56 protein-coding genes and 5 pseudogenes (2 of these 61 running past the window's edge) are annotated in these 56,601 nt (G+C 53.6%); 10 read left to right on the forward strand and 51 right to left on the reverse strand.

What is annotated here, in order from left to right; genetic code table 11:
- The 11 genes in view from RX972_RS06745 to RX972_RS06795 are tightly spaced (at most 20 nt apart) and all read right to left on the reverse strand, a layout consistent with a single transcriptional unit that may run on beyond the window.
- A protein-coding gene (locus RX972_RS06745) for a DsbA family protein (protein ID WP_316873531.1) crosses the window boundary here: on the reverse strand, window positions 1-189 show its start. It extends 519 nt beyond the left edge of the window; only the first 189 of its 708 coding nucleotides appear in the window; the start codon lies at window positions 187-189; its stop codon lies off the left edge, out of view.
- A complete protein-coding gene (locus tag RX972_RS06750; RefSeq protein WP_231672310.1) occupies window positions 186-485 on the reverse strand; it encodes a hypothetical protein in 300 nt (99 codons plus the stop codon). The genes RX972_RS06745 and RX972_RS06750 overlap by 4 nt, the downstream gene beginning before the upstream one ends.
- Window positions 482-3,484 (reverse strand): conjugative transfer ATPase, encoded by a 3,003-nt coding sequence (locus tag RX972_RS06755; protein WP_316873534.1) that lies wholly within the window; start codon window positions 3,482-3,484, stop codon window positions 482-484. The genes RX972_RS06750 and RX972_RS06755 overlap by 4 nt, the downstream gene beginning before the upstream one ends.
- Window positions 3,484-3,939, reverse strand: a complete 456-nt coding sequence (locus RX972_RS06760) for a TIGR03751 family conjugal transfer lipoprotein (protein WP_263270337.1) — start codon at window positions 3,937-3,939, stop codon at window positions 3,484-3,486. The genes RX972_RS06755 and RX972_RS06760 overlap by 1 nt, the downstream gene beginning before the upstream one ends.
- Window positions 3,917-5,404 (reverse strand): TIGR03752 family integrating conjugative element protein, encoded by a 1,488-nt coding sequence (locus tag RX972_RS06765; protein ID WP_316873537.1) that lies wholly within the window; start codon window positions 5,402-5,404, stop codon window positions 3,917-3,919. Before RX972_RS06765 ends, RX972_RS06760 begins: the two co-directional genes overlap by 23 nt.
- Window positions 5,394-6,317 (reverse strand): TIGR03749 family integrating conjugative element protein, encoded by a 924-nt coding sequence (locus RX972_RS06770; RefSeq protein WP_316873539.1) that lies wholly within the window; start codon window positions 6,315-6,317, stop codon window positions 5,394-5,396. The genes RX972_RS06765 and RX972_RS06770 overlap by 11 nt, the downstream gene beginning before the upstream one ends.
- Window positions 6,314-6,982 (reverse strand): PFL_4703 family integrating conjugative element protein, encoded by a 669-nt coding sequence (locus RX972_RS06775; RefSeq protein ID WP_231672315.1) that lies wholly within the window; start codon window positions 6,980-6,982, stop codon window positions 6,314-6,316. Before RX972_RS06775 ends, RX972_RS06770 begins: the two co-directional genes overlap by 4 nt.
- Window positions 6,979-7,371, reverse strand: a complete 393-nt coding sequence (locus RX972_RS06780; protein ID WP_263270345.1) for a TIGR03750 family conjugal transfer protein — start codon at window positions 7,369-7,371, stop codon at window positions 6,979-6,981. Before RX972_RS06780 ends, RX972_RS06775 begins: the two co-directional genes overlap by 4 nt.
- A gap of 15 nt (window positions 7,372-7,386) precedes the next feature.
- Window positions 7,387-7,755 (reverse strand): TIGR03745 family integrating conjugative element membrane protein, encoded by a 369-nt coding sequence (locus RX972_RS06785; RefSeq protein WP_316873542.1) that lies wholly within the window; start codon window positions 7,753-7,755, stop codon window positions 7,387-7,389.
- 20 nt (window positions 7,756-7,775) lie between these two features.
- Complete coding sequence (locus RX972_RS06790) at window positions 7,776-8,015, reverse strand: TIGR03758 family integrating conjugative element protein (RefSeq protein WP_231672318.1); 240 nt, start codon at window positions 8,013-8,015, stop codon at window positions 7,776-7,778.
- On the reverse strand, window positions 8,012-8,374 hold the full coding sequence (locus RX972_RS06795) for an RAQPRD family integrative conjugative element protein (RefSeq protein WP_316873543.1): 363 nt from the start codon (window positions 8,372-8,374) through the stop codon (window positions 8,012-8,014). The genes RX972_RS06790 and RX972_RS06795 overlap by 4 nt, the downstream gene beginning before the upstream one ends.
- Window positions 8,375-8,634: 260 nt before the next feature.
- On the opposite strand from RX972_RS06795, the gene RX972_RS06800 reads away from it, so the two are divergent.
- Complete coding sequence (locus RX972_RS06800) at window positions 8,635-9,579, forward strand: DUF2971 domain-containing protein (RefSeq protein WP_316873545.1); 945 nt, start codon at window positions 8,635-8,637, stop codon at window positions 9,577-9,579.
- Between the two features lie 65 nt (window positions 9,580-9,644).
- Here the strand turns inward: RX972_RS06800 and RX972_RS06805 are convergent, their stop codons facing one another.
- The 20 genes from RX972_RS06805 to RX972_RS06900 form a co-directional block, all read right to left on the reverse strand.
- Window positions 9,645-9,947: a DUF4177 domain-containing protein gene (locus tag RX972_RS06805; RefSeq protein ID WP_316873547.1), complete on the reverse strand. Its 303-nt coding sequence runs from the start codon at window positions 9,945-9,947 to the stop codon at window positions 9,645-9,647.
- A 9-nt stretch (window positions 9,948-9,956) separates the two neighbouring features.
- Window positions 9,957-11,420, reverse strand: coding sequence for a UvrD-helicase domain-containing protein (locus RX972_RS06810; RefSeq protein ID WP_316873550.1), 1,464 nt, complete (start codon window positions 11,418-11,420; stop codon window positions 9,957-9,959).
- Window positions 11,421-11,429: 9 nt separating this feature from the next.
- Window positions 11,430-12,179 carry a TIGR03747 family integrating conjugative element membrane protein gene (locus RX972_RS06815; protein WP_316873552.1) on the reverse strand — a complete coding sequence of 250 codons (750 nt, stop codon included), beginning with the start codon at window positions 12,177-12,179 and terminating at the stop codon, window positions 11,430-11,432.
- A 39-nt stretch (window positions 12,180-12,218) separates the two neighbouring features.
- Window positions 12,219-14,378, reverse strand: coding sequence for a type IV conjugative transfer system coupling protein TraD (traD, locus tag RX972_RS06820; RefSeq protein ID WP_316873554.1), 2,160 nt, complete (start codon window positions 14,376-14,378; stop codon window positions 12,219-12,221).
- Between the two features lie 11 nt (window positions 14,379-14,389).
- On the reverse strand, window positions 14,390-14,896 hold the full coding sequence (locus RX972_RS06825) for an integrating conjugative element protein (protein WP_316873556.1): 507 nt from the start codon (window positions 14,894-14,896) through the stop codon (window positions 14,390-14,392).
- On the reverse strand, window positions 14,893-15,450 hold the full coding sequence (locus RX972_RS06830; RefSeq protein ID WP_316873558.1) for a lytic transglycosylase domain-containing protein: 558 nt from the start codon (window positions 15,448-15,450) through the stop codon (window positions 14,893-14,895). The genes RX972_RS06825 and RX972_RS06830 overlap by 4 nt, the downstream gene beginning before the upstream one ends.
- Window positions 15,435-16,181 carry a TIGR03759 family integrating conjugative element protein gene (locus RX972_RS06835; protein WP_316873559.1) on the reverse strand — a complete coding sequence of 249 codons (747 nt, stop codon included), beginning with the start codon at window positions 16,179-16,181 and terminating at the stop codon, window positions 15,435-15,437. The genes RX972_RS06830 and RX972_RS06835 overlap by 16 nt, the downstream gene beginning before the upstream one ends.
- Window positions 16,182-16,189: 8 nt before the next feature.
- On the reverse strand, window positions 16,190-16,903 hold the full coding sequence (locus RX972_RS06840; RefSeq protein ID WP_316873561.1) for a hypothetical protein: 714 nt from the start codon (window positions 16,901-16,903) through the stop codon (window positions 16,190-16,192).
- Between the two features lie 477 nt (window positions 16,904-17,380).
- Window positions 17,381-18,880 carry a YaaC family protein gene (locus RX972_RS06845; RefSeq protein ID WP_316873563.1) on the reverse strand — a complete coding sequence of 500 codons (1,500 nt, stop codon included), beginning with the start codon at window positions 18,878-18,880 and terminating at the stop codon, window positions 17,381-17,383.
- Between the two features lie 98 nt (window positions 18,881-18,978).
- Complete coding sequence (locus RX972_RS06850; RefSeq protein ID WP_316873565.1) at window positions 18,979-21,231, reverse strand: SNF2-related protein; 2,253 nt, start codon at window positions 21,229-21,231, stop codon at window positions 18,979-18,981.
- 99 nt (window positions 21,232-21,330) lie between these two features.
- Complete coding sequence (locus RX972_RS06855) at window positions 21,331-22,785, reverse strand: DUF6094 domain-containing protein (RefSeq protein ID WP_316873567.1); 1,455 nt, start codon at window positions 22,783-22,785, stop codon at window positions 21,331-21,333.
- A gap of 53 nt (window positions 22,786-22,838) precedes the next feature.
- Window positions 22,839-23,447, reverse strand: a complete 609-nt coding sequence (locus RX972_RS06860; protein WP_231672438.1) for a hypothetical protein — start codon at window positions 23,445-23,447, stop codon at window positions 22,839-22,841.
- A 90-nt stretch (window positions 23,448-23,537) separates the two neighbouring features.
- The gene (locus RX972_RS06865) at window positions 23,538-24,125 is read right to left on the reverse strand and encodes a DUF3275 family protein (RefSeq protein WP_231672439.1); all 588 of its coding nucleotides are present in this window, start codon (window positions 24,123-24,125) and stop codon (window positions 23,538-23,540) included.
- Window positions 24,126-24,216: 91 nt separating this feature from the next.
- Window positions 24,217-24,945 carry an ABC transporter substrate-binding protein gene (locus RX972_RS06870; RefSeq protein ID WP_316873570.1) on the reverse strand — a complete coding sequence of 243 codons (729 nt, stop codon included), beginning with the start codon at window positions 24,943-24,945 and terminating at the stop codon, window positions 24,217-24,219.
- Window positions 24,946-25,014: 69 nt separating this feature from the next.
- Window positions 25,015-25,401, reverse strand: a complete 387-nt coding sequence (locus tag RX972_RS06875; protein ID WP_316873572.1) for a hypothetical protein — start codon at window positions 25,399-25,401, stop codon at window positions 25,015-25,017.
- Window positions 25,402-25,520: 119 nt separating this feature from the next.
- Window positions 25,521-26,069: an STY4534 family ICE replication protein gene (locus RX972_RS06880; RefSeq protein ID WP_231672442.1), complete on the reverse strand. Its 549-nt coding sequence runs from the start codon at window positions 26,067-26,069 to the stop codon at window positions 25,521-25,523.
- A gap of 98 nt (window positions 26,070-26,167) precedes the next feature.
- A complete protein-coding gene (locus tag RX972_RS06885) occupies window positions 26,168-26,398 on the reverse strand; it encodes a hypothetical protein (protein WP_231672443.1) in 231 nt (76 codons plus the stop codon).
- Window positions 26,399-26,684: 286 nt separating this feature from the next.
- The gene (locus tag RX972_RS06890) at window positions 26,685-27,050 is read right to left on the reverse strand and encodes a hypothetical protein (RefSeq protein WP_316873576.1); all 366 of its coding nucleotides are present in this window, start codon (window positions 27,048-27,050) and stop codon (window positions 26,685-26,687) included.
- Window positions 27,051-27,205: 155 nt separating this feature from the next.
- Window positions 27,206-27,433, reverse strand: coding sequence for a hypothetical protein (locus RX972_RS06895; RefSeq protein ID WP_316873578.1), 228 nt, complete (start codon window positions 27,431-27,433; stop codon window positions 27,206-27,208).
- A gap of 89 nt (window positions 27,434-27,522) precedes the next feature.
- The gene (locus tag RX972_RS06900) at window positions 27,523-27,861 is read right to left on the reverse strand and encodes a hypothetical protein (protein ID WP_316873580.1); all 339 of its coding nucleotides are present in this window, start codon (window positions 27,859-27,861) and stop codon (window positions 27,523-27,525) included.
- 441 nt (window positions 27,862-28,302) lie between these two features.
- Here RX972_RS06900 and RX972_RS06905 point away from each other — a divergent pair, with 441 nt between their 5' ends.
- From RX972_RS06905 to RX972_RS06915, 3 genes are all read left to right on the forward strand, one after another.
- Window positions 28,303-28,680 carry a DUF6678 family protein gene (locus tag RX972_RS06905; protein WP_316873583.1) on the forward strand — a complete coding sequence of 126 codons (378 nt, stop codon included), beginning with the start codon at window positions 28,303-28,305 and terminating at the stop codon, window positions 28,678-28,680.
- Window positions 28,681-28,806: 126 nt separating this feature from the next.
- The gene (locus tag RX972_RS06910; protein WP_316873585.1) at window positions 28,807-29,037 is read left to right on the forward strand and encodes a hypothetical protein; all 231 of its coding nucleotides are present in this window, start codon (window positions 28,807-28,809) and stop codon (window positions 29,035-29,037) included.
- A gap of 77 nt (window positions 29,038-29,114) precedes the next feature.
- Window positions 29,115-29,321, forward strand: a complete 207-nt coding sequence (locus RX972_RS06915) for a hypothetical protein (protein ID WP_316873587.1) — start codon at window positions 29,115-29,117, stop codon at window positions 29,319-29,321.
- A gap of 154 nt (window positions 29,322-29,475) precedes the next feature.
- On the opposite strand, the gene RX972_RS06920 is transcribed toward RX972_RS06915, so the two are convergent.
- Window positions 29,476-30,225, reverse strand: coding sequence for a creatininase family protein (locus RX972_RS06920; RefSeq protein ID WP_316873589.1), 750 nt, complete (start codon window positions 30,223-30,225; stop codon window positions 29,476-29,478).
- 329 nt (window positions 30,226-30,554) lie between these two features.
- Entirely contained in the window at window positions 30,555-30,854 is a 300-nt protein-coding gene (locus RX972_RS06925; RefSeq protein ID WP_316873591.1) for a chorismate mutase, read from the reverse strand.
- Window positions 30,855-31,046: 192 nt separating this feature from the next.
- On the opposite strand from RX972_RS06925, the pseudogene RX972_RS29445 reads away from it, so the two are divergent.
- From RX972_RS29445 to RX972_RS06940, 4 genes and pseudogenes are all read left to right on the forward strand, one after another.
- A pseudogene (locus RX972_RS29445) lies at window positions 31,047-31,256 on the forward strand (transposase domain-containing protein); the annotation flags it as partial.
- Window positions 31,257-31,310: 54 nt separating this feature from the next.
- Window positions 31,311-31,823, forward strand: coding sequence for a GNAT family N-acetyltransferase (locus tag RX972_RS06930; protein ID WP_316873593.1), 513 nt, complete (start codon window positions 31,311-31,313; stop codon window positions 31,821-31,823).
- Window positions 31,824-31,886: 63 nt separating this feature from the next.
- Window positions 31,887-32,534, forward strand: a complete 648-nt coding sequence (locus tag RX972_RS06935) for an HAD hydrolase-like protein (protein WP_316873595.1) — start codon at window positions 31,887-31,889, stop codon at window positions 32,532-32,534.
- A 375-nt stretch (window positions 32,535-32,909) separates the two neighbouring features.
- The gene (locus tag RX972_RS06940) at window positions 32,910-33,428 is read left to right on the forward strand and encodes a GNAT family N-acetyltransferase (RefSeq protein WP_316873597.1); all 519 of its coding nucleotides are present in this window, start codon (window positions 32,910-32,912) and stop codon (window positions 33,426-33,428) included.
- A gap of 873 nt (window positions 33,429-34,301) precedes the next feature.
- Here the strand turns inward: RX972_RS06940 and RX972_RS06945 are convergent.
- Window positions 34,302-34,961 carry an HAD family hydrolase gene (locus tag RX972_RS06945; protein WP_003380652.1) on the reverse strand — a complete coding sequence of 220 codons (660 nt, stop codon included), beginning with the start codon at window positions 34,959-34,961 and terminating at the stop codon, window positions 34,302-34,304.
- A gap of 91 nt (window positions 34,962-35,052) precedes the next feature.
- Between RX972_RS06945 and RX972_RS06950 the strand changes: the two are divergent.
- Window positions 35,053-35,229: pseudogene (locus RX972_RS06950) on the forward strand (transposase domain-containing protein); the annotation flags it as partial.
- Here the strand turns inward: RX972_RS06950 and RX972_RS06955 are convergent.
- Window positions 35,159-35,341, reverse strand: a pseudogene (locus tag RX972_RS06955) (hypothetical protein); the annotation flags it as partial. The pseudogenes RX972_RS06950 and RX972_RS06955 sit on opposite strands and share 71 nt — an antisense overlap.
- Before the next feature lie 340 nt (window positions 35,342-35,681).
- Window positions 35,682-36,008 (reverse strand): hypothetical protein, encoded by a 327-nt coding sequence (locus tag RX972_RS06960; RefSeq protein WP_003380655.1) that lies wholly within the window; start codon window positions 36,006-36,008, stop codon window positions 35,682-35,684.
- 442 nt (window positions 36,009-36,450) lie between these two features.
- Between RX972_RS06960 and RX972_RS06965 the strand changes: the two genes are divergently transcribed.
- On the forward strand, window positions 36,451-36,972 hold the full coding sequence (locus RX972_RS06965) for a GNAT family N-acetyltransferase (RefSeq protein WP_003380656.1): 522 nt from the start codon (window positions 36,451-36,453) through the stop codon (window positions 36,970-36,972).
- A 5-nt stretch (window positions 36,973-36,977) separates the two neighbouring features.
- Here RX972_RS06965 and tnpC read toward each other — a convergent pair.
- From tnpC to RX972_RS07040, 15 genes and pseudogenes are all read right to left on the reverse strand, one after another.
- Window positions 36,978-37,784: pseudogene (tnpC, locus tag RX972_RS06970) on the reverse strand (IS66 family transposase); the annotation flags it as partial.
- Window positions 37,753-38,004 (reverse strand): annotated as a pseudogene (locus RX972_RS06975) (transposase domain-containing protein); the annotation flags it as partial. The pseudogenes tnpC and RX972_RS06975, both read right to left, overlap by 32 nt.
- 859 nt (window positions 38,005-38,863) lie before the next feature.
- Entirely contained in the window at window positions 38,864-40,885 is a 2,022-nt protein-coding gene (locus tag RX972_RS06980) for a DNA topoisomerase III (protein WP_316873605.1), read from the reverse strand.
- A gap of 98 nt (window positions 40,886-40,983) precedes the next feature.
- Window positions 40,984-41,424: a type IV pilus biogenesis protein PilM gene (gene pilM, locus RX972_RS06985; RefSeq protein WP_231672448.1), complete on the reverse strand. Its 441-nt coding sequence runs from the start codon at window positions 41,422-41,424 to the stop codon at window positions 40,984-40,986.
- Between the two features lie 113 nt (window positions 41,425-41,537).
- On the reverse strand, window positions 41,538-42,866 hold the full coding sequence (pilV, locus tag RX972_RS06990) for a shufflon system plasmid conjugative transfer pilus tip adhesin PilV (RefSeq protein ID WP_316873610.1): 1,329 nt from the start codon (window positions 42,864-42,866) through the stop codon (window positions 41,538-41,540).
- The gene (locus tag RX972_RS06995) at window positions 42,863-43,795 is read right to left on the reverse strand and encodes an ATPase, T2SS/T4P/T4SS family (protein ID WP_231672449.1); all 933 of its coding nucleotides are present in this window, start codon (window positions 43,793-43,795) and stop codon (window positions 42,863-42,865) included. The genes pilV and RX972_RS06995 overlap by 4 nt, the downstream gene beginning before the upstream one ends.
- A 2-nt stretch (window positions 43,796-43,797) precedes the next feature.
- On the reverse strand, window positions 43,798-44,322 hold the full coding sequence (locus RX972_RS07000; RefSeq protein WP_231672450.1) for a type 4 pilus major pilin: 525 nt from the start codon (window positions 44,320-44,322) through the stop codon (window positions 43,798-43,800).
- A gap of 37 nt (window positions 44,323-44,359) precedes the next feature.
- Window positions 44,360-45,451: a type II secretion system F family protein gene (locus RX972_RS07005; RefSeq protein WP_316873617.1), complete on the reverse strand. Its 1,092-nt coding sequence runs from the start codon at window positions 45,449-45,451 to the stop codon at window positions 44,360-44,362.
- Window positions 45,441-47,072, reverse strand: coding sequence for a GspE/PulE family protein (locus RX972_RS07010; protein WP_316873619.1), 1,632 nt, complete (start codon window positions 47,070-47,072; stop codon window positions 45,441-45,443). Before RX972_RS07010 ends, RX972_RS07005 begins: the two co-directional genes overlap by 11 nt.
- Window positions 47,069-47,671 carry a type IV pilus biogenesis protein PilP gene (pilP, locus tag RX972_RS07015; protein ID WP_231672453.1) on the reverse strand — a complete coding sequence of 201 codons (603 nt, stop codon included), beginning with the start codon at window positions 47,669-47,671 and terminating at the stop codon, window positions 47,069-47,071. The genes RX972_RS07010 and pilP overlap by 4 nt, the downstream gene beginning before the upstream one ends.
- The gene (gene pilO2 / locus RX972_RS07020; protein WP_316873622.1) at window positions 47,661-49,019 is read right to left on the reverse strand and encodes a type 4b pilus protein PilO2; all 1,359 of its coding nucleotides are present in this window, start codon (window positions 49,017-49,019) and stop codon (window positions 47,661-47,663) included. Before pilO2 ends, pilP begins: the two co-directional genes overlap by 11 nt.
- A gap of 1 nt (window position 49,020) precedes the next feature.
- Window positions 49,021-50,757, reverse strand: a complete 1,737-nt coding sequence (locus tag RX972_RS07025; protein ID WP_316873623.1) for a PilN family type IVB pilus formation outer membrane protein — start codon at window positions 50,755-50,757, stop codon at window positions 49,021-49,023.
- On the reverse strand, window positions 50,754-51,884 hold the full coding sequence (locus tag RX972_RS07030; protein ID WP_316873695.1) for a TcpQ domain-containing protein: 1,131 nt from the start codon (window positions 51,882-51,884) through the stop codon (window positions 50,754-50,756). Before RX972_RS07030 ends, RX972_RS07025 begins: the two co-directional genes overlap by 4 nt.
- 988 nt (window positions 51,885-52,872) lie before the next feature.
- Window positions 52,873-54,828: a DEAD/DEAH box helicase gene (locus RX972_RS07035; protein ID WP_316873625.1), complete on the reverse strand. Its 1,956-nt coding sequence runs from the start codon at window positions 54,826-54,828 to the stop codon at window positions 52,873-52,875.
- Window positions 54,829-54,830: 2 nt separating this feature from the next.
- Window positions 54,831-56,601 carry the 3' portion of a hypothetical protein gene (locus RX972_RS07040; RefSeq protein ID WP_316873627.1) on the reverse strand. The gene runs 116 nt beyond the window's last position, so only the last 1,771 of its 1,887 coding nucleotides appear in the window; its start codon lies beyond the right edge, outside the window; its stop codon occupies window positions 54,831-54,833.

The raw sequence follows: 56,601 nt of genomic DNA on the forward strand, positions 1-56,601 counted from the left end.
AGCACTGGGGCTCCCGTATACCCATCCCCCAGAACGTGTATTCGACAGCGGTGTCATTCCGACTTGATCATTAGAGGCTTCGGCCGGCTTATGCCCGGTGTCGTGAAGCCTTGCATAGCTCCAGACAGCCAAGGCGATCGCCACTATCGAACAAGCCGCAATCTTGTGAAGACGCATGGGCCGCATCATGCGGATGCTTCATTGTCTAGGAGCTGCTTTGTCAGCAACTCTTGGTCCAGCAGCGCAAGAAGAGCTTTCTGCGCGCTTTCGGGCTGGGGATGATGCTCAAGCCACTGGTCCAGTGCTTTGTGAAGTTGAGACTGGATCTCTCGACGATCAACCGCCACATGTTTCACGACTTGCAAATGCTCGATCAGAACCGGGGCACAGATCTTCAATGCCTGCAGGGATTCTTCCTGCGGGTCTTTGAGGATTTGGGTCAGGCTATCGATCAAATTTTGAGTCAACGCATCCATGGCTCTCATGCCAGGTTCTCCAATGCATGGGGTGTTGGGAATGTGATTTTTAATGGTTCGATACCGCGCTTTCGATCAAGGTCTGCAGCCACTTCCATTGCGGCTCCCAACTCGTCGACTCCCAAGGACTGCATCAGGTCATATCGTTGCTTCTTCTCTTCAGGTTCGGTCATGGCCAATGCCAGGTACAGACTTGGCGGGACAGCGCGAAACAGGACTTCCATTGATTTGGAAAGCACCACGCCCTCCGTGTATTTGCCGCTCTCTTTACGGGCTGAAAGCATCAGGCCCTTCTGGGCCGGTGTCAGCTCGCGGAAGCGAGAGATCTTTTCCACCTCATCAGGCGGCATATTGAGGCAGATCCACCACTCGATCATGTTGAGCATTGGCGCAGCGGCAGGTGGCAAGTCATCAATGTTCTGCGTAGCCAACCAGAACCAGGCACCGAGTTTTCGCCACATTTTGGTGATCTTGATGATGTAAGGGGAAAGCAAAGGATTCTTGGTGATGATGTGACCTTCGTCTGTCACGTTGACGAGCGGACGGCCCTTGTATTGGTCACGTTCGGCTATGTTGTTCACGGTATTGATCAGCGAGATATATGCGATCGACAACTGGGCGTTGTAACCCTCACGTGCATAGGTCGCTAGGTCGACAATCGTCAGGTCTGCTTCAGGCCATGGCGTCCCTGAACGGTTGAACATCTCCCCATCGGCACCCATGCAAAACATGTCCATGGCTTCAGCCATTTCAAGCATGCGGTTACGCCTAGACTCCGGTATGGAGGTATCCTCTCCGGCAACGCGCAGCGCATTGCGCACGTCCTCGGTCAGCACAGTGCGATTAGCGTCAGAGCATGTTTTCGCTGCAGAAAGGATGCAGTGCCGGATTACGCTCCGGTCTGCTCGCGTCAGTCGAGCGTCCTCCTTCTCCTCTCCACCGGTAATCATGAGACGGGCAACGATCTCCATCTCGCCCAGAACATCGCGTTCGTCATCGTCTTGATCAGACTTGGTACTCAGGTCCTCATCAGAGCTTTCGAGATCATCAGCGTCCAACGTCTTGACCTGACTCGGGGTATTCACCAGGCGAATCGCATCAGCGAATGGAGCCAGGCTTACGCCTGAGTTCGGAGCTAGCTTTATTCTGTTGACCGTCAAGCCCAGCTTTTTGGCGAAGTCACCAAGCAGGCCAAAGCTATTACCCGCTTCAACGATAAATAGCCGGGGTCCGTAAACAGCGATGAGCTGGTTGAGCAGATTATTCAACGTGGCGGACTTACCGGCCCCTGTCGGGCCAAATAGGAACATGTGCGCGTTCATCTGACGATCCATTTTGTTGAAAGGATCGAAGGTGAGCGGAGCTCCACCGCGATTGAACAGTGTTATGCCTGGGTGTCCTGTCCCACTGGAGCGGCCCCACACCGGACACAGGTTTGCCACGTGCTGGACGAGCATCATCTGAACGTACCAGTCTAGAGCCCGCTTTTGATTAACGTCGAAATTCCCAGGAAGCCAGCGTAGGTAGCTGTTGAGTGGAGCCACTTCGTCGTCAGTTGCCACTGGCTCCATGCCGGCGCCAAGCAATGCGTTCGTCAATTGCATGCTGCGTTCAGTGAGCTGCGCTTCGTCGCGTCCTTTGAGATAAAACGCAATACTGCCTCGGTATAGCTTGTGCTCCCTACCGATCAGCTTCCTGGCATCGGCCACCGCCTCGCGGGTTAGTGCAGAAGCTTGGTTGTCACCGACTGATTTGCGTGCCAGCTTTTCTAGGTGCCCTTCCAAGACATCCTGGGGTGTAATGACCATAGTGATGGCCAGCACGGTGTCCTCAGGCATTTTGTCAAATAGTGCATGTAAAGCGTCACCGCCCTTGCGCGTTTCGCCGGTCAGGTGGCCTGTCCGTGGTGCCTCACGCAGACGATCAAGCATGATGACTCTGTGGGGCTGGCCATCGAAGTACCACAAGCCCTTCTGGCTGTCAGACTTGGGCTCTCGATAAAAGAGTCCCTGGGCAAAGTCGTCGCCAGTTACCAGAGGCAAGTCCTCGCCTGCGTCCTCGGTCCGCTTGTTTACCAGTTGAAAAAAACGATCAAAGTCTTTGAGTGTTGTGCCCAAGTGATCTGGGTGTGGGTTGAACCACTGTAGAAGCCAGTGGCGGATGTCGTAGCCGTCCATGCGCTTGCTTTTGATGCCTGCGTTAGCCAGACCGCCTGTGAAGCGCTGACAGATGTTGTCTAGATGCATGGCTGGGGTTTGGCCACGAAATGCTGCATCGCCAACTGCTCGACGATATACCACCACCCGTACGCGGCGCTGTTGGCCGCGCCAAGGCAATTTTGAAACAGTCGTGTCCTCAAATAGACCACCGGGTTTGGCTATTGCATCCAGATGATGTTTGAAGAGATCCAAATACAGCTCCGTGAATGGACTGCCTTTGGCTTGTGGTCTGATGTACTCACGAAGGTTTTTTAGATAGTCGTCCCAGCTGGTCTCATCTTTTGCGTAGAACTGAACAACCCACGGCGACGTATCGAGCTCGTCGAAACTGTTCTGCAACGCGTTTTCAAGCGCATCTCGGACTTTGCGAAGCCATTCGGGGTCACGGCCTTCTGTCCCAATCGGTGTGAGCTCGAAAAAAGCTGCCAAGGATTTGCCGTCTTCGAGGAGCATTGCTCGTTCGGCTGGCAAGTATTCGGTCCATGGAAGTAAATCCACAAAGCTTGGTTTTACGTCGTAAAGCGCGGCTACGTCGGCGATAGTGGCAGGTTTCTGCTTCGGATTTTTCCAATCGCCTGGTGCAGGAATGCCTTGATCAGCCAATCGCTTGAGATATCGCTCAAGGGCTGCATCTACGTCAGATTGATCTGAAGCCGTCAGATCTGCGACAAGGGTTTCGGCTTGTTCTACGTCAGCGCTTGACCCTATGGAGAGGGACTCGCCGGGGGGAAAGTCATCAGAGGTGGAGTCGAGGCGAGTGCGGCCTTTGAGCCGTTCATAAAAATTCATCAGTAGTCCTCTACCCGCTCGCCAGGCATGGCGTACTGCACGCGCTGATAAAGAGGGAATACAGTGGTATAGCCAGGAACTGGTGCTGGATCGGACCCGGCCAGGTGTGGAAACACGTACATGACCAGGTCGGGATTGGGCAGTCGCTTGAACTGGCTGTAGATCTCGTTCTGAGCAGTGCGCGTGTAAGTCGCGCTGTCTTGCATGGGCTGGGCAGAGCGCACATCGATAGGTCGGCGCAGCTCGGCGCGGGCATCGAGCAACTGTCGTCCACTGGCGCTACCTGCCGAGCCGGTTGTGCCTTGGTTCCAAATATCCGTCATAGTGTTCGGACCATGCGGCAACATCTGCTCTTTGTCTGTCGAGCATCCAGCCAACAATGCCGCTGTCAGGGAGCAATACATCAACACCCAGCGCGTTGAGCCAGCGTGATCAATCCAGGTTGGCATTGGCATGGTTCGCTCCTGTCGCGTACTTGACCTTACGGCCCTTGAGTTCGTAGTCAATTTCCAATTCTTGATCAATGTGAAGCGAGACCTGCGCCCCGGGCATGACGTAGATGGCCGCGAACGCTTGCCCATAGAGCTTGTTGACCCAGCTCGAAACGTCAGTCACCCCCTGAGTTAGGATCTTTCCCATCGCCTCGTTGCCAGACAACCCCGTGCTGCCGAGCGTCCCCGAGGCATTGGATACGTAAGATGAAGTACTTCCTTCGGTCTTGATCAAAGACGCCGCTCCTGCTCCAGCTGCAGTTATCAGCGCTTGGGAACCGATATATTGCTGCGCGTTGCTGCGTCGCTCGCCGCCAATGCATGGGATTCCGTATGGGTCGCTGATCCAGCCCAGACCGCCCTGTATGGGCTGCTGATCACCGGAGTTGTTCTGATTGTTGTTCTGCTGATTGTTGCCCTGGACAGGGGCAGGTAGCGTGCGGACTGTGCCGTCGTTGAACACGAAGGTCAGACTTTTGATTTGTCCTCGCACGCATGAGAGGGTCCAGTCGCCGGAGGCCGTGCCGCTGGCCACAGCACCTGCTACGTCTGGGAGATCAATACCGTTGGCGGTCAGATTGTCCGGACCAATCAGTACCTTGAAGGGGTAGGGGTCATTAACGGTTCCGTCTACTGGAACCCGGCCAATCAAAGCTGACATGGCCACTGAGCCCATCAAGGTTGAGTTCTGAGGCAGGGTGTAGGCTCGACGTACCTTCTTCCGATCCTGTTGTTGGACACCTATGTCATCGCGAACTGCCTGAGCGCCAGTGGTGAGAGCCATCTGCCCTCGATCTACGGAGTCTCCAAAGGATGTTGGAAAACTGTAGCCACTCGCGGGCACGCTGGTACCGGCAGTAATTGGTTTACCGTTGCTGTCCAGGGCGGTCGCGTCTTGAGGGTCAATCCAAACGATATCCGAACCGCTCGCCTCCGATTTGAACTGATTGCCATCACCAGGTTGAACGCCCAGACCGATAGGCAGATCCGAGTTTGAGGAGGTGTTCTGCCCCAGCCTGGTCAACTCGTCTATTTGCTTCCTGAGACCATCCAGCACGCTTTGCTGTTGCTGCTGGCTATCGAGTTTGAATTGATCCTGAGCGTTTTTCAGACGCTGCTCTACCGTCTGATCGATGTTAGCGAGCCGTTGTTTGAGCGCTTCGTTATCTTGTTTCACTGTCGAGTTCTGCGCGATGACGTCGGAGATCTGCTGCTTTAGTTCGCGTCCCTCAGCTACAACTGTTCGCAGAGTGTCGCTAGGTGTGTCTCCTTCCACTCCAAGGGCTTTCGCTTGCTCAGCAGTAAGTTTGGGCGCCGGTGCATTTTCGGATTGTGGCGTGTTTGCTCCTCCCAGTGTTCTGATGCCGATAAAAACCATCAGCAGAAGAAACGGGACGACCAGGTATTTGAGCAGCGGATTACTCTTCATGCTTTGCTCCCTGCGTTGCACGCGGATCTGCCGGGGCTGCAGAGAAAACTGTCGCTTGTGTCAGTCCATGGCCCCGGGTAACCAAGTACAAGGTTGTCGTGTCACTAGCATCGCCATGCGATCCAAGATAAGGATGTTGGAACGCTGCCGTCACGAACTCACCCATGAGATCACGGGGATCTAGAGCGACGCGCTGCGCAGTCTGATTTTGCAACTTCACAGCAGTCACCCAGAAATCATCCAGACGCCACGCTCCTAGAGGGGTCGATCTCACCGGTAGCGTGGGAAGCAGAGTTGTCAGGTCCAGGCGGCGATCAACCTTCACCTGGCTAATGTCGTTAACAGGCTCGACGGTGCGTAGCGGGGCATAGAGCATCTGGGCTGCATAACGTGTCAGAACTACCGGGACAGGTGTTTCCCGTTTTGCCACTTCTTCTGGCTCATCGTCTTCATCGTTCGAGCGACTGGATTTTTGTTGATTCTGGGCATTGGCTTTGTTGGAGCGTGTGGCGGTCGAGCCTCCGTAACGTGGGGAGGAGGTTTCACCCTCTACAATTTTTACCGGCTCCAACGCAGGTTGATTATGGGGGGCTTCAGTAGCGGCGATATCGACCAGTATGATTTCGCCGGTCTTGGCATTCTGCAGCTGGAGTCGAGTGGGTTCTATTGCTTCCTTCGGGAATAGATAGATCGCACCACCTGTGCTCTGTACCCGCAATTTGTCAGTTAATGACCGAGGCAGCCCGACACGAACATTCTGGTCAACGAAGATGATTCGTTCCTGATTGATGCGGAGAGGGATGGCCAAGGGCAATCTTTCCCATCGAAGAATCTCAACTGCTGAAGCGAGCTCGATTTTGCCCGCCACAGCTATCAGTAACGCAGAGCATGTGAACATGCGCAGGAAACTCATTGGAAGACTCCCTTTTGCTGGGGGGCGGGGGCGTCGACATTTCCTTCGATTCGCTGCGGTGCGCCGCTGTAGCAATCCCAAGCCAATCCAAAAGGGTTGGTTTCTGGATCGACGTCCATTCGCACGACGTGCAGCGGATATCGCGCGAGTGCGCGCTTGACCAATTGGCCCCCGTAATATTCGTCTGCGGTGATATCGAGCGTGACTTTCCAGTCGTCGACAGAGTTAGATATCGTCCTGATCTCAGGCGAATCTCCGTAGCCGCGCCCTGGGATTTCGTATACGCCACGAACACGTTTACGCAGCTCGCCGCTTGACCTGCGCAGTTCAAAGTCGCTCTGGAGGTATTGCTTACAAGCAGGGGTGATGTAAGCGCCCAAGCGCGTGATATTCGCCTGATAGTCCTGTTCACCATCCACAGGCCAGCGATTCATCTGCTGAAAGATGTACAAGCCGAATGTGTACACAGACTGAGGAGGGACGTCCCACCACAGTCGGGTGCTACCCGTTCGCAGATCCGGCGGAACGTGAACCGTCATATCCTTCGGCGCCCGGTACCATCCGATGCCGAGCCCTAAGGCCACCAGAGCCAGCACGACGATTGCCATCCTGAGACTCGTGATGTGCGCTCGTTGTGAGTCAGCTAGCTTTAAAAAACGGCTCATCGTTGCTCGCTCCGACGGCAAGTCCAGTTGCCTGATCGGATGACCAGATTGGCGCTGTTAAATGAAGTTGGCCCGAGCGTTGCCGCCTGCAGTTGCAACTTGCGATAGACCCAGGTCTCCGGCCGACCTCTTTTGAGACGTCGTAATACCCGGGATGCGATTAGCAACCCTAATGTCCCTCCGACGAGCGCGCATAGCACGGGCATTGAGGGCGTGATCACAAAGGCGAGCGGCACGCCAATCACAAATCCCACGCCGCTACACCCAAAAACGGTCATCCACATCTCATCCGCCGTAAGACCACCAATCACCACAGGCTGGTTATTCAGGCGACTTGGCAGAAAACGCAGAGTGCCGTCCTCATGCTGGTCTTGCTGAATCTCGGTCATTGAATGGCCTACCAATTAAAGAATGTTGGAGGCAGTAGTGACCAGGTAGATCACGATGCCGATCAAGCAGACGCCAACTACAGCAGTACCCCCCAAGTCAGCCCACTTTGCTTTCCCCATGTGGATATCGTGGTACACGCCCAAAGCATGTCGACCGACCATAAATATCCCGAAAGCGCAAAGGCACAAACCCAGAAGAGTAAAGCCGTCGAAAGCGTAGTTCTGGAACGTCTGCAGGAAGCTGTTCCCAGTGCCACGTGTGGGTGCCTGTGCACTCGGGAGAGCAGCAGTCGCACTACCTGGCCCAGTAGTTAGTAGCAGGGCCGAGTAAGGTCGGTGTTTCATGAAAGCCCGAGCTCGCGCGTATAGTGAAAAAAGTGGCATGTTTATCTCCTTGGAAAAATTCAGCTCAACAGCATGTAGGTCATGATCATGAACAGTAGTGCCCAGCGAACGGCTGATGCAGCCGCCGCTGCGCGATCCAGATTTCGGGTGGCCCATCCGCGATAAATGCTTAGAAATACCCAGACGCCCCATAGGATGAGGATGCCCATTGCAAGTCCGGTCCACAGCGTGTTGCTGCTCGCTGGTGTAAAGCCGGCTGCCGCTTGGAAAGCGTTGATCTGGGTCGACGACATCGTCATGGCGTGTGATCACCGCTGACGTTGTATTGGCCTGAGATCTCTAAGGGGTCGCGGGGCTGGGCCCGAGATGGAGACAGGTAGTCCTGCAGACCTCGGCGAATGCGAGCGATGTCGCTAACTAACCTGGAATAATCCAGGTGATAGCGCTGCGCCGATTCGTTTGGAAGGTCAGCGCTACGTTGTGCAACAGCCTCAAGCGCGTTGAGCTGGCGAATCATCACCTCAACGTTGGCTTGCTCGGAAGCCGTTCCGGCAGCCTGGGCATGTGTTGCTAGCACCGGGGTGCTTAGGAGGACTGCGGTCAAGCAGATCTGCACGCGTGAAGACGTTGATCTGATCGCGGGGAGATTGATTTTCACGTCGCGGGCCTTGGATGCGTTAGGAATCTATGTCCACAGCATGACCAGTGACCCGACATGAATCAGCCCCAAACCCTATTTACGTCTGAGGGGGTTTAAGTCAGTGTGTTGATGGACTTTTAAGGGCGAACAGTGTGTGACAAAAGGTCCCTGGATTCTTCAGTGCCCGAGCGCAGGATGCATTCAGCTCTGGGGCTGGTCGACTGATCGTAGAGCTGGGCTGGTAGTTTCTTTGACGTATATTCGGGAGCATGCAGTAAATGGGTCGAGAGCCAAAAAGCTTGTACAAATATTTGAGTTTTAGTGACCGGATGGTTGAGCAGCTTTATCACGGAAAGGTCTTCTACGCTGATCCTGGGACATTTAACGACCCATTAGATTGTCGGCCTGTCGTAGTCGCTGGGAACCAAACCATAGACGAGCTGCAATTGCTTTTGAAATTGATGGTTGTTAGGCGTGTTGAAAAGGAATCATCTGCTGCTTTGAAGCGCTTGAAGCTCAAAGGCGATAAATTAGACTTGCATCGTGCTCGGCTGGGCGAGTCGGAGGTACAGGACGTTATTCGAGGCATTGAATATTCGATTACTGATCCGGATATTATTGATCCGGCAGGATATTTTCAACGAGCGTTGTTGGCACTTATCCAGACTGAAGTAAAAGAAACGCTAGCGACAGGTGTCTTGTGCCTAAGTGCCGCTGCAACCAGTCCATTGATGTGGTCGCACTACGGCCAGCAGCATAGAGGTGTCTGCATTGAGTACGACGTCTCCAACTTAAGACTCGCGCCCATCCGAAAGGTGGTGTACGGGCAGAGCCGGGAGGTATCAGCGGAGTGCGTGCTTCGGTGGTTGCAGGACGGCGACTTAGAATCTCGACTCGAGGTCGAGCGGGCGGCTTTGTTAACCAAGTCTGCCGAGTGGAGGTATGAGAAAGAATGGAGGCTGCTTGGACCAATTGGCTTAGGCCGTAGCCCTTTTGGGGTTAAATCTGTCACATTCGGTATGAACTGTCCCTCCGCGATTATCGAATCGACCATGTCAATGCTCGGCGGTGAAAAGGCAGCCGTTAAGTTCTGGAGAATTATGGAGCCGACGTCGAACTTTAAGCTCAAACGAGAGCGGATTCATTTTGATGATTCAATGAAGCCTGTTCTTGACGAAGACTACTCATGGTTTCTGGATGACTTGGCTGAACTTGATGCTTAGAGCCATGACATTTCAGTTATGGGAACATCTCCATACGACCGAGAGATATTTTATTTGTCCGTTAGCTAGTTTGTCAGATGCCTTTTGAAAATGAACAAGAATCCCATGCCTAAAGCGTAGCCAAACGCCCAGCCTTGGGCGTTTTGATTGCCGACCTGGTCGTGTCCCCGATTGATTTGTTGAACGCTGACCAGCTCCCATCCTTCCCGGCCGTGTCGGTTCAACACAGCCAAGGATTCAGGATTGCTCAAATAGCTGGCCACGTCCGGTTCGGTCGTGTCGTCCGTGGATTTGAACATCAGTACGCCGCTGGTAACGGTCTTATAGGGCAGGGGCACGAAGGTTTGGGTGTATTCAAAATTGGCCATAGATAGCTCTCAGACGGCAGCCGCAATTAATGATCGGTTGTCTTTGAAGCGCTGCATGATGTCGATCACAAGTGAGTTGATCGCAAGGATCTTCATAGCCCTGGTGACCGCGACATACAGAAGGTTCAGCTCATCGTCGCGCTTTCCTCGATCAATGTCTGGAGAAAGCGGATCTGCCGAGAAATCTTCATACAGTCCTACAAAGTCCCATTCCAAACCTTTGGCCCTGTGCGCAGTGCTCAGCGTTACAGTGGCATCGAGCTCCGAAGTGACAGATGCGCCTCGCAATTGCTCAATGCGTTGGGGCAGGTCGGTATAGTTCTCGATGATTTTGATCGAGCGCAGCATCTCAGGATCCTGAGTTGCCTTGGCGATGGCGACATACTGGTCATAATCGGCGTAGTCGGTGAGCAGTTTTCGCTGTTGGACCTGATCATTCATAGCACGGCTGAAATAGAACAGGTCTTCTAGATCTCGCAGCGAGTAACTGTCGATTCCACCAATCCATTGCATGCGGTGGTTCTGGTTGACCAAGCGCAGGGCGTTTTCTATCACTCCGCTCACAGTGCGATGCAGGTAGGTACGGTGCGGTAGATCGTCTGGCAACGTCCGTTTTACTTGAGTTGGCTGCCCCAATCCCTGCAGTGGGATTGTCTCGCCTTTGAAGGACAGAATTACGTTGGCCACGTAGGCAACTGCGGGCCCGAACCTGAAGCTCTGAGTCAGGAAATGCTTCTCTGCGTCCCTCATTGCCGAGCTGTTTAACGCATCCACCGCTCCTCTGAAACGATACAGCTGCTGATGACGGTCACCTACAGTCACCTGGGTGATTGTCTGTATCTGGACCAGGTTAGCAATGACAGGGTTAACGTCTTGCCCTTCATCTAGCAAGATGGCACCAAAGCGCTGGCTCAGGTCCGGCTGGCTCATCTGGTAAAGCTTCAGATAGCCGTCGTGCGTCATGGAGACGGAGCGATCCTGGATATCGACCATCTTTTCCCAAACAGTCCGGGTCAGATTCAAGGCATTGCTCATGTATTGTTGCTGAACCGAGGTGAGCGTGCGATTGCTTTGGAATCGCACAAAGTGATCCTCCTTCAGCTCCAGGTCTTTGCTGGCCATGAATGCATTGAGCGTTGAGACAATATCCTTTGCCAGCTCCCAATCCTGGGTATTGATGGTTCTCGCGATGTCAGTCAAACGTAAATTGCCAGACTGCTTATGCTTGTACTGTGTGCCATAAACAGCATACGCAAGACCGTGAGCGGTTTTGCACGTCACGTTTCGAGGAAAGCGATTTTTGGCCCCGATCTCAACGGCTTTGTTATAGCAGAGGTACAACATTTTGACGGATGCGTTGTGCTTTGCATATCCGACGAGCGTCGTTGTCTTCCCGGTACCGGCGAATGCCTGAACCAGCAGTTTCTTCGCAGATGAGTGGATAGCTGGCAGCTGTTCTTCTGTCCATTGCATGAGAAGCACCTAAAGGTATTTTTTAAAGCTGGAGGCAGTGATGCTGACAGCCAGGCCAAGTAGAGCTGCGCACGGCAAGAGCACAAGTAGAGGGCTCACGCTGAATGGCAGAGCCAAGTAAAGACTCCAGGGAATGATCACTAACGGCACCATCGTGGCCCGGGCTTTGTGATACAGGTAGCTGGATTCGCGACCAGCGCCGAACCGGCGAAGGTCTCGGCGCACCAGACCGTCGACAAAACCCACGAACGCCGTCATCACAAATAACGGAATAGCGAGTGTGAGAATCACCAGTCGTACACAAAAAACCAAAGCCGTGTACAGGGCGGCAAGCCCGTAATCCTGAAATTTGCTCACACCCACACCGAGCATGTAGCGCATGTCGAGACCACGCGACGGCTGACCAGTCTGGGCATAGTCAGTTGTGTGGTGAACCCATTCCTGAAGTCCCGTCTTCACCACGAGCCACTCATAAGTAGCTTCAACCAGCCAAGTCGCGGTTCTGCCAGGCTCTTGCACAACCACGCTCTGTAGAAACCCCTTCGACAACCAGCTGAGCTCATGATCAAGCATTGCACGAGCATGCAGCCAACCGGCCTCCGGCCAAAAAAAATACATACAGACCCATTCGACAATGATTGCCCCGCCTAGAGACAGAAACATTACCGCGGCGAATCTGAAGGGCAGGGTGAACAATGATCCGATGAACGTCTGTTCTTGGTCTTGTTGCTGTTTCGCACGATCGGCAACGTCTGCCATATCAGCTGTTCTCCCCCCGCTCGTTCAACGCAGCGCATGTCATGCTGCGTCCTCGGCCGCTACGGCAATCTTCTTGAAGTCGTCAAGCAGATCTGCAGGCAGCGACTCGTTGAGGGTTTGATACCCAGGCGCAGCCCACCAGCCAGTGTCATCAACTTTGCCGACCTGATAGGTCTGTCGCATGCTTTCCGCCAATGCCTGCAGATCTGCTGGCATCACCTCATCAGGGTCATGCCCAGGCAGCGGCATTCTGACTTTCCACAAGTTGCCACCTTCAATCAAAGCGAAGCATTGGCCTTTGGGAAGGCCGACCACGTGCGCGGGCTCAATCATGGGAACGCTGACCTGTTGTACCTGGTCATGACTGGATGATGTGAAGGCTGTGCTGCCTGTTGCGGAATCATTCGCAGAGCTGGCCGGGGTGGATGTGAACACCTGCACCTTGGGCAACTGATTTGTCAGCAGCTCCGCAGTGGATGTTTCACGCACTCGCAGCATGAACAGGTTGTTGAAGTTACCGATCACCTGCCCGGCTTTAGCTTTGTTGCCAATCTTGGCCTCAATGTCGCTCATTGTTTGGGTGTAGGCCGTAACCTGCATGCCAGCGCCGCCGCCCTTGTTGATCATCGGAATGAACTCCTCACCCATCAGCTCGTTGAATTCATCAGCGTGAAGGTTGATGGGCACCTTTGTTCCCGGGACAGCGCCTGGTAGGCCGTCATCGACTCCGAACTTGTAGATGTGACCTGCTACAGACACCAGGTCAGAGAACATCGAGTTGCCGACAGCAGCAGCAACTTCAGTGTCAGAAAGAGCATCCAATCCGACATAAACCACGGCTTTTTTTCGGACTACCTGCATCCAATCGAAAATAGGCCGTGGGTCGTTGACGTCCTGATAGTCAGGTGAGATGAGCTCCGCCATGCGACCGGTTGTGAGCTTTTCAAGAAGTGGAAGTAGCGATGCGACGATCTTGTCGAAATAAGTCTTGTCGTAGCGCACGGCGCTGCGCAGTCCATCCATCACTGGATCCGCTACGCGTGTTTGGGAGAGGTATTGATCGATGGCCACCACTCGAAACGGACGGCCCTTCATGTTGAAGGGAATGTTTTTATCGTTGAGCTTGCCCTCGATGGCGACGATGGTCTCCCAAGCTTTGGGATCAAACTCATCAAAATATTTGGAGGCATACTCCTGAAATATTCCTTCGATGTTGATTACATGTTGCTGGATTTGCAGATAGTCAGGGCGCCGGCCCAATGCGACGAGAGCTCTCGCGATAATGTTCACAAAACGCCAGGCAAACTCACGAAACGCTGCAGAGTTGCCTTCCCCTGAAAGCTGACCCGCGATGCGTGTCGCGACTTCCGAGATCCTCCCGAATCGTCCCACGGCGTTGTAGCGCGCGGAGTGATCTGGCCACCCTAGGTGGAATACATAAAATTCATTCAGGCGACCAGCACGTTTGCACTCCAGATACATGCGTTTGAGTAGGTCCGCATCGCCTTTAGGATCAAAGACGATTACGACCTCGTGCTGCCCATGTTTTTTACGGCGTATGTCTTGGGTGATGAACAATTCAGCCAGACGCGTTTTCCCAACACGAGTAGTGCCCAGTACTATTGAATGGCCTACCCGCTCGCCCAAAGGGAGAGACACGTTTTCCTCGAATGGCTCAATGCCGTGCAACCGCGGCAACCCACCGACAGGGGGTAGAGGTCTAACCGGATTGATGGGCACGTCCCAAGACGTGGCTCTGGCTAAGATTCGGACGGGATAGGGTGCAAACTCCGCTCTCTCTTCAAAACGACGGGCTGCTCGGAACAAAGGTGTGGCTTCAACGTAGCTCGAGTACTTGGGTAAGTAAGTATCCATTAGCCGTTGCGTATGGCGTTGCTGCCAGCGAAAGCCAAGGCCAATAAACAGTCGTTGATTGCTCACAGGCACTTCTTTACTGGTCATCGTGTAATGAGGCAGTCGTCTGATGTTTCGTCGATAGCGCAGAACATGCCAAGCCTGTTTCAGCCGCACGAAACCTAAAGCCAGAAAGCCTGCAGACGTCACGAAGCCGAATAACGGGGTCAACGCAAACGCCCACGGCGCGAACACACAGAGAAACGCGCCTGCAGTGCACACGTACACGGTATAGAGCTCGACGGCAGGTCTAAGCAGGGATTCAATGGCGTAATCGTGAGCCATAGCCCAACCTCCTATTGCTCTATAGCAGTTGGGGTGATCAACACCGGGTAATGATTTAGGCCCAGTCGCTGAGACAGATCGTCACCGGAGGCGGGTGATACGAGCGTGTTGGGTAACCAGCTCTTGACGACGGCCAGCCGCTCTGGAGTCGCCACGTTCACGACTAGTCCTACCGCCTGCATCTGTTCGAGGAGCGCGCCGCGCTCCAGAATCCACCGGTGTGACGTTTCATCGTCTCCTATTAGGAACAAAGGTTGCAGGCCCGGGGCATTGATAACGCGGCCTTGAACACTCCCTGGCGTCATGCGTGTTGTTCGGATCGGTAAACCCTGGGCTACGACAGGATTCAGCTGTGATGCCAGCCCGCTTGAGGTAGGTGCGGAGGGTTCAGGATTAAGAGATCGATAGTAGGGTAACGCTGAGATGCCACCTTTATCTTCAACGACTGTGAGACCTACAGCGTGGCAAAGCACGGCCGTTAGGCAGAGCGCTGCGCCGGTAATGAATGATCGCTTCATGGGTTAGTCACCAGCATTTGGATGCCGGTAACCCGGCTGAGATGTTTGGCAAAAGCCTTTCGGTAATTGGCGGCCGGGGCACCGCCAGCAGGCCGGTGGTAGCGTCCCGCGACAGTTATCCAGTCACCGCCCAGTGCGCGCTGCTCAGCTAGAATTTGAGCGGTCACATCAAGATTTTTGTAAGGATTGAGTGAGTCGCATGGGTTTCTGGAATTAAATCTGTGCCCGTTCCAGCCCATGTTCACTTGTCCCAGTCCCACGTCTACCCGCTTGGGGCCTGCTTGAGCTAAGGCAATGATCAACGCGGTGCAAGCATCCGCCCGCGTGGCGAAACGATATCCGGCACCGGCGACGTTGAGGGTCCACGGCCACGGCACAAGCTGCCCGCGCAGCTTTGCACCACTCTCCTGCAACGCCACCGAGTAGAGCACCTCCGATGGAATGCTGGCTGCGTGGGCGGCAAGCTGATAGGCGGGGGGAGGCAGCTCAGCTGCATGACTTGTCAGGGCACAGCAGAGCACCGCAATGCCAGCCCATGTCACTGACGCAGCCATTGTCCATTCACCTCACGCACTACGGCTGGCAGTTCGCCGCCTAGGCTCAGACCAAGCCACCGCCCACCATCGTGGTTCAGAGTGATCTGCCGGGTTCTGACATTTGCTGGATCGATGCCTGAAACAATCGCCCAGTTGCGAATTCGCTCATCGTCGTTCTGGCTACCCACCATGTACACGTCGAACGGCAGTTTCTGAGTTTGAAGGGCTTTTACCCGGATTGAGCACTCTGGACAGTCGTCTTTTACAAATACAGCCAAGCGGCCGTTACCCTGGTTAGCGGGGCTAGCGGCTGGCGCTTGTGAGGCCGAACTGGCGATCGGCATCATGTTGGGGTACAGGCGTCTGAATGCGTCGTCGTATGCCTGTTGGTATGCCAGCTCTTTGGCAGTACGCTGCGCCTCTGCCTTGACCTGTAGCTCAGCAAACCGGCGGCGCTCTACATCGCTACGGGCTTCGATACCCAACGCTGTGAGCGGATCTAGTCCTGGGGAGTACACCCCACGCGAGCTCTGCATTAACGTTTTATAGCGCTGCCAATCTTGGGGGGTAAGGTTCCATTCGCGGGCCAGCACCTCATCGCTGGATTGCGCTTGGCTGCCGACCAAGTTGCTCTGTTGTTCTCGGCTGTTGGACTGTGCAGAGTTTTCGTTCGCCGCGTTGGCAAGGCCCATGGGTGCCAACAGGACGATCCCTACAGTGGTGAACACTCTCATTTTGAATATGGACATATGAACCTCTAGGGACGCAGGGGCAGGATGCGAGGAGCGCCATTGATACTGAACAAAGCACGCGATTCGTCTAGGCTGCTTAGCTGCCAGTTGCTTCCTGCGACCATGTCACCGGGGCGAACGAGATTCAGCTGGCTCAGTTGAGTGCTGCCAGGGGGCGCTACCGATAAAAAACGTTCACCGCCGCGATACTCCACACCCACGACCGAAAACGGTGGAGGAGCCTCCTTAGCTTTGGCTTGTGCCATTGTTTGGCGGGAGGGGGCTGGAGTCTTTGGCTTGGCCGCAGCCGTGGCTTGAGCTGGTGCTGATTTAGCCGCACGCAGGTCTTGGAGTTTCACCTGCAGCTCCTCGATCCGAGCGCCCATGACCACAACTTCTTGCATCGATGCACCCTGCTGGGCAGCGTCCTTCGCCGCCTCTTGCACCTGCTTCAGGAGGGCTTGAACGGCATCTATTCGGTTGGACAGAGCCTGCTGGCCGGCCCTGAAATCATCGATGGTTACGGACTTCAACTGGCTGGCGGCATCGAGCCGGTCATCCAGGCCATCGATGCGTTGGGTGATCGCGCTGACGGTTTCCTGGTTCGCAGCGGACTCAAAGCCGGCCTTGAGGTGGACAATCTGCGACTGCTGGTAGACTAAGATGCCCATCAGCACGATCAGGGTCAGTATTTGCAGGATGGCAGCGCGGGTAAGAGAAGGGCGCAGTGGCAGCTTCATGGGGGACCTCACTCAAGATGTGAGGCACGTTCGCAAAAACGAAGACCTGAAGCAGCAGGAAACCGTTTTTCAATCGGAATGGGTTTCCAAAGCATCGGAGAGCTTGGTGTTGAAAGCGTGGACTAAATGTTCACATTTTAGAAGATTCGAATTAAAGAAGTTACATGATTAGGTAAAAGGCTATAAAGACACATACGACGGCACCCACGATTCCATATTTAAACCGTTGCATGTGTTTCATGTAGTAGCCTGTCAAGATTTCATATTCATCTTTTGGGGTCAAAAGCATGTCCGATCGGGCATGGCGCAGTACTGAGTTGGAGAATTCATTTTTTTTCGGGCAACTCTTTTCATGAAAATAAAAAAAGATCTGACAGATCGCATATATGCTAGCGATCGTTCCAAGTAGCATGAAGGCTAGCGATATGTATGCAGTGCTGTTGCTCATTGGATTCCGTCCTTTGCAAAGTTCTTAGTTTAGAAGGTTCCTGGCATTTTCGAGTAGATGCGCTGATCAGTGATGCTTTCGAGAAACTGCTCTGGCAAGACTCTTTCAAATATATCCAAAGTCATTTTTACTAACGTCAGATGTTCGTCCCAATCCCCGCCTTCCACACGTCTCCAGGCACTGGGCATGTATCTAACCAAGATAGAAAGTGCATAAAGTAATGATAGGCTGATAGCTCGATATTCAAAGACGCCTCCGAGAACAGGTAGAATCAGAGCACTTCCCTCAAAAAAAGGACTTTGATGTAAGGGCAAGGCTTGGTGCCAATACTCATAGTTGTCGTGGTCTACTCGTGCCCGGAAAATGGCTTCCTTGGACTCGTTGTCATGCTTTCTCTCTATTTCAGAAATAGCCCATTTGTTTAATGTAAGACGATCAATGCTGAGCTTTGAACTTGGGTCAATAAGGTTTATGTAGCTGCTGCCGGTATGACGGTTTCTCAACTGAAAGCCAGCTCCCGAGTCGAAGGCAGTGTTTACCCAGGAAGGTTCGGACTCGTAAACGTCATGATACAAGTTGCCAAGCTCTGGCAATGTTGAAAATAATTGCTCTATTGTCGCAAAAGTACCTCTTGTATAAGAATTTAAGTCACTAGTGGTTGTGGCTTTTTTTCGAGGGAAATTGCTGACGTCATGGCCAAGAAAACTAACCCAGCGGGGAAAAAATCCTGTGGCCAGTAGTCCAACCGTGAGGCCCCCAAAATCATTCGTGCCAGACGCAACGGTATACAAGCCATGCCCGTTCTTCGTCATCCCTTCGACTTCATCTAGGTCGCTAGGCCCGTACGGTGCTGATAGCATTTCAGCGAATGCCAGCGCCAATGAGCCATAGTACAAACTCAGAACTCTTTTGTTTAGGCTTTCATTTGCCGCGCTATTGAAGTAATCGGAAGCACTTCTGACAGAGAAAGCTACTCCTGCAGCTTTGCTCTCCAAAAGTGCCTCAGGCAGCTCCAAACCACTCTCTAAGTACCTACGAATGATTAGTTTTTTAGCAAGTGAAGTGCTAGCAAGTTGATTAAGATGCGCCCAAATTCCATCAATAGGTTTTTCGGCTGTGATTCGAATTGTACCTTGACGTGGCCTGTTATTTACGGAGACCTCTGCGGGAGGAGAAAGAGCTCTGCTCCAATCAATCATGAGAGGGAAGAACTCGCTTATCGGTGAAACTTTACAATCAATCCCGAAGGCAAAGCTGTCGATCTTGTACAACTCGCCATTCGTGAATATGTGTTCAACCTGTTTGTCCAAAGATTTATAATGCAGATTGTCTGTGGCAGATGAATACATAAGCGCGACCTTATGCTCATGCCCCTGCTTGACGGCAGAAACTATTAAGAACTCTCCAGGAACTTGCCTTGACGTGATGTTTGCATTCCATCCGTAGGAACGTAGTGGTTTTACAATTTGCTGTTCTGCGGCTTTTTCCAATATTTCCATTCTTAGAGCTGAGCCTGTATCCTTAATCATGACATTTCCTTAGGCATGGATTAGTTCTAAACTTCCCATAGCGTAGCAAAATCACTGAACGTTTTGGTATAAAAAAGGCCACCCAAAGGTGGCCGTGGTCAAGCGTTGATTAACTGTCTGGCAAGTGCCATTTCTACGGAATCGCCGTCTTGGTTCAAAGAGTCCAGTCCAGACTCTGGAACATCCCCTGAGGTGCTCTGCGATACGGCGATTTTCTTGGCCATCAGCTGCAGGCAGGTCACCTGAGAACTGCCAAGGTAGCCAAAGAACACCACTCGAACAGCGTGTTTCTGCCCGATCCTCCACGACCGACGTGCGGCCTGCTGAAGGGTGTAGACGTTGTATCCCGTCTGCAGGAAGACGATGGTTGGAAAGTCGAGCATATCAAGACCTGTCTTAACCAGCTCTGGGTTGGTGATCAATACGTCGACGCCTCGGTCTACCTGGTCAAGGATCCAGTCTTCGCGACGTGCGGTATCGACCGTCGCCCGAAGTACCGCAACCTTAAATCCCCCTTGCTCAAGCACGCGCTTCAACCTAGTGGTAGTGTCTCGTTCGCCTGTGTAGACGGAGTAAGCAAGGACCTTGCGACCCAAGGCTTTCTCTTTCCGACACAGCTCGATCAGCGCCTCTTCCTTGGGCATCAGATCTTCTTCGGCGAAGAGTGCTGGTACGGAGGCCAATAGCTCCCTCGTGCGTGGATGTTTGACTGTCTCAGGTTTAAAGCAGCAGTCCGGCCAGGCCAGCAACACATTGAGCACGACACCCAGCAGCGTGGTATCGCGTCTTGCCAGAGCCTGGCGTAGTGCCAAAGTCAAGGCGCCTGCAAGCTTGTTGTATGCAGACAGTTGATCCGGAGCCATTGGGATATCCACAAACTCTTCCTGATACGAAGGCAAGACTTTCGCATCGATATCTTTGAGCTTTAGGAACACCGTGAAGGGCAGTACAAACCGGTGAATGCCTTTAGGGCCAAAACCCGGGGCTTTCACTGTTCTAACCGAAAGTTTCTTACCTTTGGCGGTTTTGTGAGATTGATTGTCACGCTCGGTGTAAATGTCCTTCAGTACGCCATGATCACGCATGAATGACATCGCTGCTGGAGCCATGCTACCGCGATGGTTAGGACGGTATCCGTCTTCGATCATTCGCTTAGGCAGGATCCGGAACAGGAGATAGAACAGGTCATCGGCGTAACCGCCCATTAGAGTACCGGTCAGCAAAAGGCTTTTACGTGTCTTGGCCGCAAGTACCCCCATGGCCTGGCCTTGAGCCGAACCACTGTTTTTGTATTCGTGACCCTCATCCACCACGAGCAGGCCAAAAAAGCCATCCGGCAAGTAACGCTTGATGAACTCAGTTGGCTGGTATCCACCCTCACCAAACCCAAACTCAATGTTTGCCATGGCGCGCTCCATGCGTTTGGCCTGCCGATCGCTAAAGACGAAATTTCCCTGGGCGTCCATCAGGTTGATGAACTCATGGACGTTGTCCACCAGCATCGAGGCGATAAAGTCCTCCCCGAAGTCAACCATGAGTCGCTCTGCCCGAACGGGGCCGATTGTGGGAATACGGCACATAGACTTGAGGATGATGTTCCGCCGCTCACCTGCATCAGCTCGCCCAGGTCGCATCAGTGTCCAAAGCGGGCTTGAGCAGTGGCTACATTTACGCTGGCGTTCATCACGATAAAAATCTTCAATCGTGATTAGGTTGCCTTCCAAATCGGAGAGCACATGACCGCAGTCTGAGCATGCCGCTAGGTGTCTTCCACCCAAAGCGCGCTTTGACCAGCAAGCCAGTTTCCAGTGAAACCCCATACGCATCCGGACGCGGCCAAGAATGAAGAACTCCTGTCGGCCATCGGGTTGGGAGCCAAGGGTGTCCCTCAGCTTTAGTAGTTTTAGCAACGTGTCAGGTCCGTTGAGGACCCAGACTCGAGCGCTTGGTACGGTCTCCAGGATCTCACGGCGCCACTTGTAGACCAGGTGTGGCGGTGAAATCACAAGTGTTCGACGATAACCCTCCGCATGCATTACGGCCGCGGTGGCGATGGCCATCATGGTTTTCCCTGTACCCATCTCTGCGTTGATGATCGCAGCTTGTTCGTTGCGGTCCAGTAACAACGCAGTCACCGCCTGAACAACCTGTGCCTGTGCTGGAAAGGGTGAGCGCTGGAGCGCCGCCATTATCGCTGTTCGTAGCTCGTTGGCCTGACCGTCATATACCGGAGGATTGGAGCGGTTGAGAGAGCCCAGCAACTCATCACCAAATTCGGCGATAAAGTCTGTCAGTGAGATGTTCAAAGCCCGATTCGATTCAGTGGGCAAGAGCTGTGTAATTTCGTTCATCGTGCGGTTCCTGTATTTAGAAAAACAGGGCATGCACGACACCCGACGGGTATGGCACATACCCTGGGTTGGTCGTATCGATGGCCCGAATGGGCAGTATCAGTAGTCGGAAGGCAGCAAGACGGTTGTCACGCTACGGTCGGCCTCGGTGATGATCCAAATCCGAGGTTCATCGTCGAGTTGAGTGTCATAAGCCGAGAACAGCCGATCGCCATGCTGTAGTGCTAGCTTGTTAGCATCCTTGTCGTCGTCACCTAACTCACCCCAGTCACATAAGGCGTGTCGGCGAATAAAGGGTGTGAGGTTTAGCTCACCCGCTTCAACCAGATGGTCAACTGAAGCCGTTGTCACCAATTGTCCTAGTGAAAAACCAGGTGCAGTTCGGGCGGCTGGCTCGAGCGGGTCGTCAGAAGATGTTTGTGCTGAGTCGGGCGAATTCGATGTGATGGTCAAAACACGACCGAGTAGTGGTGATCCAGGGGTCAAGTCCCATGCCCGTATGACGGGAACGAAACGATCAGTCAGGATCCTCACTTCACTAACGTTGCCCTCTTCATCCTCGCTGAGCTCAGCTTTGTGGGTTTTCTCTTTGTAGGTGTCGCCCTTGAGAGCCAGGACGCGTCCTGATCCAGATGTAACAACCCCAGAGATTGCTCCCGCAGCCAGTGCGAGTGCCAGATGCCATTGGGACAGTGCCTTGACTGGAGGTCGTGGCTGCATTCCGTGCTGGCTAAAGTGCAGAGTGAAGTCACTCCAGAGTCCTTTCAGGCGGTAGATTTCCTGGGAGAACTGATCTGGTTCAAGCGTGACGCGGTAAAAGTGCTGAATCTCAGTGGATGTGGGAATAACGCTGTAAGGTTCGTCCAGCCACTGCTCGGGTAGTTCTGGAGCAACTTCGGTACCACTGCCAATACTGCGCAGGTATTCCCTTATGCCTGCCAGATGTGAAGATCGCGCCTGATGCTGGCGTCGTACACGGATACCGAAGATTACAACTTGCTTGAATTGGTTCTCAGCTGCCGAGAAGATCCGCAGACTTGTGAAGTGGTTACACAGCCAGCCGCACAGTTCGTCATCGAGCACATAGTGCGGTATCAGAAACACCAGCACCCCACCGTACTGCAGCAGTGATATGCATCGCTGGTAGAACAGTTTTTCCAAGCGGCGCCGTCCGGATCCTTGGTACTGCGATGCTCCGCTATGGTCTGCGACCAAATCGCCATAGGGCGGGTTTAGCCAAAGTAGACCGAAAGCCTGGCGGGAAATCATCGTATCCATCAGATCGCTGTGCAGTACCTGGTCAAGCATTGAGCGGGCATGTCGTGCTCGCTCCTGGTCATATTCCACCGCATAGGTTTGAACACGATCTCTGTCCAAAGCATGAGCTACTTCAGCAAGAGCAACACCTTCGCCAGCACATGGGTCAAAGATCCGCATGGTGCCAGCGATGGCGGGGGCCAAAGCCTGAAGTGTTCTTTCAAGGGTGATTTCATCTGTTGGGTAGTAGCCGTTCTTAGCAAAGTTTCGAGCCAGGCGCGGGAACATGAGTGCCATGGTATTTCTCCAATGCAATGAAGGGCAGCGCGCTGCCCAGTTGATGTGTAAGTTCAGGCGTCAGCCTGTGTGATTGTGAGATGGCCGTTTCGGATTAACTCTCCCAAGGCGAGCTCAAGGGCATCGATAGAGAGAGCCAGTCTCCAAACCATTACTGCACCCAATGCGCCCGCTAACGGTGAAAGCATTCCGTAATCGATCAGCAACTGCATGACCGGCTTTCGCCAGTGCTGAAGTAGCGGAAGAGGGCACGTCGATGTAACCAGCGGCCAGAGACTTTCCAGCGGCTCATCGCCCTCATGCAGCAGGGCATAAGCAAAGTGATTAGCCATGTCTGGCGCAGCGCAGCGCCGGTCAAAAAGCCAGATGTGCAGGAGGCTGCCGAACAATGTTCCGGGGTACTGACGAGTTGTGCGTTTCTCAAGCAGATCTGGGTTCGGAAATACCGGCAGGCGATGGCCGTCCAGCATCAGGTGAAACTGCTCAATACCGCCCTCCGCTCGCCCAAGGGTCAATCTGGCGAAAAACTCCTGCAGAACGGTGTCGCGGCCCCAGGCTGAGAAGAACACCAGGTTGCGTTGTTCATCGCAGACACAAGCGTCAACGTATAGGTCGGGAAACTCATCGATCTGGTACAGCTTCGATGGAGGTGGGTTTCGCATAGCGCCGAACTCGATGAGGGCGGCACCTGACCCAGAGGGCAAGTGCCCCCAGGGTTAATGAAGTATTACGGATGTTCAGGTCGATTAATTTTATGTTCGATTCCAGAGTTGCTGCCTGAAATCGAGGGCATAACCCATTTCAGATAGACGCTGGCATTGAGCGCGCAGCTGTTGTCGGTCTACCGTTGAGTCAAGTTTGACTACATCGCCCAGAGGCCATATCGCGCCAAAAAGCATTGCATCATCGGAGGCCTTGGCGGATGCCGACGGGTCGGTCATTCCAAATGGGGCGTCATCGTCAATACGATCAGGCGCAGGTCTTGTCCTTGCCGATCGGGTCGGACGCGCACGATCATTGGGTTGATCTTCATCGACTGGATCAGGGGTCTGAGCATCGATATGAGAGTTGTCGTCGAGCGACAGATTCTCAACGTCATCAAGGGTCATGCTGTCCAGGCGGGCGCGGATCTCGACAACGAGTCGTCCACCGGTGACGTAATACGAGGGGCGAATTTCAATGATCGCGAAATCACCGGCGTACTTCCCCTCTGTGTATTGCTCGAGCAGCGCATCTTTGATGACGAACTCCCCGATAGAAGTGGTTAGCCGTCCGACATTGAAATCTCCATGTCGGCCGTTGATTGTGCGTATAGCCAGTTGGCCTGGAAGGGTGATCATGCGTGCTCCTGAAACAACGAAGACACACGTTGCCTCGCAAGGTCGTGTGCCTTGCTGTAGCGATCAGAAAATGATGGTTGTGTTAGATCAGTTATTGTTTGTATGCATTTCGAGCCAATGGGAGGTTCTCAAGAACGAGAGCGCTTGAATCGAACACCAGAAATCGGACATCGGCCAAGCTCGCCAGAAAAAGCACACCTATCAACGACTCAGGTAGGCCTGCTTCGAGCTGCTGCTGTTTAAGTTGCTCGGCTGTAATGCCTTCAACTTCGAGCAGATGGTCATCAGTCCACGGCGTGCAAAAGAGCTTGCAACCCACGGTGTAGCTGTCATCCAGCAAGAAACATTCGAAATTCAAGCCCGTTTTCGTGCTCGACGCAGCCAATTGCTGAAGTAAACGAAAGGCATCTTCAGAAATGTGGTCCGAATTGATCTCCCATGATCGGCTGTAGTGGCCAGTATGGAAGGTCAGTCGTTTGATCAGCGCTTGAGCGCTGTCTGATGTCGGGGTGTCGCCGAGGTGAATGGTTTTTCCATCCTCTGTAGCTTGTACCTCGTACAGTACATCCCTAATCAGGCCACTACTCAGGCATTGATCTATTAGATCGTCAGCTACAGCTGGACCTTCTAGTACCAAGGCGAAATTGTCAGTGAAGACACAAGGGTGAAGTTGGATTTCATGGTCTTGCAAGTGCTCCTGTGACGGATGCAATGCTTTGTAGCAAGGCGGACAATCTGGTTCGTAGGTAATTAACACTACGCGTTGATAGCGTAAGTTGGTAAAGCCGCGTACAAATGGGTTGATCTGTCTTATTTGCATGTGGGTCTCCAGAATCAGAGAAGGACAAGACCTCGGGGGGAGTGCCCCCGAGTAAGTGATATGGTCGATTTAGTTGGTTGAATATTTATGTTGATCGTCATCCTGATCCTGATCCTGATCTGGCAGCTCTGATAAAAACTTGTGCTCCCAGATGAGAAGGTCATCGTCATCGTGTACCCAATGAACAACCGTGCCGTTGATGTCGGCTGCAAAGCAGAGTGATCCACATTGGCTACGTACTGTTACATGCTCCGGTGAGAAACCAGACGCATGAACTGGATGGTTAAAAGCGCTCGCTGCAATCGCTTCCTCAGCTGCCGTTGTAGCCGCTGACATGAGATTACAAGGAGCCAAATCAATGCTGCAGTACTGACTTGAATGGTATGGAGCTGGGACAATGCCATCAAAGGACAGTGTTCCATGAATTGTTGCGGTAAAGGACAGAGTGTTGGTCACGGTATAAAGCTCCTGAGCTCAGGGAACACCATGCCCCACAGGGTATGAGTACCCTGCAATCTTGGTAGATGATGAAAAAAAGGCGCCGAAAGGGCGCCTTGAGAGAGTGGGCTAAACGATCACGCGGCTTGACGAGCTCTGGGAGCGCGAGAAGCTTTAACCGGTTCGGCAGGTGCGTCATCTCCTTGATTCGGAGCAGACTCTTCATCGGCGCCTGAGGCAGGCGAGTCAGAAGAAGCGGCACTTGCGTCGACGGGCGGGGTAGCATCAGCAGGTTTGGCTTCGTAGGTGGTAACACCGTCCACTTTGATCCAGGCGATATACAGGAGACGACCCTTGAGGCTCACGCCGGTCTGACCCTGTTTAGGACCTTTATCATAAGTGAAGGCATCCGCCCAAATGTCACCGATTCGAAAGGACACGAGGACCTTTTTATCAGCGTCGACAGCGTTTTGGCAGCGACGAATCAGCTTTTCAGCATCAGCACCGACCACGTTGCAATCAATGTAGGTGTACTCCACCGAATCAGAGCTGCCTTTTAGAGCAGCTACTGTCACAGCCATGAATGGGCTACCTTTGCGAGGTTTCACTTCACGGACGCGGTTGAGATAACCAATGCCGGTGGTGTGCAGATCAAAGTACTTAGCTTCGTTGGAAGAGTTGCTCATGGTGAATCTCCAGTTTCGAATGTATCAAAGCGGAGAGACACTTCGCCCAATGGGGGAAAGTATTCCCCGCATGGTGGGTAAGGCAATTTGAATGATTGTCAGTGCATGAACCTGAACGCAGCAAGCATAACGCCTACAGCAGCAGAGAGCATGACAGCCATACGAATGGTGAGTTTGAGTTCGAGTTGAGACTCGAGCTTTTCGATGTCAGCTTTCGTCGCGAGTTGCGTTTGCATATCCGACTCCAGAGCATCTACGACTGCAGCGGCGCGGGATTCCTCGACATCAATCGAAATCAATGCTTGGTAAAGCGCAATACTGCTTTTCATGAAGGCCTCCTGATAATCACGAGACCTGCCCAAACGGGAGGGTCCCGTTGGGTAGTAGAAACGTTGTGCATTCATTAATCAGAAATCTGATCAACCGTTCGCGCTTCCGAATGCTTTGCGAGCTATGGGCAAGATCAGTGCGTGAGAAACGCATCGTAGTCATGAGATCCAGACTACCTCGGGCATGTTGCTGACAACGTCAGCGGTACATGTCTCAAGAATGCGAAAGGCTGTGATGCTTTGTCAAGCCCTGAAAAGAAAAAAGCCCCTAAGAAGGGGCTGTATGTCATTTTTCTGTCCAAGGATAAGGGTAGTCAGGGAGACCGGGCCAAGGATTAAATGGGAGGTCTTCGTCCTCATCTAAGTGATAGCGCACTTTACGGTAGTGCTCGAGCAGACCGTACTCTTGCAGAAGAGAATTGCACTCAGGGGTGAATCGGGAAGTAAGGTCCATGCAGACCAGCTTTCTAACCAACTCCTCGGCTTTATTCCAAAGATCGGTAGCTAAAAAGTAAATCGGGAAGTCGTGTGGATCGTCATCCTCTTGGAAAGTCATCGGATGATTTTTGTCAAGCCAATCAGTGAATCTTGCCTGAGATGCTACGAATCCAATCTCAAGTAGAAGCGGCAGGCGGGCAGGGTTGTGGTTCATTGTGAGTCTCCAGTTTCAAGAAGCAGAAAGCAGAGAGACACTTGACCCAAGAGGGAAAGTATTCCCCGCGTGGGTTTTGTATTAGATGTGGGCGATCAGCTTGAGAAAGTGCGCATCACAGTTGCTTTTATAAAGGGCTTCACAAGGTTTCCTTGTCAGCCATTCGCAGGTACCGGAGCATCGGACGTCACTTTTTTCCAGCTGGTGCAGTCAAAGCTACGCTTGAAGGGGACATAGGGTTCGCTAGCTTGCTGGGCGCAGCGAGCATCACGTTTTACCGCTTCATTTTTGGCGTTGCTGTCGAAGTGATGGAGTTTAGCTACAGCGCCGATCACGAGGATGATCAGAGCTATTGGCAGAAGAGATCGAGTCATTTTGTTCATGGTTAAGTCCTGGCATCGAAGTGCCGGGAAACCTCCCCATCGGGAAAGTTTCCCGACTGGGTTGGAGGCATTGGGTAGATCTGTACTGATTAGGCGATCAGTTCGTTTAACGGACCGAACCTCATACCGTCGGCCGATTTTTGAGCGGCAATGGCAGGTATGGCCTTGCGTTTTCGAGGTTTACGAGACGGAGGAGGACTCTCTTTCGTATTCGCTTTGAACCACATATCGAGGTCAACGCCTTTCCGAGCAATTGCTGAAGTTTGGCTGTACTCGGCCACTTGGGCATCGGTTAGCACCGGTTTAGGCAGGGCTACGAGAACTGGGGAAGTTTGGACAAACGCCTTGGGTGCGGGCCGGGTTGCGCGAATGATTTCACGAACAGCCGTGCCTAAGAACACGCCGAAGTTATAGCTACGATGACTCATGATGTTTCTCCTGCAGAAGGAAATGCGGAGAAACACAACCCATAAGGGAAGTGATTCCCCGCTGGGTGAGTTGAAGCGTTGAGTGTGCATCCATCGGCAAATGATATTGCCGAACGTTCGCGCCTCCGGATGCTTTGCGAACTATGGGAGGATCAATGCGTGAAACGCATCGTAGTCATGAGATCCAGACTACCCGGGCATGTTGCTGACGACGTCAGCGGTACATGCAGATAGATTGTGAACTCGGAGAGTACTTGTCAAGGGGCACTTTTCAAAAGCCATTCCGCTTGGGCCACCTAAGTGCTAGGCCAGCCATTGGTTGGTAAGCGGATGGCGAACACATCTTCCGAACTCCAGCATTAAGGACGATTGGGTGCCCGTTTAATCGCAGAAGGTGTGTTGGGTTAGACTGTACTCACTTCATACAATTTCGCGAATCTTATGCATCAGCTGCCTGAACTCGACGAGGTTACAAAAGCGAAAATTCGCAGGCTGCTGACTGCGGGCATGATTTTTCCCGTCATGAACAACACCAAATGGGTTGAGCTGATCAAAGCAATGATTAACGCCCCGCAAATGAAGCCTGAGTTCAGATTGCACAGTGTCTTAGCTCCAAGCGATTACTGCACAGATTGGGATCGAGAATGGCATTATCACATCCATCCGGTAGCAGAAATTGAGTGGATCGAACTCAAAGCGGTTTCACTCGATTGGCTACTTTCCACGCTAAGAAAGCACAACCTTCCCTTCTCTCTAGAGGATGGGGTGCCACGCGTTTGGGGTTATACCAGACCTAGCATGCAGCCTCTTTGGGACTGAGTTCCTGAGGTTTCGCCTAGCCGGCAAACTTATGCTAGATGACTTTGCCGGACGCATACCTTCAAAAGGCATTCCATTAGCCTCAAGAGCTGAAGGGACCTAAAACGAAATGAAAGGACACCTACTATGAGCGATACGGATATGACGCCACCGACAAATCCATTTGAAGGGTTCCCCCGGCATCATCTGATGTTCCTTAACTTGCGTGACGGTGGCGGCACTCCTGCCAGCGACTTCTATGGTGTGACCGTGGATGAACTGAAAGCAGAGTTTGTGCGAGCTGGTGATGAGCTGCTTGCCGAGCGCGGCGAGCTAATGGTTTACGAGCAGCCTGTTTACGATTGGGCCAAGCGTTAGGGACGGTTTTAACTGCGTCAAAGGGAATCCCGGCCGGACTATTTTGGAACGGTCTTAACGCAGCACAAGGAGTCAGCATGAGTCTCGCGCACGTTAAAGAGATTGTGGAAGTCAGCGATTTGATCCAGGCCAATCAGCTAATCGAATCGGGGCATGAGCTATTGCAAATAGTGCCGGGGTGGACCGGCGACAATACCCCATGCACGCTGTTTTATCTGAGCAAGCCGGTTGAGCCGGAGAAGGGACAATACGTCGACGGTGACTGGGTCCCGGATAAGGTCTAACCAGGTTCTCATAAACGGGACATTCGTTAAATCGCCCCCCACAGAAAAGCCCACCCCCCGGTGGGCATTTTTGCGTCTGCTGGTAAACAGAATCCGGTTACCTGGTTAACCATGATTATGTACGATTTTTGGCTGATTGCGGTGCCTTCCGGCCTCAGTCAGTACCCCGCTCATTGCTGAACGTGTCCAGTGCTTGTATTAAGCCTTTCGCCGCCATGGCTACCAATTCGCCACCCTTTTCCGCACTAGCTAGGCCGGGATTCGAGCCCATCCGCCCATCAGGGAACCGCGCGCGAAAGTCGCTGGCTTCACGGACGGGGCCCGAGTTGGCGATCAACGGAAAATAATCAGCTGATTTGATTGAGTCCGGATACGCCCATTGGGTCACGGCAATTTCCGACGGTGTCGCATGGGACCCGTGACCTTCCGGGAATTGTTGGCGCGCAAGTTGCTCCACGCCTTCAAGGTCCCACCAGTTGCACAACTTCAGAGCAAAGCCTGCCGGTTTTTTTGCGAAGCTGGCGTCAGAGTAAAGTTCGGAAAATGCCGCTTCGATGGATGCAACATTGCCGCCGTGACCGTTCAGAAAAAGGATCTTCTCAAAGCCATGGATCGTCAATGATCGCGTCCAATCGCAGATGGCTGCCATAAAGGTCGAGGGTCGCAAGGAGATTGTGCCAGCAAAACCCAGATGATGTTGCGCCATGCCTATGTTAAAGGTTGGAGCGACTAATATCTCGCCATGCTTCTGTGCTTCGTAAGCAATTATTTGCGGGCACAGCCAGTCAGTGCCCAGCAGGCCGGTTGGACCGTGTTGCTCGTTTGAGCCAATAGGAACGACGATGGTGCGGCTACGTTTTAAGAAAAGCTCGATTTCGGGCCAGGTTGACATATGTAAGAGCATCAGATTTCCTCGCCAGTAGCGCAACTGCGGTGTAAAAAAAGTGATGACATTAGTGGGGCACCCGTTGTAAGCCCAAGGTAAGGGCGCGACTGGGATAGGGCTTGAGGCTCCGATTGTATCAACCAATCGTAAGCGTCTGGGCATCACATCTTGCGTGATGAAACCGGTTCCTAGTTATGCGGCAGCAACTGGCCCATCTCACTCGCCTCCAACGTCGGGAGGCGCATCAAACATCGTTTGCTGTGCTCGCCGTCGCGGCTTTTAGAGTTGAGGTACGGGGCTTAAATTCCAGCCTCGCGGAGCCTCAGTAACTGTGAAAGCCGAAGTCTTTAAAACTTCTCTTTTAAGGTTGAGTGAGTTTTCAACTCTTCTTCAATGAATGCAGAGATCATAGCTCTATATACCCGTTCCACGACATCAGGTGAGGCGCCGAAATCGGTTGCAATTCCGCGCACTTTACTGATGACCTGTTCAACCCTGGCTGGAGCGCGCACATCATCAGTGGTTTTCTTGAAACCCGCCGCCTGAGTGACGAGCTCGCCTCGCTTGGCGAGGAGTGCAACCACATCGCGATCGATGCGGTCTATGTGCTGACGAACTTCTTCAATTGATGCGCAACGTACTTCCATATAGATATCCCTTTTTAAGTAGCCGAAATGCGTCAGTATTCTGGATATGACATTAGCGAGAAGCACTCCATAAGTCCACCGCAAGGTAAGCAGCCAAAGGCCAAGGTCTCCATGTACACCGAAGCGATTACTCGGTGACCGGCGCTGTAGCGTTAACTCGACGACTCGGCCAATATTTGGGCGGGGAACTAGATCCGACCTTGGGCGTTGGGGGTTAGAACTGGCTTTTCGCAGTTTTCTGCGGAGCGGCAAACAGACATCGACGATCATGAGTTTATCCAATCCGTACGCATGAACGGACATGATCCCTATGCTTACTCCAAGTACGTTTTGACTCGTTCGCTGACACAGCGGATGAGTGAATTCGAGCAGTTGCTTTCTCATGTGTGGATGCTGAACTGAGTTATGCGAGGTAAAATTAGACTACGAATCCAGTGAGCCTGAAGGATAGAAAGCATGCATACCTACTACTTCCGGCTGAGTCGTACTGAGGATGTGGCGGATTTATGCCGTATCTCGGCAGAGGCTCGTCTGCGTTACAGGACATTTCCATCTCTAGCTCATATCGCTGACACACCTGCGTTGACCCCTGTGAGATTTGAGGCCTGTCGTGTCGTGGTGGCGCTCGATAGCGATAGTCATAAAATAATGGGCTTCGCGGCAATGCGACCGCTGGACGGGCTTTTGTATTTAGACAATATTTCCGTTCGCCCAAGTGCTTCAGGGATGGGGATTGGGGCAAAACTGCTTTCGGCAGCCATAGAGCATGCTGAAAGCCTCGGGGTTCGAGCGGTGAGCTTGACAACTTTTCGTGAGCCTCCTTGGAATGGCCCCTGGTTCCGCAAGCACGGCTTCCTTACGATGCCGGGTGCATACATAGGTGAGGGATTGAAACAGGTCATGGATCGCCAGCGGGTTACGCTGGATGCCACAACGCGAGAAACATTGTGGCGTGTCCTACACGATTAATAAGCAAACTAGGCCATTCTAGCTAGCGGATGTTTGCCTTCCGCTGACCTTCAAAGGAAAGCTATGAAAATTTTGATCTTCGACCTAGACGGCACGCTCGTTGATTCAGCGCCAGGTATCGTCGCCAGTCTGACACACGCCGTTCGGGCTCTCGGTCACGACTTCACACCCTCTGCCGGAATCACGCACCTTTTAGGGCCGCCGATGACTCAGGTAATGGCACAACTGCTAGTGCCTTATGGAGATGACCGCATCGACCAAGGCGTCGAGTTGTACCGAACTCATTATGGGCGTTACGGTATATCTGGATCAGTGGCTTATCCGGGGATTAGACAAGCTATTGAGTCACTGACTTCACAAGGGTACGCGTTGTATGTCGCTACCTCTAAGCGTCAGGAGTTTGCCGAGCGCATTCTGGGCGATACAGCGCTGAGAGGTCATTTCCGAAGCGTTTTCGGCACTTCACCGGATGGTAAACTGGACAACAAATCCCGCCTGCTGGATACAATGCTGGCGGCAGAGGCGATCTGTCCTAGGTCCGCCTGCATGATTGGCGACAAGCGTGATGATATTGTCGCCGCTCATCAAAACGGACTACTTGCCATCGGCGACCTGTGGGGCTACGGCACCCGCACAGAGCTGATCAAGTGCGGTGCCGACAAGCTAGTCGAGCAACCGACTGATTTGCTGGATGTGATCGTAAAGGCCTGAGGTGCAAGACCTTCGAGCCAGAAGCTCTACAGCCCTTAAATTTCCAGCCCCTGCGACGCCGGGCCACTCGTATGAAAGTTCTGATGCATGACGGCTTCCGCATCTGGCGGGCTGCACAGGCGCTGCGCTACATTGACAGTTGAGATAAATCCCCAGACTATAAATCAATGAATATTACCTACCGACTGAACATGATGCGCACCTTGATGACCGCCTTGGGCGGGCCATAAGGTGATGCGCGCGTAGGTACTAATGTATTGACTAAAGTCCCGCCAGGAATGGCCGGGGCTTTTTCATTCTCCGTTCAGAATGTCCAATCACAGGAGTGTGAAAATGTTGGGACGCAAAACGTCGAGAATCTGAAAAGGAGCACCTATGATTCGGAAAGCATTACCATCGGACGCAAAAGCCATTGCGCAAGTCCATATCAGCAGTTGGCAAGACGCGTATTGTGACTTGATGCCTGCGGAATACTTGCTGTCATTGGGCGCTTCGATGCCACAACGGGAATCCTATTGGATTCGCTCGATTGAGTCGGGCGAATCGACCGTATTCGTCGCGGAGCTGAACAACGAGGTGGTCGGCTGGATATCGGTCGGGGTATGCCGAGATGAGGATATAGCCGCAGAAAATTCAGCTGAGGTCATGGCTCTCTACGTTCTTGCTGAACACTGGAAAACTGGAGTCGGCTTTGCTTTGTGGCAGGCCGGGTTGCAGCACTTGATAGAGCAAGGTTATCAGCGTTTAACCCTTTGGGTCTTGACCGGAAATGAGCGAGCTATCCGATTTTATCGCAGCGTAGGATGTATTGAGGAAACGGGGAGTGAGCGCAATCTCGAAAGGGGAGGCGCAGCACTGGTAGAGGTGAGGTATCGGCTGCCCCTGATCCCCTGAGGTCGCGCAAGGTGGGATGCCCGGACGGATACCGTGCGGCGGCGATCATAAGTTTGTAACCGTCCGGGCATCACACCTTTCCTGAAGCTTGAGGTGAAAGTGTCATCAAATATGCGGACGGCGTCGCCTTTATTGGCTAGGATCGTGAGGTGTAGACGGCGGACGTGCACAGCGATTAGGCATAACGGATACGTTGCTTTGTAAGGATAAATACCCAATGAGCCAACTAACGGCGCTAATTGCTGAAGCTAGGGCAGGACTCTCAATCCAGGAAAACATCCCACAGGCAAGGTGGGAGGCAATCGCCAACGATGCCAGAGCGAAGAAGTTGCCGATATCAAAGGGCGAATAGAGTCGCTAAAACTAGAGTTAGAGTCAGTCGAAGAGTGGGATGGCGACACCCAAGACGAGATCAACGTAGCAATCTCTAAGTTTTCATATCTACTGAGGCTTGCCTTGGCCAATGCCTAAACAGCGTCGTTTGTTTAAAGGGGTGTCTGCCGAACAGGTTTGACTGATCAAACTGGCACCCACCTGTGCGGCAACAGCTCGGTAATCTCACTCGCACGCTGCGTCGGCAGTAAGCGTCCGGCCAATACACCCTCCTAATATGCGGTCGGAACACTTACCATCATCCTGCCCTGTTTGTCACACAACCATATCCTGAGAGGCGTATTTTAATGTCTCCGAAAAGACTAGATAGCCACCTACGTGTTGGCGCTAATACGATTTTTGACCCAGATTGCTGATTTCTGACTGACCTATATGCAGCCTCTGAATTTCCGCGCAAAGACTTCGTTCGCTGATTACTTGGGTAGGTCAATGAATTCCGGCAGCCTGGGTCAAAATCGCATCAGCGGTAACACCACTGATTCAGTGAGCACTATTCGCCGTCGCATAGAGGCCAGGAATCAGGCCAATTATGTCAAACAGCGAATCGCTATCGAGCGTGGCCTGCGCTTTATGCCTGGCTTGTTGATTCGCGTTCAAGGCGATAGAGAATCCCACCCTCTCAAACAGCGGAATGTCAGACAGCGAATCGCCCACATGAAACACCTCCGACATGCTCACGCCGAGAGACTGGCACAGTGAGTTAACAAATACAGGCTTGTCGTGTTCGGTGAAGTGCGATTCGACCTCTCCCGTGAAAACTCCCATGTGGTCGGTTTTCAATACGGGTCCGCTGGACGTTATAAAATCATAGTGGTCGGCAAAAAACTCAGCGACACATTTCCAGGCCAGTGTGCATATCACCGATGGGATTCCATTGACCTGAAGCCAATCAACGGTTTTCCTTATATCGTGGATTACCGGTATGTCATCCAGCATAAGTGCGATATCTTTCTGGCTAAGGCCCCTGTAGTGCAAACCATCGAGGGTAGCCACTTCAATGTTTGTAATCTGACCCGCTTGATAACCGTCCTCCAGCTCGCGCATTACATCGCTATGGCCGATCTTTCGGGCGAGATGCAGGCCGGTGCTGGTTCGGGCCAAGGTTCCATCAAGGTCAAAACAGGCAAGTTTCCAGGCCATAGACATTAACTCCTTTCAGAACTACGCATTCAGTGAATACCGATACTTTTCGCGAGAAACCTAACCGCCGGACGTGCACCCGATGATTCGCTTCGCCGGGTCGCTTCTCAGCGGTGTACGGGAGACGGCGATCATGAGCTTGATCCAGTCAGCGCGCATGAATGGGCATGATCTGTATGCCTATTTGAAATATGCTCTCACGCGGCTGCCGACGCAGCGGGCGAGTGAGATTTCAGAGCTGCTACCGCATAGATGGACGCGAGAGTAATCAAAAAATCTTTCCCGCTACGCGGCAAACTCGACTCCCCACCTCCGACGGCCCCTGACAACCAACCCCATACGAAGCTTAAAGTGGTACGTCCTGCGTGATCAACGCCTATGCGGTAGTTCCGCACGCACGGATCTGGGCGGAGGGCGGTAAGTAACTGCCGTCCCTACCGCGACCGGAGCTATAGCGTTCTACGCCCTTCCGCTCGCTAGGTAAGGCAAATGCCCAACTCAGCAGCGCCAACCTGATGATGGCTCGCCCCGCCAAGGGGCATGCCACAAAACCTTGTACGAATTGAGGTGCTTCGGCGTTGGGCTCGCCGTACCTATCCGGAATAAAGAGAAAAGCGCAGGTAAGTGACGAAGCAGACAGACCGCTACAGCACAGCTACAAAAAGAGGAATTCACCGCACTGAGCACACAGGAAAAAGTCGTTATCAATCAAACCGCTTTTCACCCAACCCGCCCCCCATTCCGACACTTCACCCCCCACACCAACGTAATCACCGCAGGCCAAAACGCTGTGTTGATTACGTCGTGAACGCTGGCCTGCCAGCGCCAGTGCCCAAAGCTTACGAGGTCGTCTCGGCTGTCGACCCATTCCCCGGCGCACGCGACGATGACCACTGCCAACAAGGCAACCCATGGCTTGGCTCGTCGCATCAGGACAATCACTGTCAGGTAAACGGCCATGCCGACGTAGATGTGCAGCGCGTCTCGGGTCAGGCCGGTGGCTGACATGAGGGCGAGTTTGATGCTCTGTGCGGTTGAGATGTCCATTTCAAGTGTTCCCGTTTTCTATGCCAGAACCACGCCCGAATCTTACACCGTCCGGGCTTGGCTTCCTCTCAATCAGCGCTTGAAAAATAACCGCTCCGCCCTACGTCTTTTGCAATAGCACCAGAGTCACGAATAGCCTGTTCGATTGTAAGCGCCTGGTGAAGTCGTCTGGACAAAGCAAATGGTCTAAATACGATCAGATTTCACGAAAGAGCGACTCGCCAGTTTGCATTTTCGGTTATTGACACAGTGCTCAAATCTCCAGATTATCAATCAATGACCCCTACAAATCTCGTTAGCATGATGCGCCCCTTGATGATTGCCTTTGGCGGACCATAGGGCGATGCGTGCTTAGAACAGAAGCATTGACCAGAAGCCCCGCCAGAAATGGATGGGGCTTTTTCATTCCCCTTCCAACTCATTGATGACAAGGAGAGTGAAGATGCTGTTGATTCGCCCAGCCAAACGTACTGACGCCGAGGCCGCGTTTGATATACGCCTCCAGGCGATCCGGCATCAATGCATTACCGTCTATACCGCTGAGCAAGTAATGGCGTGGACTGATGTGCCGCTCACAGACCGATATCGGGCTTGGGTGGAAAAGGAGTACCACGTTGCCTGGTTGGGCGAGACACCGGTCGCAACAGGTCTGATTGATTTCCAGTCTGGAGAGATAGGCGCTATTTTCGTTTTGCCTGCATTCATGGGACAGGGGATTGGCAAGGCAATGCTCCTATACCTTGAGCGACTGGCCTTTAAAGCCGGAATCGTCGACATCCATTTAGATGCTACCCCTAACGCAACCGCGTTCTACCGTCGGTGTGGCTATCACGGAGATAATCAAGCTATCTATACCTCGCCGTCCGGTCTTGAGCTGGCTTGTACACCGATGCGGAAACAGTTGGCCAGTGAAGAGCTAATGGACGTCACGCGGGCGACAAGCAGGCTGCCAAACTCAGGCTGAGTAAGTCAGCCCGGCATCCATTGATGCGGCAGCAGATGCTCAATCTCACTAGCTTTCTGCGTCGGCAACCGCGTCAGCACATCTTTGAGATAAGCATACGGATCATGCCCATTCATGCGTGCCGACTGTATCAAACTCATGATCGCGGCCGCTCGTTTGCCGCTGCGCAGAGACCCGGCGAACAACCAATTGGAGCGCCCAAGCGCCCAAGGCCTGATCGTGTTCTCGACAGGGTTGTTGTCGATGGGCACGGCACCATCACCCAGGTAGCGCGTCAGCGCTACCCAGCGTTTCAGGCTGTAGTCCAAGGCCTTGGCCATCGCCGAGCCTTCTGGCACAAGCTCGCGTTGAGCCAGCATCCATTCATGCAACTTTGCTGCGACGGGAACCGCTATTTCCTGACGTAATCGCCAGCGCTCTTCATCGTTCATTTCTTTGGCTTGCCGCTCGATCTCGTACAGGCCGCCGATTGATTGCAGTGCCTGTTCGGCCAACTGGCTTTTGTTTGCCACATGCAGGTCAAAGAACTTGCGGCGAGCGTGGGCCATGCAGCCGATTTCGGTGATGCCCCGCTCGAAGCTGGCCTTGTAGCCCGCGAAGTCATCGCAGACCAGCTTGCCGTTCCACGTGCCAAGGAAGTTACGTGCATGTTCGCCAGCACGGCTGGGGCTGAAGTCGTAGACCACCGCCTTCAGTACCGAGAACGGCGTGGTGCAATAAGCCCAGACATACGCTCGGTGCGTTTTCTTCTCGCCGGGGGCCAGCATCTGCAACGGCGTTTCATCGGCATGCACGACTCGCTGGGCGAGTACGACTTACCGTCGGCAGGCGATGGAGGACATCTTTTAAGTACGCATACGGATCATGCCCGTTGAGCCGCGCCGACTGGATCAGACTCATGATCGCCGCCGCACGTTTACCGCTGCGTAAAGACCCTGCAAACAGCCAGTTTGAACGCCCAAGTGCCCACGGCCGGATTTGATTTTCGCACCAGTTGTTATCGATGGGCACCGCACCATCATCGAGATGCCTGTCAGGCACCTGTGGCCCCTGCGGCCCCTGCGGCCCCTGCGGTACAGTACCTCGCGGCAAAACAGCCAAGTGACTGACCAACCTATGAATAGGCGCACGTCTTGAAGAATTCGAGCATATGGATCTGAGGTGAATTCAGATCAGCCATTTGATTAGCGTCGCGAAGGGGGGGCACTAGGCAAGAAACGAAGCAGCGTAACGAACCGGTTTCCGGATAATGAGAATCGTGCCGAGAGTTATCACCTTTATAGACGATGACTCTCAGCCGATGTGTGCATTGCTACAACTTGAAGAATTTGCCACCTGTGAGCGCTGGCTCGGCGCTGATCCCTGGGCATTGATCGCACGCTTTGCATCATCGACATCACCCGACCCGTTGTCGTGGCTGGGGCCAGTTATCAAAAGGCACGCATTCGCGCACAAAAGGAGCCCGTTTTTTCACCGGTGGGCGCCGGTAGCGAAAAGTAGCTACCTCGGAATGTAACCTGGTCATCCAGCAACTGAGAGATGACCAGGTTACATTCCGAGACAGTCAAAAACGTTTTAAAAAAAGAGTGGACCGCAACACCAGTGCGGCCCTTAGACGATTATGCATCGAACCTTCCATGAACTCTGTGTGCCTATGAACCCGCTTTCACGAGTTAGACGGCTGCGTGTCTGCTACTGAACAGGGAGACACAGGGAGAATTCACAACAAGATCTGTACGCCCCTCCCGATGCTTTGCGTACTTTGGGGTTGGAAAATGAAGGCAATGCCAACTTTTCCAGGGTGTCACTGATGACCGTCAGTGACCAGCGGGGTGGAACTGGTATTAGCGCCATTGTGGCACATCATTTGTAAGCCCGCTATTCCTGCATCTCAGCTGCTTTTGGCGGTCGCCACTCGCGGCTTTAGTGACTTACCTGCTGCTTTCTTTTTCGCAGTATCAATATTGATTGTGCCTTTACAGTCAGGGTATCGAATACACGCCCAGAAGTTACCGGACTTACCTTTGCGTTGTGAGGTTTTCGCACTGCACAACGGGCATTTTGGACCTTCCGGCAATTTGATCGACAATGTTGTGCCTTTGTACTGCTCAACAAGCCTGGTGATCCAGCTTGATTGCCTAGCGATGAAGTCATCCAGAGTCAGGGTGCCTTGCTCAATCATAGTGAGCGCTTGCTCCCAGATCGCCGTGGTACCGGGATCTGCAACTGCTGGTGGCACGGCATCTATCAGAGAGAAGGCGGCTTCTGAAGCGCGCAGCGCGCTGCCTTTTTTGATCAGCGACCCTCGATCAATTAAGCCTTGGATAGTGCCCGCACGGGTTGCTTCAGTTCCAATGCCAGTTGTTTCTTTGAGCTTCTGAGCCAGCCGTGGATCCTTGACTAGCTTGGCAATGGTTTTCATAGCCTTAATCAAGGTCCCCTCGGTGTAAGGCTTAGGGGGCTCCGTTTTTAACGCCTTTAGCTGCAAATCTTTAAGCTCGCAGCGAGTGCCTTTTTGCAGTACTGGCAGAGTCTGGGAGCGCGATCCAGCTTCCTCACTCTGGTCTTGGAATGAAGTGGTGAAAAGAATTTTCCAGCCTGGCTCAACGATGCGCTTACCAACAGCATGCAGTGACACTGCATTGCACTCGAAGGTGGCCACTGTTCTGTCAAACTCGTGGTGAGGCAGAAATTGGGCTAGGAAGTGTGCGCGAATCAGCTCATAGACCTTTCGCTCCTTCTCTGACATAGCCGAAAGGTTGGCTGGTTCTAGCGTCGGGATGATGCCATGGTGGGGGCCAGTAATTTTTTTGTCATTCCATGCCCGCGACCGCTGCTCAGGATCAATCAGTAGAAGAGTTTCCCCAATTGATGGGTCAGTTCGGTTGAGGGCATCGAGGACTATTGGGACCTCATCAAACATGCTCTCTGGAAGGTAACCGCAATCAGTTCTGGGATAGGTAGTCGCTTTGTGAGTTTCATAAAGGGACTGGGCAACATCCAAAGTCTCTTGAACCCCAAGTCCGAACTTAGCTGAACACAACTCCTGCAGAGTACTCAAATCGAAAGGCAGCGGTGCGACATCCCGTCCACGTTCGGTCTCTACGGATAGAGTAGTTGCCGTCTTGCCATTTTTTAAGGCATCAAGCGCGGCAGCTGCAGCCCGCTGATCAAGACATCGGCCATCCTCATCCGCTATGTCGTCTGCGGGCAGCCATTTCGCCAAGAACGTGTGCCCAGCGGTCCACAGCTCTACATCAAGACTCCAGAAGGGTTTGGGTACAAAGTTTGAAATTTCTCGATCCCGGTCGACCACAAGGCGAAGGGTGGGGGTTTGAACACGGCCCACCGATAGCACACCCGTATACCCGGCCTGTCGTCCAAGCAGTGTAAACAGCCGCGAGAAATTCATACCGATCAGCCAATCCGCCCTAGAGCGCCCGAGGGCTGAGAGGTACAGCGGATAAGTTTCAGCACCTTGCTTAACGCTGTTAAGCGCCTGGCGGATAGATGCCTCATTCAGAGCTGACAGCCACAGTCTTTCAATCGGGCCACGGTAGCCACAAAAATCAATGAGCTCGCGTGCGATCATTTCACCTTCGCGGTCGGCATCGGTAGCAATTACAAGCTCGGTCGCTTCCTTGAGCAGTTGCTTGACGACCTTGAACTGGCTCGCTGTTTTTGGTTTGACGATCACTTTCCATGTAGAAGGCAGAATAGGAAGCGTGTCCAGGCTCCAGTTCTTCAAGTGATCCCCATAGGCGTCCGGTGGTGCTGTTTCCAGCAAGTGTCCGATTCCCCAAGTGATCGTCACACCATTACCCTTGATGCAGCCTTCAGCGCGTTGATTGGCACCAAGGATCTTGGCAATGTCTTTTGCCTGGCTAGGTTTCTCGCACAGATATAGGCGCATTTAACTCTCCAATAAATCAGCATCAGCTGAATGGAGAACCGTCGCATGCTAGGGAGTGGCGCACAGCAATCAATCGTTACCGAGGGGCGTGAGGGTTTCTACTGAACTGCGATGGCAGCACCGCTGGGGATGACCGACGGAACCGTTATTCCGGTTGCGCCGACAATAGGACTGATAAGCCGTCCTGCTTGGACGTACCCTACCGCAACAGAAGCGTCTGTCATCTTGACCAACTCTGCAACAAGTCCTTCAGATGGGGATAAGTAGTAGGTGTAGCTAAGCCCGGAAACAACATAGCCGCTCACACCAGGTGCGTGGGCATACCAAGATGGCAGCGCCAAGGCGGTGTCTTGTACGGTACCTGTGGTTGTCTGGTTAGAACGGGCATATTCTGCAAGCGCGTTACGATAGACCAGCATGTTGCTTGCAATAGTGGACGCGCCCGCAGTTGAGGCGCTCTCTTCGGCCCGTTGGCTGATGAGCCCAAGTATTCCCGATCCAATACAGATAATCAGCAACACAACCCAGTAGATAGGCATAGAGTTTGTTCCATGGAACTTGAGTTATTAATCTGAGGTTATACAGAACAGCAATAATGCTTCTTGCCGCCAAGAATCCTGTTTATGTCTAGTGACATGTGGAAGCTATGTAATCATTTTATGCACATTGCTTTGCACCAATGATCGGTACCGCTTGAGAGTATCGTTTCTACGAGGGTGAATCCGGATGTAGGACTACCATTTATTTCACATGCTGCGTTACCAACTCCTGACTGCTGGCCGGTAAGAAAGCAAGCGGTGAATTCTCCCATGTAGGTGTTACGGATTCCAGACCTGTTGCCGCCTGCCGTGTAGGGGCCCCACAAAGCGAGTTTTCCTGAAGAAGCCCACAAGCCTGATTGGCAAGTCAAAATAAAGCCCTGAGAGTTCTTACTTACAAGCCCCGTTTTTTCGCATGCTGTCCCTTCAACCGCTACGCTGGCAATATCGATGAATTCTCCAACGGTGGTCCGCCCTGTGGATGTGACCGTTCCGCCACGCACGTTACCCCCCGTATAGAGGTTCTTGTCCCCGTAGACCCGCACCCAGTCCGAGTCACTCATATACCAACCACCCCCCCATTTTTCGCTGTACCAGCCTGTATTGCCTTGGGTGCGAAACCAACCGCCTGTGTAGGTTTCCCCAGATATTCGAGCTGTTGCGCCAGTCAGGTTAGCCACAGCATTTACGGAGCGTGCGTTTACGTCCCCTACAGCATTGACGTTGCCACCTACAGTCACCGTGCCTGAAGCATTCAAGGCGGCAACATCATTGACGTTATTCCCTCCCATACTGAGTGCCGTGTTCATACGGTTGAGCTCAGGTTTACCTGGAATAGCATTGCGGTAGAGGTAGTCATTGGCGAGTGTCCCATCCTGGAGGAACAAGGCACTCGCGGTATGGCCAACGCCCGGATTTATTCCGTAATTGCTCAACGCAAGTTGCCAGCCACCTCGGACACCTTGAATGATGCCGGTGTTGTTGTAAGGGATGAATCCTCCCGGCGCGCCAATGTTCTCTGCAATTTCCCTGGTTCCGATCTCATCAATTGCCTCGCCGCCAGTTGTGATCACGATGGATTCCAGCTGGTTTACATTGACTCTGCGGGCGAGCACCACAAACGTCTGTCCAAATGCGTTCGTGTCGCTGAAACTTGCTGGCAGGTAATTGGTGTTGCGCAACATCTGTGGGGTTATCTTCGCGGGTGTCGTCGTGCCGGCAGAAGCGTAAATCGTTGCGAAATTGTCCTTCAGATACTTGGCGGCAGCGCCCGCTACCTGCTGCTGTTGCTGGGCCGCAATCTGATAGTTTTGCGAGTCCATCTGCTTCGCCATAAGCGAGACCCCAATCGCGGACATGATGGCAAAAATTATCAGGCCGAACAGTAGCTCGATTACAACGAACCCGTGCTGCGGAGTACGTATAGGCTTGAGACAGTTCATCCCCAGATGCTCCTGTTCGATTGGTGGTCCACATCCTGTGCCAGCATCGCGATCTGATTTGATCGGATCTTCTCCCGTATACCAGGTCCGTCCTTTCCTGTGAGGGACAGGCTCTTGATCTTCAAATGTCGCATTGAACCTTGGCCTTCCAAGGCAAGTGCAATTACCGCCACCAGGCCCTGCGACAAGATTGACCGGACGTTGCTGATTTTGGGCTCTGCCAGCGTTGCTACACGTTCTATCGCTTGGGGTACGCTACCCGCATGCAACGTGGTGACGATGAACACGCCATTTATTGCCGCGCGTACTGCCTGGACAGCGGTTGCTGTGTCCCGGATCTCGCCGATTAGCATCATGTCGGCACCTGTACGAAGTCCTCTGAGCAGAGCTTCCTCATAGCCGCCATTGCGCCTGGACACTTGCATCTGGATGCATCGTCCAGAGCCGTGAGGTCCGTTCAAGTCTGTTTCAGTAGGATCCTCTGCAGCCAGAGCGATCCCTCCGCAAGCCTTGAGTCTGGCGATAATCAGAGACGCCGCGCTTGACGTCTTGCCTGTGCCCATCTCGCCGCAGAAAATCACCAGCCCCCGGACGTGTTCGCTCAGTAAGGACTCCACCAGGTCCTCTGGAAAGCCGAGCAAATCAAATGGTCGCAGCTGTGCGTTCGATTTTCGCAGAACGAACACGGCCTGCCCGAAAGCGTCCGGAATTTGAGTGACGCGCAGGACCACTCCATTTTTTTTCAGGGAAAACTCGGGATCCTGATGCAGCTCATAATATTTGAGACATTCGGCGCGCAGCACCTGAGCATCTTCGGCCCAGCTGGCCGGAGCCTCGACACGTCGGCTATCACCTTCCAGGCCTTTAACGTCCGTGAAGTCTGGCCCCAGATAAAGGTCAACAAAAGGCGTGTCGATGATCAGGCTCATGCTCAGTAGGCCGTCCAGGCCAAGGTGTTACTGTCAGTTGAGCAGCCGCTCGTAGCAGCCGCTGAACTCACTTCTCCGCTCACGGCGGTACCGCCGTTGATTGAGGTCGAGACCTTTTGTCCACGGCCGATCTTCGTGGCCAGCGTCACGCAGGCATCCTGTGGCAGACCCGCCTCAGTAACGGTGTAGGTCATGCCGTTGGCAACCACAGTGACTTGTCCGCTCCAGGCGTTGTAAAGCTTGCCGTCTGAATAGGACATATTGGGGAGTCCTCTTATCGAGTTGAGCTGGGTGATCAGGTCGGTTCCTGATGCGCCGTAGCCTGTACTGCCTTTGAGCTTGCGGGTATTGGCGATCAACTGTCCTACGTTGCCTTGCTCGTTGTTGACGTCCGAACTGCCCATTGCTCCCCAACCGTTGTAGAGGGCATAGCCCATCCCGATCAGGATGACGATGAGAACGAAGAGCAGTTCAATCGAGACATACCCGATCTGGCGAGCCCGGGCTGAGTGAGTCAGTTTTTGCATGTGACTAGTCCTAGATATGTGGATAACGGTGTGGTGCTCAATGGGTCATGCCTTGGGTGGCATTGCCGGTCATGCTGTAGGCCCCGACCATGACTAGAATCATCAATAAGCCGATCAGAACCATCGATATAAGCGACAGGGTTTTCGCGTAACGCTCCACCTGCTTGAGTGATATCTCCAGCCACCTCAGGCTGTAGCGGTGTATCGCTGCAGAAAAGCTTTGAGTAGTTGAGAGGACAATCAAAAACTGGATTGCCTCGTGGTCCGGAAATCGGTAGCCGGACAAGTCCAAGGCTTCACCGAAGTTCTTACCCATCCGGACCCCGTAGTGAGCAGCTTCCAGGCGCTCACGCAGCCATGGGTTAGCGCCGCGCTTGAGCGTGTCCAAGGCTTCGAGCGGATCAATGTTCGCTCTGAGCATGACCGCGATGTTCAGGAGGAAAGTAGAGCCATGCAACGCCTTGTAAATTGACCAGGGCGGTAGGATCTCCAGACGTGTCCGCCAAGACCCCCGAAAATAAGGGAGCGTCACCACGCTGGTAACAATCAGCATAACCACGAGGCACAGAGTCAGTAGCCCCCAGTTCGTGACGAAGCTCGCGATCATATGCAAGAGCATTGGCGCGCCTGACCAGCTCTCAGGATTGGAGGAGCGGCTCATGGCGGGCACAACACGAGTGGCGACAACATTCAGCAGGTAAGCCATGAGGCTCCAGACAAATGTTGGATACAGAGCCGTCGACATCACTAGGGTCATCACTTTCTGACGGGCCTCAATGATGCGTACACAGTCACTGAACGCCTGGATGAGGTTGCCGGACTGCTCGCCCGCACTTATCACCGCGTGCTCCTGATAGGGCACCCAGTTGAGACATGCCTGAGCCAGTGTCTTGCCTCCTGCCACTGCTCTGCCGATACCGTAGCTTGCCAGAGAGATAGGGTGCTGCTTGCGACGACCTCCATCGCTGTAGATCGAGCCTAAACGGTCGAGTGCCAGATCGAGAGGCACGCCGTTCTCGAGCAGAGCGGTCATGCTCTCGTAAAGCCGGATCCGCTCATTGCCTCCGAACTGGATCCTGTAAAAGCCATCTACAAGCCCTGACCAGGCATCCATCATCTTACTGAGCATGGACTTCTGCCTCAGTTAATTCGGCATCCAGCATGTAGCTGTCAAAATCCACTGGCCCGACTACGGCCTCTGCCATGCGCGGGTCAATCAGCCCCGCATTGATTTTGATGAGCGTGTGAGCAACCTTCGTAATCCCCCCCATGTGCTGGACCCAATACTGGCGCGCTGCGCTTGGTCCGTTCTTGCGGATCTCCTCCATAAACCGGTGGGTAGGCAGAAGAATCTCTGCGACAGCGACCCTGCCGTTGACCCCGTCACGGCATAGAGTGCAACCAGGCCCGGCCAGATAGACCTGATCCAGCACGGTCATCTTTTCAAGTCGCTCGACCAGCTGCGGATCCAAGGTCTTGATCTGGCTGCGCGCAGGCACGCGACACTTCTTGCACAGCGTTGGCAGCAGTGACTGGTTGATAAGGCCGACGATGAGTGTTGGGTCGGTGACCAGGCTCGTATCAGCCCCCATGTCGATCAGGCGAGGAATTGCTGCTACGGCGTTGTTGGTGTGTAGAGTCGATAAAACGAGGTGGCCGGTCATCCCCCCGCGCAGTGCCCCCTGAGCTGATTCAAGGTCGCGAATTTCTCCGTACATCAGTATGTCGGGGTCGAGTCGGACGGAGTTTGTAATGGATTCCCCCCATGTCTCATTGCTGCCAAGAGGGGACTGATTTGCACGCATCGGATATTCAGGCGGGTCCTCAACGGTCAGGATATGTTTTGTGCCTTTGCACTCTTCAGCCAGAAGGTTGATCTGCACCTGGAGCGACTTAGATTTCCCTGATCCAGTCGGACCGGTCAATATGATCACGCCATAAGGAAGGCTCCTCAGCCGCTTGAACAGCAAATTCTGCTCTGGCAGAAACCCCAGATCGTCTACGGACTGTTTCTCCTGATCGTCATAGATCAGCCGCAGCACCATCAGAGGCCCTTCGACTAGAGGGCGGGTAGCTACACGGGCTCCGGATAGTCCCAATTGATCGAGGAAGGTACGAGCCATGCGCGCATCTTGTTTCAACTCCGGTTGATAGTAGCCCTCAGATTTGACGTCACACATCGAATTGAAGAGTGACGAACAGAGCTCCTTCCCCACAACGCTCTGGATCTGCCCGTACTCCCGCAAGAGACCGTCCTCACGGAACTTGATGTGAGTGATCTCGTGACCAACGATGAAATGCACGTCTGATGCACCTCTTGCATGGGCCGCGCCGATGATACGAATCACCTCTTGTTGACGCTGGGTGCTGTCTACAGATCCGGCGGAAGTTCTGCCAGCATTTTGGTACAGGGACTTGATATCGCTCAGCGTGCTGCTGCTGACCTGAAACGGGACTCCGGCTCGGTCCAGACGGTCCATAAATGCCAGCACATAAGGGTCGTGCAAGTGCTGGGACGACACGAGCAGGTCTGCTTCATTAGCCGCAGTGGCAGGCGCTAACAGGGCAACCAGCTGACGCAACTCGCTGGAGATATCCCCCCAGCGCTGTCCCTCCGCAGTTAGGACGGTTCCGACCACGTCAGACTGCATGGCGATGTTTATCGGTTGCACGAGCGCGGTCGGTCGGGTGACCTGATGTGCCAAAGGATCAGCCTGAATCTCTGGCTCAATTCGTACAGCGCCGCTCATTGCTGGAACTCCTGCGACACACTTGACATTGGATCCATAGCCGAGGGCTGGCCAGGTGTAATAGGCTTGAGTGTCTGCAGTGACATTTGGGGGGCGTCAACCGAAGCACTTGGTGCTCGGGTCGAGAACCCAAGAGGATATCGGCGTCCGCCATGGCTCAGTACAACGCTATCGAGGGACACACTGATTACCTTGAACCCTCCTGGCAGCTCAGCATTGCCAATTGATGCATCGACCTCGAAACCACTTCCGTACAGCAAAGTGGCATGAAGAGTGTTATTCGTCCTGAAAACGGTCTTGACCACCGGCAACTGCGGTGTGCTGTTGCTGGCCGGGGCGGGCATCGTGTAAGCGCTCTGCATTACCTGAACCGGAGCAGACGTAGATGTCTTGCCCCCGTTTACGATTTCTTCCATCGCTCGGGCTCGCGCAGCCTGAGCCTTAAAAAACAAGGTTTCAGTCTGAACCTGGGACAACACACCAATGTTGATCCGACTCAGATCGGTGGGTGATGGGTCGGCAGCGACGGCCATGTTGCCGACAGCCACGCAGGACAACAGAAAGGTCAGCAGAATGGAGGCGTGAGTGTTAATGCACATAGAGGTCACCTATGACGTACCAGGTTAATTTGCCGTCTTGAAAGTCTGTTTTGATTTCACGCAGGCGCATTCCAGTGCTTTGCACCCCTTGAAGAACAGTCGATGGCGGCAATAAGCTCGTGTAGCGGATCTCGAAGTGTCGATAATCCGGGGGCGCTGGTGGTGGAGGTGCTGGTTGGCCAGGCAAAGCTGCTGGCTGGACAACCGTCACAGGTACTTCCTTGATATTGGGTTGCAGGTCCTGGGCTTGCAGCCATGAAGTGATGCTGTCCAAGGCCAGCGTTGCGGGGTTCAGGATGTCATCACCCGCCAGCGGCAGCTTGAAGGCGAGCTTCACTGCGGCCATGTTGCCTTCGTCGTAAAAGGCGGGCGTATCAGCAAAGTAGCCAGCCGTAGCGGCGCTGAAGGCAAGCGTAGTGCTGTTGCCGGTGCGCTTGTAGCTAGCCGACATCAGCGTCCCGTCGCATTTAGCGGAAACAAACAGCCACCCTGCGATTGCCGGTAGTGACTGGTCGATTGCGCCGTTACAGGCTTCAAGAAATACTTGGACAGAAGGCTGTTTTACCCACGGATGTACAAGCGCCTCGATCACCACAGGCGAGTTTGTTCGCTGGTTCAGGGCGTCCAATTCGGCTTGCATTGCCGCCTCTGCCGCTTCCTGCGCCTGGCGAGCAAGTTGCAGCTTATGTTCGTTCCACTGGTGCCATCCAATCACTCCTCCCACAACCAAGGCACCAATCACCGCGGCTTTCATCAATTCCTGTCTGGACAGGCCGAATGCCAGCGGTGTCAGCTTGTATTCGCGCTTGAGATTTGATGACTGCAATAATGTTTCAGGGTCGAATTGTTCGCCACCGCGACCAAACTCCGGCGGAAGGAAGACCTTGTCGAAGCTCATTGAGCGGCTCAACTGCTGAGCCACCTTCTTTTTTATTTCCTCACTGCTGCCTACTAGGTCTGCTCCTGGGATGACCGCGCCTCGGTACACTGCGATCAAAGCGTATCTGTCCTCGGCGTCCTCGATCTTCCAGGCAGCCAGCCACGATGGGCCTAACTGTCCGGCGAGTGAGGCTGCCAAGGAATACATACCTTTAACTGCGCCGTCATACTGCGAAACAAATCCAGCCTGAATCACCGACTCGGTATGCCTGATGGCGACGATGTCCATTTCTTGGCTGCGACCGAACTGTCGTGCTTCTTTCATGTAGCCGGTAAGGCTGCCTAACGGGTGCCACAGCAGTCCTGTTACGAAAGATCGACCGTGATAATTCAGAATCTGAACTTTGCCGTCGCTGGGCATTGGAGAGCGCATTGCGCGCTTTCGTAACAGAGATAATAGGTTCGCCATGTCAGTTGGTCACAATCGGGGTGATCAGCACCACCAGAATGCTTTTTGATGAGGTGCGTTTACGCCCCCCTCCAAGACCGAAGAATCCGGGAGAACCTGTGCCGATCTTGTCTGTGTTATCGCTCAGCTCCTCAAACCCCGACAGGATCAATGTCTGACCGCTGCGTAGCTTCACTTTCGGTGACAGGCTTTTCGCATCGTAGTTGGGGATCTGAACGCTGGAGCCGTTGCTAGTGAATGGCTCGAAGGTAGGTTTGGAGCTCATATTTATCGAAACCATGAGCAGCATCTCATCGTCGTCCATCAAGCGCGGTTGCAGCGTCATGTTGAAACCGGAGGTGATCGTGCCAGGAGTAATTGCGGTGCTGGAGCCCACTGACGCAGTGGTGTTGGTCTGAACCGATGGGATGTAGCCTTGAACGTTGCCGATCTGCAACGGAGCAGGCTGCAGATTCAATGTGGTTACAGACGGCGAGCGAACATTCGAGATCCGGGCCTGTTCTGCGATTGCCTGGATGATCGCGTTGGAACCTGCCCAGGCTGAGTTGGCTGTATCGACAATGCCGACAGAGCCAGAGATAGCGCTGGAGCTGATGCCTGGCACAGTATTCGAGAGAGACAGGCCCCACTTTGTGCTCAGCGAGTTGTAGACCGCAGCCCAGTTCAAAGCCAGTTGATCGGTGTCGGTCAGAGTCGCCTCAAACACCTTCACATTGAACAGCACCTGTTGGGTAATAGCGTGGTTGGTCTTGGCCAGATAGGTCTCAACGTTCGAAAGCACGTCTGGCCTGTCAGTCACGGTCAACGTCCCTGTCGACGGTGACAGATACATTCGACCAGGCGGCGACGTACTCAGCATTGCCCTCACGTTGCTCTGGATGTCAGTCAGGATCGATGTGTTAAGAGTGACGGTCGTGCTCTGGTTGCTGCCCGAGTCACCCGAAACGCCTGAAGAACTGCTGCCTGACGACGCTCCGCTCGATGAACCACTTCCCGAGCCTGAGGAGGTGGTCATACCGGATCTGACGGTGCTTTTGATTTCCTGCACGTCTCCGAATGCGTAGACGTCAAACACCTTGGTATCGAAATAGCTGACCTGCACTGACCGTGAGGTGGGATTAAATCGATAGGTGAGTCCCAGCCGCGCGGTGACGTCATCCAGTAAACCCGAAGCTTTCCCGGAGTAGCGCAACCCGCTGACGAGATTCGGTGTCAGCATGGATGCGAAGTCAGAGCTTCTCCCCTGAGAGGCCTGCGCCATGTTGGAGCTGCCTGTAATGCCGGTAGGCAGCAACCCGGCCAGGCTGTCAGGGTTGGGGGCCGTGCTGATCGGAGGAGCAATGTTGACCTGAGCGGGTGCATTAGCGTTCAGCAGGCTAGGATTGATCGCATCTGGGGAGACCAGGACAGGGATCCCGCACTGGCTGGAAATGTACTGGGCAATTTCTGCAATTCCGACACTGCCAGCAGGCCGATATGCGACCTCACAGTCATACTTGGAGGGGATGCCTCGTCTCGCAACAACTGGCTGCGTTGATACCCAGGGTTTGTCGCTGAAAATCACAGTTTCCCGGTGTTCCTGCTGCTGCTTGTTCCGCTGGATAGCCGCGAAGCGGCCGGCAGATTCGGCGGTAGCCTCTGCCCTTGCAGCAGCTTCATCTACACGTTGGACTGAGCAGGCTGATACGAACGTAACAGCTAGAGACAGAGCGGTCTGACGCATGAAGGGCTTGATCATTTTTTCCTCTCCGATACGTGCAGAACCTGCTGTCCATTGCCCTCGTTACCGTCGACCACAAAGGATCGTTTGGCGTTGTCGTACAAGGGGAATATTTGCCTGACTGCCGAACTGAAGGTGCCTGTAAAGCTCAACGGAGCTTCGATGGGGTAGTCCAGGTCCTCCGGCACCCAAATCACCTGCCAGCCGGCCCGTTTGGCCCAGTCTTCGACCGATTGGCGCAAGGTGCTGCCCACAGGCGCACTCCACGTCTGCTGTGGCGCAACGGTTGCGACGGGCTTCGCTGCTGGTTCAGGTTTCGCCGGAGACTGGCTGATCGAAGCGACGCCCTTGGTTACGACGGTCTGAGGGGTGGCCTTCACCGGAGCCGCGCTTACTGGAGTCGGCTTTTGCTGTATAGGGGTGCCTTCCTTGGCTGGGGTGCTGATGTGTGCTGCTGGTTGTACTTTTGTCTGCGTGACCACCGTTGTTCTCGGTTGCGCTGCAGGCGCTGAATCTTTGCTGAAGGGGGTTCCGGTTGCCGGGGCAGTTACAACGGTTACGACTGGGGAGGTGCTGGATACAGAGGTTGTTCCAGTGGTAGCTGGCTGGGCGGGTTGAGCCAGTGCCGCAGGCTTTGACGTCTCCGGCAGTTGGTAACCTGGCCGCAGTACAAAACAGACCCCGCGAGTTACCTCGTTGACCTTCACCTGCCAGGCCGGCCCTGCCAATACTTGGAGCGTATCACGCAGCGTCATAGGCCCAAGCTTGTACTGAGCAGCTGGAAGCGGCCTGGTGTACAGAATGTTGACGTGTTCGGTACTGGAGGGACAGAGCGAATAGCCGGAGCGATCGACAACGTACTGCATCGCGTCCTGCACCGAGGGATGCATATTCCCAGGGATGCTGACATCGATGATCTGAGACATCAGATCTCGCTGTTCGGCCCCCGGTGAAGTATTGACCATGGTGTAACGGCTATACCGGACGCTCGAGGCATCTGCGCCCTTGCCACCCTGGTATATGTCAGGCGTCAGCAGTTCGGGATTGCGACTCTCGTCGATTCCTGAGGAAACTGCTTTCGTCTCTTGTTGAGCACAACCCGCGATCAGCGCGAGCACGGAGATAACTGACAGCTGCCTGATCATGTGTGACATGGCCCCATTTCGTGATGGTGACCAAGTTGCCAGTACATGCCAATGAGCGCAGCCTTAAACCCTAAACAGGTGTGGAGGGGTTCGTGGACTTACCTGTTCCAATTGTGAAGAAAAAGCGAACCTGTCAATGTTCGCCAATTTTATTGGATTCTCGCAAGGGACCTTGAATGCCAGCCGACCACCCAGCCCCTTTCATCTATGGAGGGGTTCAGTACCATTTTGACCACCTTGAACCCATGACGATGAAGCTGATGCTGTCACAGAGCGTCGTCATTTACGCTGAGATCCGTTTTAAGACACATTGCTACACGCGCGAGCTAGATCCCGGTGAACTAGCAGCGGATCTGGTTCGCCATGATGACCAGTATGGCAATGAGAGGTATTTTTGTCCGGTTCGGCACGCCCTCAGTCTCCAGCTTTTTAACTGGATAGGCGCTTGGTGCTACCAACTCTGTATCTACCAGCCTAAACATGGCGAGAACTACATAATCGTGGAGACTTCAGGGGGCCAGCCCGTAAAGGTAGCCTTCAGCATTGAAAGGCATGACCGTATACCTACCGGCTTAATGATCTGGATTAAGACGACACACCCTTACAACAAGTCAACGCCGGTGAAGGCAACTCGATCCAACAGCTTTCCATTCAGCACTCTTGCTAAAACCGTAGCGTACACAGGGACGCGGCCGAAAAAAAAGTAAGCCAGTAAGCCGATTCTGAAGCAAAAAAAAGCCGCCCCTAAGGACGGCTATTCTTTGAAGCTATTCCGGGCGCTCTTTAAACCAGTGGTGTCTGGAGCCCTCTAGCTAGAGAGGTCGGCAGATAGAATTCCCACACTTTATTGGTGTGTGATCCCCGCGCACATCTATCTGCTATCAATCCTACCCCAAATAATAACTATGTCAACGAAGCGTAGCGTTTTTGATAGCAAAACGGTCCCAAATCAGCCGCTTAAGGCACTCCGAAACATTGTCAGTTTGAGTCAGGCAGTCAGCTGTGCTAAGGCAATCTGGGCCTTTTTGACGTCATCAGGCTCGATCAGATCCTGAGCAAGAGCGCGCTTGTCCATGAGCATCTGCCACAGTTGTTGGTCAATGGTGTCTTCCGCCAGTGGGATTTTGACAACAACCATTCGCAGCTGCCCATTACGGTACGCCCTATCTTCCGCTTGGTCCTGAAGCCCTGGTGTCCACGGCAGGCCCAGGAAAAAGACATAGTTGGCCGCTGTAAGGTTGTAACCCGTACCGGCTGCCGATCGGGTCCCGATAAATACCCGGCTTTCAGGGACCTGTTGAAAGGCATCAATTGCTTTCTGACGTTTTTTGGGAGAGTCACTGCCGACCAACGTTACACAGCCAATACCCATCGTGTTGCAATGATCCCGCAACATGGCGACGGTTTCCTGATACTCGCAAAACAGGATCATCTTGTCGTCGACGTCAAGCTCCGCCATCAGATCCACAACGATGCGTACCTTCACGCGTTCCAGCAACTGACGCAGAGACCCCAGTCGTGAGAAGCGATGAGTGTCACTGCGCATGATCTGGTTATATTCGTCACGCTCAGCCTTGTTCAGGATCACTGGGACAGTCTGTCGCTGTTTGCCCTTCAGACCGGGCAGTACGTCCTTACGGCGGCGTAGCATCCAGTCTGAAATTTCGTCGCGAAGGGTCTTACGAAACTCCGGACTGCCGGCGAATCGTTCGCAGAACTCATTGAGCGGCAGTTGGCCGATCGGATGTCCCGAAAGTCTAAGCAGTGTATGCAATTCAGCCTCGCGATTGAGCACTGGCGTGCCGGTCAGCAGATAGCGGTTTTGCACCTGAGCGGCAATATCGAAACCGTGGCGTGTCCATGCTGCCGTAGGCTCTTTAAGTCTGTGAGCCTCATCAATGACCATCACCGCGAAACTGCTAGCGTGCATTACGAAGTCGCCCAGTCGCTCGTAGTTGACGATAATCCAGCCTGCTTTTGCATCGAAGGTTTGCATCGCGATTTGAGCCTGAGGGAATACCATCAGGATCTCGCGCTGCCAGTTGATGATCAGGCTGTTGAGCACAATCACCAATACGGGTTTGCCCTGGGCGCGAATGCCTGCGGCAATCACTGCCTGGCGAGTCTTACCCAGCCCCATGTCATCGGCCAGCAGGGCGCTAGTGCGCTGCAGCAGGTGTCGAATTCCCGCTGGCTGATGATCCATAAGCGAAAAGGCTTTCAGCGCTTTATCAATCTCAGCGTTTGTGAGCTCTGTGTTTCTGATGGAGGGAACAGAGGCGAGGTAGATGCCTGAGTCAACTATCTCTTCTACGGTTTTTGTCGATTCCGGAGAGTAGCCGCCCAGACTGATACTAGTAACTTCCCGCACCGGCGAGACGGACCCGTCGGTCAGCAGCTCCTGCAGCGTATGCAGGATCTCGAATTGTTCCTCGGCCAGGCCCAGTTCCAAGATCAGGTTGCTGCGCACCAACTCTGCGGAACCCTGCACACGCCAAGCTTTAGCCGCCGACAGATACACGCCGCGCATACGCTTGGCGATAGCCACAGCACCCGGATGAAAATCGCCTGACAGGATGACTCCGCCTTCTGCCAAGGGTGCGAGCCGGAACTTCATCCCCCAGGTGAATGCGTCGCGATGGGGATCAGACTGAGCTGCTGTAACCCTGTCTCTGAATGATTGCCAGCTTTCGATGTGGTTGCCTTCAGCAAGCTCCGCCAATTCGCGATAGAGCACGTCCAGGTCATCAAGCAGCTTGGTCTTGGGAACACGCCAGAACTGATTAAGCGGGTGATCAGATCGGCGTATAAAAAAACCGCCTCTCCGCAGCAACAGCTTGCTGGCCCCTTCGAGGTAACTCAGTGAAAGCCCGAAGTCGTAACCGTCGTAAATAGCTTTGCGCAGCAGCACGGGACGTTTGTTCATCAATCGAGGCGGTGCCATTCTCAGAACTCCTCGGTCATGATGCTGTTGACCCAGGTAATGACCTCTTCCCCAAACCTAATTCTGAACATCGAGTCGGTGTCAGCGTATCGCGCCATCTTCTGGGCAAGGTTAGGCCATTCCAGATTCACTGGAATAAGGCCGCCCCTGACCGATGCAAAGAACCACTCGAAGGTTTTATAAACCGATGACTGAGCATTAGGCGTCTCATTTTCATGGTCTCGTAGCTGCACAAGGCTCAGATTCTTGAGCGTCCATTGCCCTGTCAGATGCTCATTGCGATGCGCTCGGAGCACGAGCTCGAAGGATGCCAGCGGGCGCTCACCAGACCGGATTGATAAGAGCCGACAGTCACCTAAATAGGCGCGATAGTCATACGTGTCGATGCAATGACCCAAGGAGCTATGCTCCCGGTCCAAGTCGGCTGGGCAACATAATTCAACAATCTGCAGGCCCGTTTCGACGCACCTGATTGGAACACCGTTCAGCAACAGCGTCGGCCATTGGGTGAAAGAGTCTGAGGGCTCAGGGGGTATCTCCCGATCCAGCTTCGTCCTGATGTCCTGAAGCGCGATATGAAAAGCATCGATCAGATTGGAGAGCTGACGAAAATTCAAGGAACCCAAAAACGCCAGCAGTCGACCTTTGGTGTCCATGGCCGCCCTGCATCCGGCCCTATCGAGGTTGTCGAACAGCTCCCTGAGATCTACCAGTTTCGCCGTCATGCTCGGCCAGGCAGGGTCTGTCCACTCTGTAGGACAGCCACCCAAGAGATTGTTCATGTCTCGCAATGACTGGAGCAACTGCCACGGAATTTTTGATCGGAACAGGTAGAACGAGCGCCATTGTGCTTTGGTCTTTGGGCGGCGATTACCCAGACGCGCGCCGGCTACTAGGTCGAACCAGCCACCCTCAAGTCCCTCGAGATTCAAACGTGTAAGCGCACTGCCTGTGTCATAAACCCGCTGCTGACCAATGTAGCGGATCGCGGACAAAGGAGCCCCCAATAGCCAAGCCAACACCTGGTTCAAAGGCATCCCTCTATCAACGGCTACTCCCGCGAATCCAGCCCCATCCCTTTTGGAGTCGTAATCCAGAGATCCGCTGAACTCCTGTAGGTCGGGCCACGGACAGTTTTCAAGTAGGCCATGAGCAATTTGAGGCCAAGGCATTCCTTCGCCGATAACCAGCAATGGAATCAGTACTGGCTGTGCTCGTAACGCCTGCAGTCTACGTTGGCGGTCGCCTTGGGCCAGCCAATTATAAAGCTTTGCTGAAGGGCACTGTACTGAACGCACAGCATGTAAAAGCTCTTGATCCAGACTCTGACAAAACCTCTTGAGATTCGCGCCAATACAAGTGATGTAGAACCGATTACGTGGGCCGTAGAACCGTTTATTCCTGCCTTCTTGGGTCGTCGCTCCTAAAGTAGCGTTTATGAGCGGCTGAATACTAAGGCGTGATTCATCCACTGCAAGGCTGCGAGCATGTTTGCAGAAAGACGTAAGCAACGCTTCCGCACTGTTACCAGTAATCAACCTATGAGCCAACTTAAGAGCTCGGCTCGCACTCGGTGCCTGGACCGGTACCTTTTGCTTTTCGCTAAATAAAACCGCTGAGATCAACTGTCCATCGAAGTATTGCAGTTGCCTGCCAAACCTTGCCACGGTTGGGCGAGGAACTGAAGTATCGCTGTGGAGCACGACACACCAGCACCTTGTCGAGGATGTGTGAGTGAGATAGTGGAGCATGAACCGCTCACGTTGCTCCGAC

The organism is Pseudomonas syringae group sp. J309-1, from assembly GCF_032582135.1.
In the GTDB taxonomy this organism is placed as follows: Bacteria; Pseudomonadota; Gammaproteobacteria; order Pseudomonadales; family Pseudomonadaceae; genus Aquipseudomonas; species Aquipseudomonas quasicaspiana.

Coding starts and splice junctions, on each gene's coding strand:
- RX972_RS06835 (WP_316873559.1), bottom strand. CDS start 16,181: ATGTCCATATTCAAAATGAGAGTGTTCACCACTGTAGGGATCGTCCTG.
- RX972_RS06865 (WP_231672439.1), bottom strand. CDS start 24,125: ATGATCACCCTTCCAGGCCAACTGGCTATACGCACAATCAACGGCCGA.
- RX972_RS06855 (WP_316873567.1), bottom strand. CDS start 22,785: ATGGCACTCATGTTCCCGCGCCTGGCTCGAAACTTTGCTAAGAACGGC.
- RX972_RS06860 (WP_231672438.1), bottom strand. CDS start 23,447: ATGCGAAACCCACCTCCATCGAAGCTGTACCAGATCGATGAGTTTCCC.
- RX972_RS07005 (WP_316873617.1), bottom strand. CDS start 45,451: ATGCTCAGTAAGATGATGGATGCCTGGTCAGGGCTTGTAGATGGCTTT.
- RX972_RS06935 (WP_316873595.1), top strand. CDS start 31,887: ATGAAAATTTTGATCTTCGACCTAGACGGCACGCTCGTTGATTCAGCG.
- RX972_RS06770 (WP_316873539.1), bottom strand. CDS start 6,317: ATGAGTTTCCTGCGCATGTTCACATGCTCTGCGTTACTGATAGCTGTG.
- RX972_RS06785 (WP_316873542.1), bottom strand. CDS start 7,755: ATGCCACTTTTTTCACTATACGCGCGAGCTCGGGCTTTCATGAAACAC.
- RX972_RS06800 (WP_316873545.1), top strand. CDS start 8,635: ATGGGTCGAGAGCCAAAAAGCTTGTACAAATATTTGAGTTTTAGTGAC.
- RX972_RS06845 (WP_316873563.1), bottom strand. CDS start 18,880: ATGATTAAGGATACAGGCTCAGCTCTAAGAATGGAAATATTGGAAAAA.
- RX972_RS06760 (WP_263270337.1), bottom strand. CDS start 3,939: ATGCCAATGCCAACCTGGATTGATCACGCTGGCTCAACGCGCTGGGTG.
- RX972_RS06930 (WP_316873593.1), top strand. CDS start 31,311: ATGCATACCTACTACTTCCGGCTGAGTCGTACTGAGGATGTGGCGGAT.
- RX972_RS06910 (WP_316873585.1), top strand. CDS start 28,807: ATGAGCGATACGGATATGACGCCACCGACAAATCCATTTGAAGGGTTC.
- RX972_RS06940 (WP_316873597.1), top strand. CDS start 32,910: ATGATTCGGAAAGCATTACCATCGGACGCAAAAGCCATTGCGCAAGTC.
- RX972_RS06980 (WP_316873605.1), bottom strand. CDS start 40,885: ATGCGCCTATATCTGTGCGAGAAACCTAGCCAGGCAAAAGACATTGCC.
- RX972_RS07025 (WP_316873623.1), bottom strand. CDS start 50,757: ATGATCAAGCCCTTCATGCGTCAGACCGCTCTGTCTCTAGCTGTTACG.
- RX972_RS06780 (WP_263270345.1), bottom strand. CDS start 7,371: ATGACCGAGATTCAGCAAGACCAGCATGAGGACGGCACTCTGCGTTTT.
- RX972_RS06895 (WP_316873578.1), bottom strand. CDS start 27,433: ATGAACAAAATGACTCGATCTCTTCTGCCAATAGCTCTGATCATCCTC.
- pilO2 (WP_316873622.1), bottom strand. CDS start 49,019: ATGGCGAACCTATTATCTCTGTTACGAAAGCGCGCAATGCGCTCTCCA.
- RX972_RS06960 (WP_003380655.1), bottom strand. CDS start 36,008: ATGGACATCTCAACCGCACAGAGCATCAAACTCGCCCTCATGTCAGCC.
- RX972_RS06885 (WP_231672443.1), bottom strand. CDS start 26,398: ATGAAAAGCAGTATTGCGCTTTACCAAGCATTGATTTCGATTGATGTC.
- RX972_RS07035 (WP_316873625.1), bottom strand. CDS start 54,828: ATGGCACCGCCTCGATTGATGAACAAACGTCCCGTGCTGCTGCGCAAA.
- RX972_RS06775 (WP_231672315.1), bottom strand. CDS start 6,982: ATGAGCCGTTTTTTAAAGCTAGCTGACTCACAACGAGCGCACATCACG.
- RX972_RS06995 (WP_231672449.1), bottom strand. CDS start 43,795: ATGAGCCTGATCATCGACACGCCTTTTGTTGACCTTTATCTGGGGCCA.
- RX972_RS07000 (WP_231672450.1), bottom strand. CDS start 44,322: ATGCAAAAACTGACTCACTCAGCCCGGGCTCGCCAGATCGGGTATGTC.
- RX972_RS06905 (WP_316873583.1), top strand. CDS start 28,303: ATGCATCAGCTGCCTGAACTCGACGAGGTTACAAAAGCGAAAATTCGC.
- RX972_RS06830 (WP_316873558.1), bottom strand. CDS start 15,450: ATGGCTGCGTCAGTGACATGGGCTGGCATTGCGGTGCTCTGCTGTGCC.
- pilP (WP_231672453.1), bottom strand. CDS start 47,671: ATGTGCATTAACACTCACGCCTCCATTCTGCTGACCTTTCTGTTGTCC.
- RX972_RS07010 (WP_316873619.1), bottom strand. CDS start 47,072: ATGAGCGGCGCTGTACGAATTGAGCCAGAGATTCAGGCTGATCCTTTG.
- RX972_RS06765 (WP_316873537.1), bottom strand. CDS start 5,404: ATGAAGAGTAATCCGCTGCTCAAATACCTGGTCGTCCCGTTTCTTCTG.
- RX972_RS06750 (WP_231672310.1), bottom strand. CDS start 485: ATGAGAGCCATGGATGCGTTGACTCAAAATTTGATCGATAGCCTGACC.
- RX972_RS06840 (WP_316873561.1), bottom strand. CDS start 16,903: ATGAAGCTGCCACTGCGCCCTTCTCTTACCCGCGCTGCCATCCTGCAA.
- RX972_RS06825 (WP_316873556.1), bottom strand. CDS start 14,896: ATGAAGCGATCATTCATTACCGGCGCAGCGCTCTGCCTAACGGCCGTG.
- RX972_RS06790 (WP_231672318.1), bottom strand. CDS start 8,015: ATGACGATGTCGTCGACCCAGATCAACGCTTTCCAAGCGGCAGCCGGC.
- RX972_RS06755 (WP_316873534.1), bottom strand. CDS start 3,484: ATGAATTTTTATGAACGGCTCAAAGGCCGCACTCGCCTCGACTCCACC.
- RX972_RS06920 (WP_316873589.1), bottom strand. CDS start 30,225: ATGCTCTTACATATGTCAACCTGGCCCGAAATCGAGCTTTTCTTAAAA.
- RX972_RS06815 (WP_316873552.1), bottom strand. CDS start 12,179: ATGGCAGACGTTGCCGATCGTGCGAAACAGCAACAAGACCAAGAACAG.
- RX972_RS06805 (WP_316873547.1), bottom strand. CDS start 9,947: ATGGCCAATTTTGAATACACCCAAACCTTCGTGCCCCTGCCCTATAAG.
- RX972_RS06945 (WP_003380652.1), bottom strand. CDS start 34,961: ATGGCCTGGAAACTTGCCTGTTTTGACCTTGATGGAACCTTGGCCCGA.
- RX972_RS06870 (WP_316873570.1), bottom strand. CDS start 24,945: ATGCAAATAAGACAGATCAACCCATTTGTACGCGGCTTTACCAACTTA.
- RX972_RS06890 (WP_316873576.1), bottom strand. CDS start 27,050: ATGAACCACAACCCTGCCCGCCTGCCGCTTCTACTTGAGATTGGATTC.
- traD (WP_316873554.1), bottom strand. CDS start 14,378: ATGGCTCACGATTACGCCATTGAATCCCTGCTTAGACCTGCCGTCGAG.
- RX972_RS06900 (WP_316873580.1), bottom strand. CDS start 27,861: ATGAGTCATCGTAGCTATAACTTCGGCGTGTTCTTAGGCACGGCTGTT.
- pilM (WP_231672448.1), bottom strand. CDS start 41,424: ATGCCTATCTACTGGGTTGTGTTGCTGATTATCTGTATTGGATCGGGA.
- RX972_RS06880 (WP_231672442.1), bottom strand. CDS start 26,069: ATGAGCAACTCTTCCAACGAAGCTAAGTACTTTGATCTGCACACCACC.
- RX972_RS06925 (WP_316873591.1), bottom strand. CDS start 30,854: ATGGAAGTACGTTGCGCATCAATTGAAGAAGTTCGTCAGCACATAGAC.
- RX972_RS06965 (WP_003380656.1), top strand. CDS start 36,451: ATGCTGTTGATTCGCCCAGCCAAACGTACTGACGCCGAGGCCGCGTTT.
- RX972_RS06850 (WP_316873565.1), bottom strand. CDS start 21,231: ATGAACGAAATTACACAGCTCTTGCCCACTGAATCGAATCGGGCTTTG.
- RX972_RS07030 (WP_316873695.1), bottom strand. CDS start 51,884: ATGATCAGGCAGCTGTCAGTTATCTCCGTGCTCGCGCTGATCGCGGGT.
- RX972_RS06810 (WP_316873550.1), bottom strand. CDS start 11,420: ATGCAATGGACAGAAGAACAGCTGCCAGCTATCCACTCATCTGCGAAG.
- pilV (WP_316873610.1), bottom strand. CDS start 42,866: ATGAACTGTCTCAAGCCTATACGTACTCCGCAGCACGGGTTCGTTGTA.
- RX972_RS06915 (WP_316873587.1), top strand. CDS start 29,115: ATGAGTCTCGCGCACGTTAAAGAGATTGTGGAAGTCAGCGATTTGATC.